58 protein-coding genes (2 of these 58 only partly in view) are annotated in these 56,437 nt (G+C 62.3%); 35 read left to right on the top strand and 23 right to left on the bottom strand.

Going from position 1 to position 56,437, the window contains the following annotated elements; genetic code table 11:
• The 3 genes in view from mrdA to OE747_RS06510 are tightly spaced (at most 18 nt apart) and all read left to right on the top strand, a layout consistent with a single transcriptional unit that may run on beyond the window.
• Positions 1-1,942: the 3' portion of a penicillin-binding protein 2 gene (gene mrdA, locus OE747_RS06500; RefSeq protein ID WP_263827791.1), read on the top strand. It extends 5 nt beyond the left edge of the window; only the last 1,942 of its 1,947 coding nucleotides appear in the window; the start codon falls outside the window, past its left edge; its stop codon occupies positions 1,940-1,942.
• Positions 1,939-3,078: a rod shape-determining protein RodA gene (gene rodA, locus OE747_RS06505; protein WP_263827792.1), complete on the top strand. Its 1,140-nt coding sequence runs from the start codon at positions 1,939-1,941 to the stop codon at positions 3,076-3,078. The genes mrdA and rodA overlap by 4 nt, the downstream gene beginning before the upstream one ends.
• 18 nt (positions 3,079-3,096) lie before the next feature.
• Positions 3,097-4,029: a 2-hydroxyacid dehydrogenase gene (locus OE747_RS06510; RefSeq protein WP_263827793.1), complete on the top strand. Its 933-nt coding sequence runs from the start codon at positions 3,097-3,099 to the stop codon at positions 4,027-4,029.
• 71 nt (positions 4,030-4,100) lie between these two features.
• On the opposite strand, the gene OE747_RS06515 is transcribed toward OE747_RS06510, so the two are convergent.
• A complete protein-coding gene (locus tag OE747_RS06515) occupies positions 4,101-6,116 on the bottom strand; it encodes a M3 family metallopeptidase (protein WP_263827794.1) in 2,016 nt (671 codons plus the stop codon).
• A gap of 122 nt (positions 6,117-6,238) precedes the next feature.
• Here OE747_RS06515 and OE747_RS06520 point away from each other — a divergent pair, with 122 nt between their 5' ends.
• From OE747_RS06520 to OE747_RS06530, 3 genes are all read left to right on the top strand, one after another.
• Positions 6,239-7,450 (top strand): trans-sulfuration enzyme family protein, encoded by a 1,212-nt coding sequence (locus OE747_RS06520; RefSeq protein ID WP_263827795.1) that lies wholly within the window; start codon positions 6,239-6,241, stop codon positions 7,448-7,450.
• Between the two features lie 99 nt (positions 7,451-7,549).
• Positions 7,550-7,999 carry a phasin family protein gene (locus OE747_RS06525; RefSeq protein WP_164129081.1) on the top strand — a complete coding sequence of 150 codons (450 nt, stop codon included), beginning with the start codon at positions 7,550-7,552 and terminating at the stop codon, positions 7,997-7,999.
• 27 nt (positions 8,000-8,026) lie between these two features.
• Positions 8,027-8,434, top strand: coding sequence for a universal stress protein (locus OE747_RS06530; protein WP_263827796.1), 408 nt, complete (start codon positions 8,027-8,029; stop codon positions 8,432-8,434).
• Here the strand turns inward: OE747_RS06530 and OE747_RS06535 are convergent.
• The 5 genes from OE747_RS06535 to OE747_RS06555 all read right to left on the bottom strand — a co-directional run bounded on the left by OE747_RS06535 (position 8,431) and on the right by OE747_RS06555 (position 12,922).
• The gene (locus tag OE747_RS06535; RefSeq protein ID WP_263827797.1) at positions 8,431-9,474 is read right to left on the bottom strand and encodes a HesA/MoeB/ThiF family protein; all 1,044 of its coding nucleotides are present in this window, start codon (positions 9,472-9,474) and stop codon (positions 8,431-8,433) included. The genes OE747_RS06530 and OE747_RS06535 overlap by 4 nt on opposite strands.
• A complete protein-coding gene (gene dut / locus OE747_RS06540) occupies positions 9,474-9,929 on the bottom strand; it encodes a dUTP diphosphatase (RefSeq protein WP_263827798.1) in 456 nt (151 codons plus the stop codon). The genes OE747_RS06535 and dut overlap by 1 nt, the downstream gene beginning before the upstream one ends.
• Positions 9,930-9,938: 9 nt before the next feature.
• Positions 9,939-11,144: a bifunctional phosphopantothenoylcysteine decarboxylase/phosphopantothenate--cysteine ligase CoaBC gene (gene coaBC / locus OE747_RS06545; protein WP_263827799.1), complete on the bottom strand. Its 1,206-nt coding sequence runs from the start codon at positions 11,142-11,144 to the stop codon at positions 9,939-9,941.
• 78 nt (positions 11,145-11,222) lie between these two features.
• Positions 11,223-12,047, bottom strand: coding sequence for a ChaN family lipoprotein (locus OE747_RS06550; protein WP_263827800.1), 825 nt, complete (start codon positions 12,045-12,047; stop codon positions 11,223-11,225).
• Positions 12,044-12,922, bottom strand: a complete 879-nt coding sequence (locus OE747_RS06555; RefSeq protein WP_263827801.1) for an RNA polymerase factor sigma-32 — start codon at positions 12,920-12,922, stop codon at positions 12,044-12,046. The genes OE747_RS06550 and OE747_RS06555 overlap by 4 nt, the downstream gene beginning before the upstream one ends.
• A 100-nt stretch (positions 12,923-13,022) precedes the next feature.
• Between OE747_RS06555 and cobU the strand changes: the two genes are divergently transcribed.
• The 4 genes from cobU to OE747_RS06575 are packed head-to-tail and all read left to right on the top strand — an operon-like array spanning position 13,023 to position 16,626.
• Positions 13,023-13,544, top strand: a complete 522-nt coding sequence (gene cobU / locus OE747_RS06560; RefSeq protein WP_263827802.1) for a bifunctional adenosylcobinamide kinase/adenosylcobinamide-phosphate guanylyltransferase — start codon at positions 13,023-13,025, stop codon at positions 13,542-13,544.
• A complete protein-coding gene (locus OE747_RS06565) occupies positions 13,541-14,119 on the top strand; it encodes a histidine phosphatase family protein (protein ID WP_263827803.1) in 579 nt (192 codons plus the stop codon). The genes cobU and OE747_RS06565 overlap by 4 nt, the downstream gene beginning before the upstream one ends.
• Positions 14,120-14,178: 59 nt before the next feature.
• A complete protein-coding gene (locus tag OE747_RS06570) occupies positions 14,179-15,054 on the top strand; it encodes a glutathione S-transferase (protein WP_263827804.1) in 876 nt (291 codons plus the stop codon).
• Between the two features lie 57 nt (positions 15,055-15,111).
• Positions 15,112-16,626, top strand: coding sequence for a YifB family Mg chelatase-like AAA ATPase (locus tag OE747_RS06575; RefSeq protein ID WP_263827805.1), 1,515 nt, complete (start codon positions 15,112-15,114; stop codon positions 16,624-16,626).
• 15 nt (positions 16,627-16,641) lie between these two features.
• Here OE747_RS06575 and gshB read toward each other — a convergent pair whose 3' ends face one another.
• Genes gshB through rsmI form a run of 3 tightly spaced genes read right to left on the bottom strand, consistent with a single transcriptional unit; the run spans position 16,642 to position 18,868 of the window.
• Positions 16,642-17,574: a glutathione synthase gene (gene gshB / locus OE747_RS06580; protein WP_263827806.1), complete on the bottom strand. Its 933-nt coding sequence runs from the start codon at positions 17,572-17,574 to the stop codon at positions 16,642-16,644.
• A gap of 60 nt (positions 17,575-17,634) precedes the next feature.
• Positions 17,635-18,009: a YraN family protein gene (locus OE747_RS06585; RefSeq protein ID WP_263827807.1), complete on the bottom strand. Its 375-nt coding sequence runs from the start codon at positions 18,007-18,009 to the stop codon at positions 17,635-17,637.
• 1 nt (position 18,010) lies between these two features.
• Positions 18,011-18,868, bottom strand: a complete 858-nt coding sequence (gene rsmI, locus OE747_RS06590; RefSeq protein ID WP_263827808.1) for a 16S rRNA (cytidine(1402)-2'-O)-methyltransferase — start codon at positions 18,866-18,868, stop codon at positions 18,011-18,013.
• Between the two features lie 84 nt (positions 18,869-18,952).
• Between rsmI and OE747_RS06595 the strand changes: the two genes are divergently transcribed.
• The 5 genes from OE747_RS06595 to OE747_RS06615 all read left to right on the top strand — a co-directional run bounded on the left by OE747_RS06595 (position 18,953) and on the right by OE747_RS06615 (position 25,302).
• A complete protein-coding gene (locus tag OE747_RS06595) occupies positions 18,953-20,128 on the top strand; it encodes a penicillin-binding protein activator (protein WP_263827809.1) in 1,176 nt (391 codons plus the stop codon).
• Positions 20,129-20,150: 22 nt separating this feature from the next.
• Complete coding sequence (locus tag OE747_RS06600; protein ID WP_404818300.1) at positions 20,151-22,919, top strand: [protein-PII] uridylyltransferase; 2,769 nt, start codon at positions 20,151-20,153, stop codon at positions 22,917-22,919.
• Positions 22,916-24,457: a murein biosynthesis integral membrane protein MurJ gene (murJ, locus tag OE747_RS06605; protein WP_263827811.1), complete on the top strand. Its 1,542-nt coding sequence runs from the start codon at positions 22,916-22,918 to the stop codon at positions 24,455-24,457. Before OE747_RS06600 ends, murJ begins: the two co-directional genes overlap by 4 nt.
• Positions 24,454-25,038 (top strand): Crp/Fnr family transcriptional regulator, encoded by a 585-nt coding sequence (locus OE747_RS06610; RefSeq protein ID WP_263827812.1) that lies wholly within the window; start codon positions 24,454-24,456, stop codon positions 25,036-25,038. The genes murJ and OE747_RS06610 overlap by 4 nt, the downstream gene beginning before the upstream one ends.
• A 72-nt stretch (positions 25,039-25,110) precedes the next feature.
• On the top strand, positions 25,111-25,302 hold the full coding sequence (locus tag OE747_RS06615; protein ID WP_263827813.1) for a YgaP family membrane protein: 192 nt from the start codon (positions 25,111-25,113) through the stop codon (positions 25,300-25,302).
• A gap of 18 nt (positions 25,303-25,320) precedes the next feature.
• Here the strand turns inward: OE747_RS06615 and OE747_RS06620 are convergent, their stop codons facing one another.
• On the bottom strand, positions 25,321-26,007 hold the full coding sequence (locus OE747_RS06620) for a rhomboid family intramembrane serine protease (protein ID WP_263827814.1): 687 nt from the start codon (positions 26,005-26,007) through the stop codon (positions 25,321-25,323).
• 85 nt (positions 26,008-26,092) lie between these two features.
• Here OE747_RS06620 and trpS point away from each other — a divergent pair, with 85 nt between their 5' ends.
• Together trpS and OE747_RS06630 are read left to right on the top strand one after the other, a co-directional pair.
• On the top strand, positions 26,093-27,121 hold the full coding sequence (gene trpS, locus OE747_RS06625) for a tryptophan--tRNA ligase (protein WP_263827815.1): 1,029 nt from the start codon (positions 26,093-26,095) through the stop codon (positions 27,119-27,121).
• Positions 27,122-27,208: 87 nt separating this feature from the next.
• Positions 27,209-27,694: a VOC family protein gene (locus tag OE747_RS06630; RefSeq protein ID WP_263827816.1), complete on the top strand. Its 486-nt coding sequence runs from the start codon at positions 27,209-27,211 to the stop codon at positions 27,692-27,694.
• Positions 27,695-27,727: 33 nt separating this feature from the next.
• Here OE747_RS06630 and OE747_RS06635 read toward each other — a convergent pair whose 3' ends face one another.
• Positions 27,728-28,777 (bottom strand): Glu/Leu/Phe/Val family dehydrogenase, encoded by a 1,050-nt coding sequence (locus OE747_RS06635; RefSeq protein ID WP_263827817.1) that lies wholly within the window; start codon positions 28,775-28,777, stop codon positions 27,728-27,730.
• Positions 28,778-28,908: 131 nt separating this feature from the next.
• Here OE747_RS06635 and OE747_RS06640 point away from each other — a divergent pair, with 131 nt between their 5' ends.
• From OE747_RS06640 to OE747_RS06710, 15 genes are all read left to right on the top strand, one after another.
• The gene (locus OE747_RS06640; RefSeq protein WP_263827818.1) at positions 28,909-29,370 is read left to right on the top strand and encodes an Lrp/AsnC family transcriptional regulator; all 462 of its coding nucleotides are present in this window, start codon (positions 28,909-28,911) and stop codon (positions 29,368-29,370) included.
• Between the two features lie 60 nt (positions 29,371-29,430).
• On the top strand, positions 29,431-30,294 hold the full coding sequence (locus tag OE747_RS06645; RefSeq protein WP_263827819.1) for a branched-chain amino acid aminotransferase: 864 nt from the start codon (positions 29,431-29,433) through the stop codon (positions 30,292-30,294).
• Positions 30,291-31,373: an AbrB family transcriptional regulator gene (locus OE747_RS06650; protein WP_263827820.1), complete on the top strand. Its 1,083-nt coding sequence runs from the start codon at positions 30,291-30,293 to the stop codon at positions 31,371-31,373. The genes OE747_RS06645 and OE747_RS06650 overlap by 4 nt, the downstream gene beginning before the upstream one ends.
• 21 nt (positions 31,374-31,394) lie before the next feature.
• Positions 31,395-31,850: a universal stress protein gene (locus OE747_RS06655; protein WP_263827821.1), complete on the top strand. Its 456-nt coding sequence runs from the start codon at positions 31,395-31,397 to the stop codon at positions 31,848-31,850.
• 10 nt (positions 31,851-31,860) lie between these two features.
• Positions 31,861-32,454, top strand: coding sequence for a 2-hydroxychromene-2-carboxylate isomerase (locus OE747_RS06660; RefSeq protein WP_263827822.1), 594 nt, complete (start codon positions 31,861-31,863; stop codon positions 32,452-32,454).
• A 70-nt stretch (positions 32,455-32,524) separates the two neighbouring features.
• Positions 32,525-33,088, top strand: a complete 564-nt coding sequence (locus OE747_RS06665; RefSeq protein ID WP_263827823.1) for a NifU family protein — start codon at positions 32,525-32,527, stop codon at positions 33,086-33,088.
• Positions 33,078-33,668 carry a tRNA (adenosine(37)-N6)-threonylcarbamoyltransferase complex dimerization subunit type 1 TsaB gene (gene tsaB / locus OE747_RS06670; protein WP_263827824.1) on the top strand — a complete coding sequence of 197 codons (591 nt, stop codon included), beginning with the start codon at positions 33,078-33,080 and terminating at the stop codon, positions 33,666-33,668. Before OE747_RS06665 ends, tsaB begins: the two co-directional genes overlap by 11 nt.
• Complete coding sequence (locus OE747_RS06675) at positions 33,665-34,078, top strand: GNAT family N-acetyltransferase (RefSeq protein WP_263827825.1); 414 nt, start codon at positions 33,665-33,667, stop codon at positions 34,076-34,078. The genes tsaB and OE747_RS06675 overlap by 4 nt, the downstream gene beginning before the upstream one ends.
• A gap of 156 nt (positions 34,079-34,234) precedes the next feature.
• Positions 34,235-35,233: a BMP family lipoprotein gene (locus OE747_RS06680; protein WP_263827826.1), complete on the top strand. Its 999-nt coding sequence runs from the start codon at positions 34,235-34,237 to the stop codon at positions 35,231-35,233.
• Between the two features lie 120 nt (positions 35,234-35,353).
• Complete coding sequence (locus OE747_RS06685; protein WP_263827827.1) at positions 35,354-36,883, top strand: ABC transporter ATP-binding protein; 1,530 nt, start codon at positions 35,354-35,356, stop codon at positions 36,881-36,883.
• Complete coding sequence (locus tag OE747_RS06690) at positions 36,883-37,977, top strand: ABC transporter permease (RefSeq protein WP_263827828.1); 1,095 nt, start codon at positions 36,883-36,885, stop codon at positions 37,975-37,977. The genes OE747_RS06685 and OE747_RS06690 overlap by 1 nt, the downstream gene beginning before the upstream one ends.
• A complete protein-coding gene (locus tag OE747_RS06695; protein WP_263827829.1) occupies positions 37,977-38,942 on the top strand; it encodes an ABC transporter permease in 966 nt (321 codons plus the stop codon). Before OE747_RS06690 ends, OE747_RS06695 begins: the two co-directional genes overlap by 1 nt.
• Before the next feature lie 91 nt (positions 38,943-39,033).
• Positions 39,034-39,957 carry a sulfite exporter TauE/SafE family protein gene (locus OE747_RS06700; RefSeq protein ID WP_263827830.1) on the top strand — a complete coding sequence of 308 codons (924 nt, stop codon included), beginning with the start codon at positions 39,034-39,036 and terminating at the stop codon, positions 39,955-39,957.
• Positions 39,958-39,959: 2 nt separating this feature from the next.
• Complete coding sequence (locus tag OE747_RS06705; RefSeq protein ID WP_263827831.1) at positions 39,960-40,880, top strand: sulfite exporter TauE/SafE family protein; 921 nt, start codon at positions 39,960-39,962, stop codon at positions 40,878-40,880.
• 1 nt (position 40,881) lies between these two features.
• Positions 40,882-41,658 carry a TIGR02186 family protein gene (locus tag OE747_RS06710; RefSeq protein WP_263827832.1) on the top strand — a complete coding sequence of 259 codons (777 nt, stop codon included), beginning with the start codon at positions 40,882-40,884 and terminating at the stop codon, positions 41,656-41,658.
• Between the two features lie 3 nt (positions 41,659-41,661).
• Here OE747_RS06710 and OE747_RS06715 read toward each other — a convergent pair whose 3' ends face one another.
• From OE747_RS06715 to OE747_RS06745, 7 genes are all read right to left on the bottom strand, one after another.
• Positions 41,662-42,390: an SDR family oxidoreductase gene (locus tag OE747_RS06715; protein WP_263827833.1), complete on the bottom strand. Its 729-nt coding sequence runs from the start codon at positions 42,388-42,390 to the stop codon at positions 41,662-41,664.
• Positions 42,387-43,922: an ATP-dependent DNA helicase gene (locus OE747_RS06720; protein WP_263827834.1), complete on the bottom strand. Its 1,536-nt coding sequence runs from the start codon at positions 43,920-43,922 to the stop codon at positions 42,387-42,389. Before OE747_RS06720 ends, OE747_RS06715 begins: the two co-directional genes overlap by 4 nt.
• Before the next feature lie 60 nt (positions 43,923-43,982).
• Positions 43,983-44,621 carry an acyl-homoserine-lactone synthase gene (locus OE747_RS06725; protein WP_263827835.1) on the bottom strand — a complete coding sequence of 213 codons (639 nt, stop codon included), beginning with the start codon at positions 44,619-44,621 and terminating at the stop codon, positions 43,983-43,985.
• Between the two features lie 83 nt (positions 44,622-44,704).
• Positions 44,705-45,424 (bottom strand): helix-turn-helix transcriptional regulator, encoded by a 720-nt coding sequence (locus OE747_RS06730; protein WP_263827836.1) that lies wholly within the window; start codon positions 45,422-45,424, stop codon positions 44,705-44,707.
• Positions 45,363-45,581, bottom strand: coding sequence for a hypothetical protein (locus OE747_RS06735; protein WP_263827837.1), 219 nt, complete (start codon positions 45,579-45,581; stop codon positions 45,363-45,365). Before OE747_RS06735 ends, OE747_RS06730 begins: the two co-directional genes overlap by 62 nt.
• Before the next feature lie 212 nt (positions 45,582-45,793).
• Positions 45,794-47,080: a crotonyl-CoA carboxylase/reductase gene (gene ccrA / locus OE747_RS06740; RefSeq protein ID WP_164129123.1), complete on the bottom strand. Its 1,287-nt coding sequence runs from the start codon at positions 47,078-47,080 to the stop codon at positions 45,794-45,796.
• A gap of 108 nt (positions 47,081-47,188) precedes the next feature.
• The gene (locus OE747_RS06745; protein ID WP_263827838.1) at positions 47,189-48,589 is read right to left on the bottom strand and encodes a 1-acyl-sn-glycerol-3-phosphate acyltransferase; all 1,401 of its coding nucleotides are present in this window, start codon (positions 48,587-48,589) and stop codon (positions 47,189-47,191) included.
• 150 nt (positions 48,590-48,739) lie between these two features.
• Here OE747_RS06745 and OE747_RS06750 point away from each other — a divergent pair, with 150 nt between their 5' ends.
• From OE747_RS06750 to deoD, 3 genes are all read left to right on the top strand, one after another.
• Positions 48,740-50,740 (top strand): protein meaA, encoded by a 2,001-nt coding sequence (locus tag OE747_RS06750; protein ID WP_263827839.1) that lies wholly within the window; start codon positions 48,740-48,742, stop codon positions 50,738-50,740.
• Positions 50,741-50,853: 113 nt separating this feature from the next.
• Complete coding sequence (locus OE747_RS06755; RefSeq protein WP_263827840.1) at positions 50,854-51,171, top strand: H-NS histone family protein; 318 nt, start codon at positions 50,854-50,856, stop codon at positions 51,169-51,171.
• A gap of 18 nt (positions 51,172-51,189) precedes the next feature.
• Entirely contained in the window at positions 51,190-51,897 is a 708-nt protein-coding gene (gene deoD / locus OE747_RS06760) for a purine-nucleoside phosphorylase (protein ID WP_263827841.1), read from the top strand.
• Between the two features lie 42 nt (positions 51,898-51,939).
• Here the strand turns inward: deoD and OE747_RS06765 are convergent, their stop codons facing one another.
• The 5 genes from OE747_RS06765 to sdhD form a co-directional block, all read right to left on the bottom strand.
• The gene (locus tag OE747_RS06765) at positions 51,940-52,785 is read right to left on the bottom strand and encodes an urea carboxylase-associated family protein (RefSeq protein ID WP_263827842.1); all 846 of its coding nucleotides are present in this window, start codon (positions 52,783-52,785) and stop codon (positions 51,940-51,942) included.
• A gap of 605 nt (positions 52,786-53,390) precedes the next feature.
• Positions 53,391-53,543 carry a hypothetical protein gene (locus OE747_RS06770; RefSeq protein ID WP_263827843.1) on the bottom strand — a complete coding sequence of 51 codons (153 nt, stop codon included), beginning with the start codon at positions 53,541-53,543 and terminating at the stop codon, positions 53,391-53,393.
• A 180-nt stretch (positions 53,544-53,723) separates the two neighbouring features.
• Positions 53,724-54,500, bottom strand: coding sequence for a succinate dehydrogenase iron-sulfur subunit (locus tag OE747_RS06775; protein ID WP_263386848.1), 777 nt, complete (start codon positions 54,498-54,500; stop codon positions 53,724-53,726).
• A gap of 12 nt (positions 54,501-54,512) precedes the next feature.
• Positions 54,513-56,318, bottom strand: coding sequence for a succinate dehydrogenase flavoprotein subunit (gene sdhA / locus OE747_RS06780; RefSeq protein WP_263827844.1), 1,806 nt, complete (start codon positions 56,316-56,318; stop codon positions 54,513-54,515).
• Positions 56,319-56,336: 18 nt separating this feature from the next.
• On the bottom strand, positions 56,337-56,437 hold the final stretch of the coding sequence (sdhD, locus tag OE747_RS06785) for a succinate dehydrogenase, hydrophobic membrane anchor protein (RefSeq protein ID WP_263827845.1). The gene runs 271 nt beyond the window's last position; the window shows 101 of its 372 coding nt (coding positions 272-372); its start codon lies off the right edge, out of view; it ends in the stop codon at positions 56,337-56,339.

Genomic DNA, 56,437 nt, shown 5'->3' on the forward strand with positions numbered 1-56,437 from the left:
ACGTTCGCCCCGCGATCTGGACAAGGTGCATCGCACCATGACCCGCCGAACACTGTTGCTGGGCGGTTTGCAGGCGGCGTTTATCGGCGGTTTGGCCGCCCGCATGCGATACATGCAGGTGGATCAGGCCGATCAGTTCCGCCTGCTGGCCGAAGAGAACAGGATCAATATCCGCCTGATTCCACCGACCCGCGGCGAGTTGTTCGATCGCAACGGGCGGATCATTGCAGAAAACACACCCTCTTACCGGATCGTCATCGTGCGCGAGGATGCGGGCGATGTGGAGAAGGTAATTGCCAATCTGCAACAACTCATCCCGCTGGATCCCGAGGAGCTGGAGCGTGCGCGCACGGAAATGCGCCGCTCGCCCCCTTTCCTTCCGGTGACCCTTGCCGATCAGATCAGTTGGGAAGACATCTCGAAAGTCGCGGTCAATGCGCCGGCCTTGCCGGGAATAACGCCCGAGGTCGGATTGACCCGCGTCTATCCGCAGGGGGGCGATTTCGCCCATGTGGTGGGCTATGTCGGGCCGGTCAGCGATTACGACCTGAGCCAGATCCAGGACCCTGAGCCGGTCTTGCGCATCCCGCGCTTCCAGATCGGAAAGGTTGGACTGGAAGCCAAGCAAGAGGATCTGCTGCGAGGAAAGGCCGGTGCAAAACGGGTCGAGGTCAATGCTACCGGGCGCGTGATGCGGGAACTGGACCGGCGCGAGGGACAGCCCGGTGCGGACCTGCAACTGTCGGTGGATACCCGGTTGCAAGCCTATGTCCAGGCGCGACTTGGCGGTGAAAGCGCTGCGGCGGTGGTCGTTGATTGCGACACGGGCGACTTGCGTGCAATCGCCTCGGCCCCCAGTTTCGACCCGAATCTCTTTGTGCGTGGCATCTCGATCGCGGACTATCGTTCGCTGACCGAGGACCCGTACCGGCCTTTGGCCAACAAGGCGGTTCAGGGGACCTACCCCCCGGGTTCTACCTTCAAGATGATCACGGCGATGGCTGCGCTTGAGGCGGGTCTGCTGGGTCCAGAGGATACGGTTTACTGCCCGGGATACCTTGAGGTCAGCGGTCGCAAGTTCCACTGCTGGAAGCGAGGCGGACACGGCCATGTCGATCTGGAAAACTCGCTCAAGCAGAGCTGTGACGTTTACTACTACGACGTCGCCCTCAAGGTGGGAATCGACAAGATCTCGGCGATGGCACAGGAGTTTGGGCTGGGGATCAAGCACGATATCCCGATGTCTGCGGTCGCGCGCGGCCTGACCCCGAACAGAGATTGGAAAACCCAGGTCCACAAGCAGGACTGGTTGATCGGCGACACGGCAAACGCTTCGATTGGTCAGGGCTATCTACTCGCCTCTCCGCTGCAACTGGCGGTGATGACCGCCCGCATCGCCACCGGGCGCAAGGTCGAGCCACGCCTCGTGAAATCGATCGACGGTGTCGAACAGCCCTCGGGCGCCGGTGAGCCGATGGCTGTGAATCAGAACAATCTGAGGAAGCTTCGGCGCGCGATGTACTCGGTCAGTAACGACCGGCGCGGAACGGCCTATGGCAGTCGCATTCTCACCGACGAGCTTCGCATGGCCGGCAAGACGGGAACCAGCCAGGTGCGAAACATCACCGCCGCAGAACGGGCCGCTGGCGTTATCCGGAACGAAGATCTGCCCTGGGAACGTCGTGACCACGCGCTGTTCGTCTGTTTCGCCCCGTTCGACAAACCGAAATACGCCGTCTCGCTTGTGGTCGAACATGGCGGAGGCGGCTCCGCCGCCGCGGCACCGATCGCCCGTGATATCATCCTTCAGGCATTGTATGACGGGTTTCCCCCGCTGGAAGCCTATCCCGCCAAGGACCGCAGCCGGGTTTCCGCCCAGCAGGAACGGCTGCAACGCGAGCTGCGCCCCGCCGCCAAGCCCGAAGACAAGGACCGCGCATGAGTTACCTCGAGTATTCGGTCAAATCCACGCCTTCGGGCCTGCGCAAGATTCTCTACATGAACTGGCCGCTCACCCTGTTGCTGATTTCGGTCGCGTCAGTTGGCTTCCTGATGCTGTACTCGGTCGCCGGTGGCTCGTTCAGCCCTTGGGCGGAACCCCAGATCAAACGATTTGCCGTGGGTCTCGCGGTCATGACCTTTGTGGCCCTGGTCCCGATCTGGTTCTGGCGCAACATGGCGGTGGTCGCCTACAGTATCTCGCTGCTGCTTCTGGTCTTCGTCGAACTCTTCGGCGCGGTCGGCATGGGCGCCCAGCGCTGGATCGACCTTGGCTTCATGCGCCTGCAACCATCCGAGTTGATGAAGATCACCCTGGTGATGCTGCTGGCGGCCTATTACGACTGGCTACCCGGTAAGAAGACATCGCGCCCGGTGTGGGTTCTGGTCCCGGTGCTGCTTATTCTTGTGCCGACCGGGCTGGTCCTGAAGCAACCCGACCTTGGCACGGCGATCCTGTTGCTGACAGCCGGGGGCGGGTTGATGTTCCTCGCCGGTGTCCATTGGTCCTATTTCGCGGCGGTTATCGCCGCAGGCGTGGGTCTGATCACCGCCGTTTTCAAAAGCCGTGGCACCGACTGGCAGTTGCTGAAAGATTATCAGTTCCGCCGTATCGACACGTTCCTGGATCCGTCCTCCGATCCCCTTGGCGCCGGATACCACATCACACAGTCCAAGATCGCCCTTGGGTCGGGCGGCTGGTCGGGACGAGGTTTCATGCAGGGAACACAATCACGGCTGAACTTCCTGCCCGAAAAACACACGGATTTCATCTTTACCACACTGGCCGAGGAATTCGGTTTCATTGGCGGCTTCTCGCTTCTGTCGCTTTATGCCTTGATCATCGTCTTCTGTATTGTCACCGCTTTGGCCACGCGCGACCGGTTCTCGTCGCTGGTCACGATGGGGATCGCCCTGAACTTCTTCCTGTTTTTCGCGGTCAACATGTCGATGGTGATGGGGCTGGCCCCTGTCGTGGGGGTACCGTTGCCCATGGTCAGTTACGGCGGTTCGGCCATGCTGGTGCTCATGGTGGCCTTTGGTCTTGTGCATAGCGCCCATATCCACCGACCACGCTGACATCGGAAAGGGCCCCAGATGGCTGTAAACCTACTCTTTTCCGCGCGCCCTGCCCTATGGCCGATCTACCAGCCGCTACTTTCAACCTATCTCGGCGAGATGGGCATCGATTTCGACCTGCGCACGGATTTCCCGCCCGAAGAGGTCGACTATGTGGTTTACGCCCCCAATGGTGGGCTCAGCGACTTTACACCCTATACCCGCCTCAAGGCCGTGCTGAGCCTCTGGGCCGGGGTAGAAAGCATCGCGGGCAATACAACGTTGACCGTACCGCTTGCCCGTATGGTCGATCATGGCCTGACCCAGGGCATGACGGAATGGGTGATAGGCCATGTCCTGCGGTACCATCTAGGAATGGACGCCCATATCCACGGTCTGAAAGGCGAATGGCGGCAGGACGTGCCGCCGCTGGCCAGCGAACGGTCGGTGGCAATTCTGGGGCTGGGGGCGCTTGGACAGGCCTCAGCGCTGGCGCTGTCGGCACTCGATTTCCGGGTCACGGGGTGGAGCCGCTCGCCAAAGGATGTACCGGGGATCACCTGCATGCATGGCAGCGATGGGTTGAAGCAGGTTTTGAATGCGGCGGAGATACTGGTGCTCCTGCTGCCCAGCACACCAGCCACGGAAAACACGCTGAGAGCCGAGACGCTGGCGCTACTGCCGCGCGGGGCGCGGATCATTAATCCGGGCCGTGGGCCGCTGATCGACGATGCGGCTTTACTGGCGGCGCTGGACAGCGGACAAGTCGGACACGCAACGCTGGATGTCTTCCGGACCGAGCCGCTGCCATCCGATGACCCCTACTGGACCCATCCCAACGTCACGGTCACCCCGCATATCGCCTCGGAAACCCGCCCCGTGACAGCCGCACGGGTGATCTGCGAGAACATTCGGCGCGGCGTGCAGGGTGAACCCTTCCTGCATCTGGTCGATCGCGAACAGGGCTATTGAAGGGACCTAACCCGCCCCTTCATTTCGCTGAAAATACTCCCGCCGGAGGCGACATCTTTCGTCGAAGAACCTCAGGCCGCGATCAGACCGCGGCCTTTCAGCAGCGCCTCGACCCCCGGCAAGCGACCCCGGAAGGCAAGATAAAGCTCTTCGGCCTCACGCGATCCACCGGTCGACAGGATATGTCGCTCCAGCGCCTCGGCCCGCTCAGGATCGAACGCACCGCCCGCCTCTTCGAAGGCGGCAAAGGCGTCGGCATCCATCACCTCGGACCACATGTAGCTGTAATAGCCGGAGCTATAGCCGTCACCGGCAAAGACATGGGCAAAATGCGGGGTCGCGTGACGCATGCCGATGGCGTGCGGCATGCCCAGCGCCGCCAGTACCTCGGCCTGTTTCTCCATCGGGTCGACCGGTGCCGGGCCGTCGTGGAATGCAAGGTCCACCAGCGCCGAGGACACATATTCCACCGTCTGAAACCCCTGGTCGAAATTGGCAGCGCCCAACACCTTCTCCAGCATCGCCTGCGGCATCGGTTCCCCGGTCTCGGCATGGGTGGCGAATTCGCGCAGAACTTCGGGGACCTCCAGCCAGTGTTCGTAGAGCTGGCTGGGCAGTTCCACGAAATCGCGCGCCACCGAGGTGCCCGAAATGCTCTCATAGGTCACGTCGGACAGCATCTGGTGCAAGGCATGGCCGAACTCATGGAACAATGTCCGCGCATCGTCATAGGATAAAAGCGCGGGGTCCCCTTTGGCAAAGTTGCAGACATTGATCACAACCGGTGCCTGCACCTGCGGGAACCGCGCCTGCGACCGCATCGCCGAACACCAGGCACCCGAACGTTTGGACCCGCGGGCGAAATAGTCACCGATGAACACCGCCACATGCTGGCCATTGCGAATTACCTCCCAAGCGCGGCAATCGGCATGGTAGAGCGGCACATTCAGCGGCCTGAACTCCAAGCCGAACAGGCGGTTGGCGCAGGCAAAGGCCGCCTCAATCATGCGGTCGAGTTGCAGATAGGGTTTCAGCGCGGCCTCGTCGAGATCATGGTCCGCCTTGCGCCGTTTCTCCGCGTAGAAATGCCAATCCCATGGTTCAAGATCACCATTGACGCCATCGGCATGCATCATTGCCGTCAGCACCTGCGCATCCGCCTCGGCGCGGGCGCGGGCGGGGTCCCAGACCTGCAACAGCAGATCGCGCACCCGCGCCGGTTCGCGCGCCATCTCGGTTTCCAACTTGTACTGCGCAAAGCTGTCGTACCCCAACAGCCGCGCGCGCTCTTCGCGCAGGCGCAGGATCTCGGCAGCGATCGCCCGGTTGTCGGTCTCGCCTCCGTTGGCGCCGCGCGCGACCCAGGCGCGATAGGCGCGTTCGCGCAGGTCACGGCGGGGAGAGAATTGCAGAAACGGCACGATCAGCGAGCGCGACAGGGTGACAACCGGCCCATCTGCCCCTTTCTCGGCACCGGCGGCGCGGGCGGCATCCACAACAAAGCCGGGCAGCCCGTCGAGATCGGCCTCACTCAGGGTCATGAACCACTCCCGCTCATCTGCCAGCAGGTTCTGGGTGAACTGGGTCCCAAGGGTGGCCAACCGACCCTTGATCTCTTTCATCCGCGCCTCTTCCGGGCCGCTCAGCGCCGCGCCGGATCGCACGAAGCCGCGATGGGTCAGCATCAGCACCCGGTTCTGCTCGTCGGTCAGGTCCAGGGTCTCGCGCGCGTCCCACACGGCAGCGACGCGGGAAAACAGCGCCTTATTGGCCGAGATTTCGGAATAATGCGCGGCCAGTTTCGGTGAAAACTCGCGCTGCAAGGCCTCGCGGGCCGGATTGCTGTCGGCCCCGGCAACCGTAAAGAACACGCTCAGCACCCTGTCCAGCGCTTTACCCGCCGCTTCCAGCGCCTCGATCACATTGGCAAAGCTTGGTGATGCCGAGTTCTCGGCAATTGCCGCGATCTCCGCTCGGTGGGCGGCCAGCGCCTCCTCCAGCGCGGGGGCAAAATCTTCATCCTTGATCCGGTCGAACGGGGCGATTTCGAACGGTGTCTGCCATTCGGCAAGAAGCGGGTTGGTCATCGGGATCTCCTTTGCGGCTCAAGCTAGGAGCGCGCGCGGGGATGGTCCAGAGGGGCAATGTCGCAAATCGGCTTGCATGTAGGTTTCATGCCCCTCACCCTCGGACCCAAGGAGGACGACCCATGCACAAGACCAATCGCCCGACAGGCCCGATGACCACCGCCATTCATGCGGGCGAGGCGCCGGACCCGGCCACGCTGGCCTCGGCGCCGCCTATTCACATGTCATCGACCTTTGTGTCCGAGGATATTTCGGGCTTTTCCGCTCATGACCTGACCCCGGACAGCCCTTATGCCTATTCCCGCTGGGCCAACCCGACCGTCGCGATGTTGGAGGCCAAGATCGCGGCAATGCAGGGGACAGAGGCCTGTTTATGCACCGCATCCGGCATGGCGGCGGCCACGGCGATCTTTTTCACCTTTTTGTCCGCGGGGGACCATGTGATCGTGTCGGATGTCTCCTATGCCGGCGTGGCGGAACTGGCCCGAGACACCCTGCCCAGGATGGGGATATCCGTTAGCACCGTGGACATGACCGATCTCGAGGCCCTGGCGGCCGCGATCCGCCCGGACACCCGGCTCATCCACACAGAAACGCCGGTCAACCCCATCGGACGCCTGACCGACTTGGCCGCCGTATCGGCCCTGGCGCGGCAGGCGGGCGCATTGCTCAGTTGTGATGCCACCTTTGCCTCGCCCATCGGGATGGATACCGTGGCGCTGGGCGTCGATCTGACCATGCATTCGGTGACCAAGTACATCTGCGGTCATGGCGATGCCGTTGCGGGTGCGGTTTGTGGTCGGGCCAATCTGGTCTCGAAAATGCGGGTCGAGGCCGCCATTCATCATGGCGGGGTCCTTTCGCCTTTCAACGCGTGGCTCATCGCACGCGGCGCGGCGACGCTGCCGCTGAGAATGAAGGCGCATGCCGCAGGCGCTCAGGCCGTAGCCGACTGGCTGGAGGCAGACCCGAGGGTGACCCGCGTCATCTATCCGGGCCTGCCCTCGCATCCGCAGGCGGATTTGGCGGCGCGGCAGATGTCCAACATGTCGGCGATGATCTCGTTCCAGGTCGGCGATGCCGCAACCGGCGAGCGGATCGCGCGGCAAATGATCGAGCGGATGGAGATCATCCATTATGCCGTATCGCTGGGCCATCACCGCAGCCTGATCTTCTGGATGGGAACCCAAGGGTTGATGGACAGCTCGTTCCGGCTCGAAGGCCGCCAACGCGAGGCCTACCGCGCCTTTGCCGGGGATGGCATTTTCCGCCTGTCGGTCGGCCTTGAAGATCCCGAAGACCTGATTGCCGACCTCGACCGAGCATTGGGTTGAAGTCTTTCGTCAGGCGCGATGGAACTTGATCTGGCTTAAAGTGGAGTTCCACGACTTCTGCCAGAGTGGGTGCGCCTTTCCGCAAAGGGAGAATCACCCATGGCCAAGAAGACTTCCGCCTTTCCCACCCCCGAAGCCTTTGCAGACATTCTCAAATCCCTGCAAGCTCCGGCACCGATGAATGCACTGGTCTCACCTCAGATGGAACAGTTCTGGGATGCCCAGGAAAAACTGCTGAGCGAATCCGAACGTTTCACCCGCCACTGGTTCGAACGGCGGCATGAGGCGATCCGAACGGCGCTGGATGCCGCCCGGACTGCAACCTCGGCAGAGCGACCAGACCCGGCCAAGACGATGGAGGCGATGGTCGAATGGCAACGCCATTCCGTCGAGCGGCTGGTCGAGGATGCCCGCGAATGGTTCGACACGGTGTCGCGCTGCGCGGATTACGTGACCAAGACCGAAGCCGAAGCCGTCGAAGAAACGATCGGCGAGGCCAAGGAACTGGCCAGAAAGACGACCCGTTCGGCCAAGTCCGAACCGATCTGATACGGGCAATCAAGGGAGGAGGACCAGATGTACCGCAACATTCTTGTTCCGGTGGCTTTCGACGATGGTCACGACACGCAGGCGGCCTTTCTGGCCGCCCGCAAACTGGCCAGTGAAAACGCCAAGTTCACCGTTTTCCACGTGATGGAGGCGATACCAGCCTATGTCACCGCGCAGATACCCGCCGAAGTTATGGCGCGCAGTCACGACGACGCCCAAAAGGCTCTGACAGAAATGGCAGCCGGTCTGCCGGGCGCCTCGGCGGTCATGGCGGCAGGCCATGCCGGACGCGCCATTGTCGATCATGCCGCGGCGCATGACATCGACTGTATCGTCATCGCATCCCACAAGCCGGGCCTGGAGAACCTGTTGCTGGGGTCGACGGCCGACCGGGTGGTGCGGCACGCCAAATGTGCGGTGCATGTGATACGCTAGCTTTGCGTCGACCCGCCGCAGGCTGGACAATCTGATCGCCGGGTCAGGCGGATCTTGCGGCTTTCTACGTAGAGCGCGTCATAGATCAGCATCTCTCCCTTCAGGGCCATTCCGGCCCCGGTGATCAGCTTGATCGTCTCGACCGCCATCATCGCGCCCACCACGCCGGGCAGCGGGCCGATGACGCCCGCCTCGGAACACGACGGCGCCAGGCCGGGTGCGGGCGCCTCTGGAAAGATGCACTGGTAACATGGCCCGTGGTCGGCCGGGTGGAAAACGCTGAGCTGCCCCTCCCATTGCGCCAACGCGCCCGAAACCAGCGGTTTGCCTTGCACAACCGCGACCCGGTTAGCCAGATAGCGTGTCGCAAAATTGTCTGTGCCGTCGAGGATCAGATCGTATTCAGCAAAAAGCGCCTCTGCGATTTCTTCGGTCAGCCGCCTGTGATAGGGGCGAACCACAACATTGGGGTTCTGCGCCTCCATCGCCGCCTTGGCGGAAAAAACCTTGGGCACGCCGATATCGGCATCGCGATGGATTACCTGTCGTTGCAGGTTGGCATTCTCGACCACGTCGTCATCGATAACGCCGATGGTGCCAACTCCGGCCGCAGCCAGATATTGAAGCGCAGGCGCACCCAGCCCGCCCGCGCCAATGACCAGCACCTTGGCCTGTTTCAGCTTTTTCTGCCCCGGCCCGCCCAGTTCGCGCAACACGATATGGCGGGCATACCGGTCAAGCTCCGTTTCGGAGAACAGTGCAGGTTTTGCCGGCACGGTCTCCGGTTGCGCCCGTGACTTGAGCCAACTCAGCAATCGCCCATACGTCAGGGCCAACGCGGCAAAGCCGCCGATCAGCAGCCACAACGCCGGTGACTGCCCTGTCGCCATGCGAACGGGATGACCATCCGGCAGGGCGAACTGCGCCAGCATTACCAGCACGAACAGCGCCACCATCAGGCCGATCCGGGCCTGCCGCGATACGCCCATTGCCAGGCCTACGCCCCAAAGAACTGCCGCAAGCCCCAGAACCAGAAGCATCAGACGCGCCCCGTCGACCCGAAACCACCTGAGCCCCGGGCGGTTTCATCCAGGGTTTCCGCCTCCTCGAATACCGCTTGCAGCACGGGGGCGACCACCAGTTGTGCAATTCGCTCACCGTGCCGAACCGTGAACGGTTCGGTCCCGGCATTCAGCAGGATCACGCCCAGCGGGCCACGGTAATCGCTGTCGATGGTGCCGGGCGTATTGGGCAGGGTGATCCCGTGTTTCAACGCCAGGCCGGACCGGGGGCGGACCTGAATCTCGTATCCCTGCGGTATCTCGACCCGCAGCCCGGTCGGGATCAAGGCCCGCGCCCCGGGCGCCAGCACGACAGATCCGCGATCCGGCAGATTGGCCCGCACATCGGCGCCAGCCGCGCCTGCGGTTTCATACGAGGGCAAGGCAATATCCGCATCCGTGCCCTCGTCTCGGCTTACCCGTATCGAAACCATCTTATTCCCTCATGATCCCGCACGACCGAACGCCTCGGCAATCCGGAGCGCTAGCCTTTCGGCCACCTGATCCTTGCCCATGCGCGGCCATTCCTCGGCCCCGCTATCCGAAATCAGGATGACCGCGTTTTCGCTGCCGCCCATGATGCCGGTTGCCGGGCTGACGTCATTGGCAACGATCCAGTCACACCCCTTGCGCAGACGTTTGGCCGTCGCATTCTCGACCACGTCATTGGTCTCGGCCGCAAACCCGACCACGAGTCTTGGGCGGCCCTGCTCCAACCGGCTCACGCGTTTCAGGATATCCGGGTTTTCGGCGAACTCCAGCACCGGTAGCCCGTCTTTCGATTTCTTCAGCTTGCGGTCCGAGGCGCTGGCAACCCGCCAGTCCGCCACCGCCGCCGCGAACACCCCCGCATCCACGGGCAGCGCCGCATCGACGGCCGCGTCCATCTCGCGCGCGCTTTCCACCCGCACCACATGCACGCCCTGGGGCGGCGGCACGCTTGCCGGGCCGGTGACAAAGATCACCTCGGCCCCCAATGCCGCCAAAGCACGAGCAACGGCTGTCCCTTGGGCACCAGAAGACCGATTGGCAATGTAGCGTACCGGGTCGATCGGTTCGTGCGTCGGGCCCGAGGTCACCAGAATACGGCGCCCCTTCAAAGGACCGTCGCCCAGGGCTTTCTCAACTGCGGCCACGATCTCCAACGGTTCGGCCATCCGGCCCGGTCCGTACTCACCACAGGCCATGTCGCCCTCGTTCGGACCCACGAACCGGATTCCATCCCTGGCCAGCTGATCCCGGTTGCGCCGGGTCGCCGGGTGCTGCCACATGCGCACATTCATCGCGGGCGCCACAAGCACCGGCGTATCGGTCGCCATCAGCAGGGTAGAGGCAAGGTCATTGGCCAGTCCGGCCGTCATCTTGCCCATCAGATCGGCCGTGGCCGGGGCAACCACTACAAGGTCGGCGGAACGCGACAGCTGGATATGCCCCATCTCGGCCTCGTCCGTCAGGTCGAAAAGGTCGCGATACGCCTTCTCGCCCGCCAGCGCGGAAACCGACAACGGGGTCACGAACTCTTCGGCAGCTGGCGTCAAGACAGGTGTCACCGCCGCCCCGCGTTCGCGCAAGCGCCGGATCAGGTCCAGCGTCTTGTAGGCGGCGATGCCGCCCCCGATGATCAGAAGGATACGTTTGGATGCCAGCATGTCCGCGCCATTTTTCCCCAAGGATCGGCCCGAACTTAGGAGAGGCAGCGCCCAAGCGCCAGCGGATAATCCCCAGCCTCAGCTCTTGTCGAATGCCGCACAGGGGTCTTCGCGCGGCGCTGCCGGGCTGTCGATCACCGCGTCAAAGGTCCCTTCGATGGCGCCCTCTTCGGACTGGCCCAGCGTGAAGACCCGCAGCCCGGGCTGGACCCGGGAAAGGAAGACCGGAATGCCGCGATCGCTGCGGGCATGCCCATTGCCGGTGATCACCGCAATCGGGCCGCCGGTTTCCTCGTACGCTCGCAGGATCGCGCGAGCGAGAACCGCATCCCGCAAACGCTGAACCGCAACCAGTTTCGGAAGCATTTCCGGCGGCATCGCGTTGCAATGCGATACCTGTTGATCTGCCTCGCGGGCTGCCTGTTCCTCGTCCGGAAGCGGAACACCAAGGCCAAATCGCGCGGCATCTGCACCCAGCGCCGCAGCCGCGCCGGTTTCCATCGCCGCACGCGCCGCCGTGCGCGGCACCAGCGCGCCATATACGGGGGCGTCAGCGGCCTGAAACACCGGCAAGTACATCGCCAGCGGCGGCCAACCCAGTTCGGCCCATTGCAGGATACGAGCCAATTCCTCGGGGTCCTGAACGGCCTTGCGAGTCAGCCGGGCCGCACCCTCTTCGGACAGCATTTCCCAGACTACGGCGGATGGCGCGAGCGCCGTTACCGCCTCGGCCTGGACAAGATGATGCTGCGGGTTGTCGTGGGTCTCGCCCAGAATAACCACATCGGCCTGACGCATGTCGTTGAGAACATCCGCCGGGATCAGATCACCAGACATGGCCGCCCTGACAGGCGCGACCAGAAACAGAACAAGGGCAAGGCCCGGAATCGCAATGGCTTTCATGCCAGGAAGTGTTGCACCTCACGCGACTGCGCTTCAAGGCTCTTGCGCATCTTGGCAAAGGCCGCCGCTTCAAGCTGACGCACCCGCTCCTTGCTGAGGCCTAGTTCCTCACCCAGGCTTTCGAGTGTCCGCGGCTCTTCGCGCAACTTGCGCTCGCGCACAATGAACCGTTCGCGGTCGTTCAGCGCCTTCATCGCCGTCAGCAACCATTCACGCAGTTGGGCGTTGTCATGGGCGTGCTCGACAAGCTCGGCCGCCTGTGCTCCGTCATCTTCCAGCGCCTCGATCCATTCGCGCCCTTCCTCGTCCGAGGCCTGCGTCGCGTTCAGCGAAAAGTCTGACCCGGACAACCGTCCGTCCATCATCTCGACATCGCGCAAGGGCACACCGATTTCCGATGCGATCATCTGGTGCAACTGATGCTGGTCGAGCGCGGTTCCGTCCGACGCCGCCTCGCGCTCCAGCCGCGCCTGAACCCGTCGCATGTTGAAAAACAGGGATTTCTGGCTGCTGGTCGATCCGGTCCGCACCATCGACCAGTTCCGCATCACATAGTCCTGAATGCTGGCCTTGATCCACCAGACCGCGTAGGTCGAAAACCGGACCCCCCGATCCGGATCGAACTTGTCAGCCGCCTTCATCAGCCCCAGACCCGCCTCCTGGATCAGATCGTTCATCGGCGCGCCATAGCGGCGGAACCGCGCCGCCATCGAGATCGCCAGCCGCATATAGGCGTTGATCAGGCGGTGCAGCGCCTGTTCGTCACGCTGGTCTCGCCAGGCATAGGCCAGTTTTAACTCCGTCTCAGCATCCAGCAATTCGGCCTTCATCGCCTGCCGGGACATGCTTGTATCTCTTGGGCTATCCAGTGCCATTCATCACTCCCCAATGTCCGGCGCCAAACTTGACTTTTATCTCGGTCGTATTGTCCTTACGCAGAGCTTAGGATTGCGGATCACCTGAAAGGTAAGAATTTTGCATCCCAAATACACCTTGATTATTGGCGGCGCGGCATCGGGCAAATCCGCCTTTGCAGAGGAACTGGTTGTAGCGACTGGGAAATCCCGGAAATATTTCGCGACTTCACAAGTGTTTGATCAGGAAATGCGCAGCAAGGTGGACCGGCATCTGGTGCAACGCGGCGCCGGTTGGGACACCATCGAGGAGCCACTTGAGCCGGGACCGGCTCTGTCGGCGCTTTCTGAGACCGATGTCTGCCTGTTCGATTGCGCCACGATGTGGCTGAGCAACCAGATGCTGGCCGGCGCCGATCTCGAGGCTGCCCAATACCGGCTGCTCGACGCAATCCGCGCCTGCCCGGCACAGCTTGTCATGGTCACGAACGAGGTTGGGCATGGCATCGTTCCGGACAATGCGCTGGCCCGGCAGTTTCGCGAGGCACAGGGGCGGCTCAACATCGCGCTTGCGGCAGAGGCCGATCTTGTGGTGCTGGTAACGGCCGGCCTGCCTCTGGTCCTCAAGGGACAGTTGCCATGACCCGGCTGCATCTGATCCGGCACGGACCCACACATGCCAAATCCATGGTCGGCTGGTCCGATCTTCCCGCCGACCTGAGCGATACCGGCCTGCTGGCCCGCCTCTCGGGGCACTTGCCAAAGGACGCGTTGGTTGTTTCGTCCGACCTGATCCGCGCCGCCGATACCGCCAGCGCCATTCAGGGCCAGCGGTCCCGCCTCCCGCATCGCCCCGGCCTGCGCGAGATCAACTTTGGCACCTGGGAACTACGCCGCTATGCCGAGATCGAGGCCGAGGATCCGGTGCTTGTGCGTGCCTATTGGGAAACGCCGGGGGACACATCGCCGCCCGGCGGCGAGAGCTGGCACCAGGTCTGCGACCGTGTGAACGCCGAGATCGACGCGCTGATCGCCGCGCATCGCGGATCCGATCTGATCGTGGTGGGCCATTTCGGCATGATCCTGACACAGTTGCAACGCGCTTTGGCAATCACCGCAGAACAGGTGTTTTCGCACCGGATCGACAATCTGTCGGTCACGGAGATCACCCGAATGCCGGACGGTTGGCACGTCGGTCGGATCAATCATCTCGTGTGATGCGCGGGACCACGAAACAGCGTTTTACGCGACACGAGTGTCCTGCCTAAGTTGCGTCCATGACATACGAACTGTTTATCGGCGACCGCACATTCTCGAGCTGGTCGCTGCGCGGTTGGCTGATGCTCGAGAAATTCGGCATCCCCTTCCGGACACATATGGTGGGGCTCTATTCCGGGACGATGGCCCAGGATCTGGCCCAGATCGCGCCCGCGCGCCAGGTTCCTGCGTTGCGTACCCCCGAGGGGGTCGTGGTCGGCCAAAGCCTTGCCATGGCTGAAACACTGGCCGAACGTCACCCGGACGCGGGGCTGTGGCCCTCGGACCCGGCGCAGCGCGCAACCGCGCGCTGGCTCTGCGCGGAAATGGTGTCGAGCTTTACCGCGCTGCGTGGGCAATGCCCCATGCAGTTACTGCATTGTTACGTGGGGTTCGAACCCTCCGAGGCGACCCGCGCCGATCTGGACCGGATTGAAACCCTCTGGGCGCATGCCCGCGCGGTTTCCGGCGCGGAGACCGGCCCACTGTTCGGCCGCTACTCTCTGGCCGATGTCTTCTACACGCCGGTGGCCGCGCGGATCGTAGGCTATGGCCTGCCCGTCAGCGCGGCAAGCCGCGCCTATTGCCTCGAACTGCTGAGCGACACCAGCGTCCGGCAATGGCGCGCGATGGGCGCAACCGTGACCTACGATCCCGTTCCCTATGCGATGGACTTGCCGACATCGCCCTGGCCGGTTGGTGCGAGCGGCTCGGCCCGTGCATTGGCAACCGGCCCGTCGGTCAACGCCGCATGCCCCTATTCGGGCAAGCCCGTCACCCACTATCTGGAAATGGACGGCCATGTCTGGGGCTTTTGCAACCCGTTCTGCCGCGACAAGACTGTTGCCGACCCCGGTGCCTGGCCGAAATTCATCGCGATGACCGAAGCCGGTTAACCTTTCTTAAACCTGCCGCGCGGTAGCAACGATGTGTTAACCAAAAGGCAGGAACGAATGGTCACGCGCGCCTATACTGTCGCCTTTCAGGGGGTCGAGGCCCGCCCGGTCGAAGTGCAATGTGCCGTGACCCCCGGCTTGCCGGCGTTTTCCATCGTCGGCCTGCCGGACAAGGCTGTGTCCGAGGCGCGTGACCGGGTGCGGAGCGCGCTGAGCGGCATGGCCATTGCCCTGCCATCCAAGCGGATCACCATAAACCTGTCACCTGCCGACCTGCCCAAGGAAGGCAGCCATTTCGACCTGCCCATCGCGCTGGCGCTGCTGGCCGCTTTGGAAATCGTACCGGCGGATGCGGCGGAAAGCACGCTGGCACTGGGAGAGCTTTCGCTCGACGGGACCCTGATCCCGGTGACGGGCGCCCTGCCCGCCGCGATGACCGCGGCCGAGGAAGACCGGATGCTGCTCTGCCCCAAGGGCTCGAGCGCCGAGGCGGCCTGGGTCGATGCGGCCAAGGTGATCGGGGCCGAAACCCTTGCCGCCGTCATCCGTCACTATACCGGACAGGCCCCGATCGACGCCGCGCAACCGGGTGAGGTGCAATCCCCGGCATTCCTGCGCGACCTGCGCGACGTCAAGGGCCAGGAGCGCGCCAAACGCGCACTTGAGATCGCCGCAGCCGGGCGCCATCACATGATCATGGTGGGCACGCCGGGATCGGGGAAATCCATGCTGGCGGCCCGCATTCCCGGCATCCTGCCGCCCTTGACTGCCATCGAGGCGCTGGAAACCTCGATGATCCATTCATTGTGCGGATTGCTGGACGAAGGAGGGATCAGCCGCACCCGCCCTTTTCGCGAACCGCATCACACCGCCTCGATGGCGGCCATCGTCGGCGGCGGCAAGGGGGCCAAACCCGGCGAGATCAGCTTGGCGCATAACGGGGTGCTGTTTCTGGACGAATTGCCCGAGTTCTCCCGAACCGTTCTGGAAACCCTGCGACAGCCGATTGAAACCGGCGAGGTGATGGTTGCCCGGGCCAACGCGCATGTTAAGTACCCTTGCCGCTTCATGCTTGTGGCGGCGGCCAATCCGTGCCGATGCGGATATCTGACCGATCCCGCGCGCGCCTGCTCGCGCGCACCGGGCTGTGGCGAGGATTATCTTGGCCGCATCTCGGGCCCGCTGATGGACCGGTTCGATCTGCGCATCGAGGTGCCGCCGGTTGCCTTTACCGATCTCGACCTACCGCCCAGCATCGAAGGCTCGGCCGAGGTCGCGGCCAGGGTCGCGGCCGCCCGCGAAATCCAGGCGATGCGGTTCACAGGGCAGACCGGCATGCGCCAGAACGCCGATGCCGAAGGCAAGGTTCTGGACGAAATCGCCACGCCAGATGCCGAGGGTCGAGACCTGCTGCTCAAGGCTGCGGATCGGTTCGGCCTGTCGGCGCGGGCCTATCACCGCATCCTGCGGGTGGCCCGCACCATCACGGATCTTGCCGGAGAAACAGATGTCCGGCGCCCGCATGTGGCCGAAGCGCTCAGTTTCCGGGTGGCGGCAAAGGCGCTTGCCTGAGCCACCACTTCCGCGTCAGAGCTTGGCCTCGATCGCCTCCCAGATGCGGGCGGCGATGTTGACGCCGTCGAACCGTTCCAGTTCCTGGATGCCAGTGGGCGAGGTCACGTTGATCTCGGTCAGATAGTCGCCGATGACGTCGATCCCGACAAATACCTGCCCCTTTTCGCGCAGAAGCGGCCCGATGGTGGCGCTGATTTCCAGATCGCGCTCGGTCAGCCCGATCTTCTCCGGGCGCCCGCCCACATGCATGTTCGACCGCGTCTCGCCCTCGGCTGGCACGCGGTTGATCGCGCCGACCGCTTCACCATCGACCAGGATCACCCGCTTGTCGCCCTTGCGGACGGCGGGCAGGTATTTTTGTACAATCAGGGGCTCGCGCGAGAACCCGGTGAACAGCTCGTGCAGCGACGACAGGTTACGGTCGTTTTCATCCAGCCGGAACACGCCCGCGCCGCCATTGCCGTAGAGCGGTTTTAGGATGATGTCGCCATGCCGGGCCTTGAACGCACGGATCGTCTCCAGATCGCGGGCAATGGCGGTCGGTGGGGTCAACTGCGGGAAGTTCAGCACCAGCAGCTTTTCGGGATAGTTGCGCACCCAGAACGGGTCGTTCACCACAAGGGTCTGGCCCTTGAGCCGGTCCAGCAGATGGGTCGAGGTGATGTAGTGCATGTCAAACGGCGGATCCTGACGCAGCCAGACCACGTCGAAATCGGCCAGATCCACTTCGCGCAGCGGTCCCAGCACCGCCGGGTTTCCCGCCACCCGCTGCACGGTCATGTCATGGCCGCGCGCGGTGATCCGCCCTTCCTGATAGGCCAACTGGTCCGGACCGTAGTAGAACAGTTCGTGCCCCCGTGCCTGCGCCTCTTCGGCCAGACGGAACGAGCTGTCGGCGTTGATGTTCACGGCCCCGATCGGGTCCATCTGAAAGGCGATCTTCATGTTGTGTCCCTCACTAGCGGCTGTCCGATACATGGCGCAGCCGGCAGCGGGGTTCAATGGTCATCCATCATGACCAAAGGCGTTCTCGAGGATTTGAAACCTGCCCATACTGTCGACCAGCGCCACGTCAAAGCGTACGGGCGTCAATTGCCCCAGCGGTTCCGCCGTCAGAAATTCAGCCGCTGCCTCTTGCAACCGGATCATCTGCCGGGCCCCAAGGCTGGCCGCCGCGCTGTCGAAATCGCGGCTTTGCTTGACCTCGACAAAGATCAATTCGCGATCCGCGCGGACGATCAGGTCAATCTCGCCACCTTGACCGCGCCACCGGCGGCGATCCACGCGGCAGCCCCGTCGCTCGTATTCCAGCGCAATCCGTGTTTCTGCCGCGTCGCCGGTCAGGTGATTGCGCAGACCGCGACGGGTGCGAGACGTCATATCATCGTTTTCCCAGCTTCAGCGCCATCTGGTAGACCGGCCGCCGCGGAACCCCATGCATACGCGACACCAGATCGGCCGCATCCTTTACCGAATGACTTTCAAGCGCTTCGATCAACGATTGTTCTATATCGACTTCCTTAACCGGGTCTGAACGCGCCCGGTCCACCAAAAGGACGATTTCGCCTTTGACCGGGGAATCCCCCAACGAGGCGCCTATGCTCTCCAGGCTGCCCCGCCGTATCTCTTCGAACTTTTTCGTCAACTCCCGGCACAAAGCCGCCGGGCGCTCGCCCCCCAATACCGCGCACATGTCGGCAAGACTGTCGCACACGCGTTTGGGCGATTCGTAGAAAACCAGTGTCCCGGGAACATCGCGCAGGGCCTCAAGCCGTGTTTTTCGCGCCGACGTGGAATTGGGCAGGAAACCGGCAAAAAAGAACGCATCGGTCGGCAACCCGGCCAGGGTCAGCGCGGCCAAGGCCGCTGACGGCCCCGGGGCGCATGTCACCATATACCCCGCTTCGGACGCGGCCTTGCTCAGCTCATACCCTGGATCCGCGATCAGTGGCATCCCGGCCTCGGAGGCATAAGCGACCGATCTTCCCTCGGCCAGCGCCTCCAGCAGTTTCTCCCGCGCGGCCACGCCGGAATGATCATGATAGGCAATGACCCGCCTGCCATCGAGGGGCACGCCGTGAATGTCGAGCAAATGTCTTAGAGAGCGTGTATCCTCGGCCGCGATCACATCGGCCGATGCCAGCACGTCCAGCGCCCTCAGCGTGATGTCGCGCGCGGCACCGATCGGTGTTCCGACAAAATACAATCCTGCGGGCAATCTGAGCTTTTGGTAATTCAACGCTGGACCCGTGTTTTGTGACGTTTATTATCGCGGCTCGACCAACGCGGTAGTCCGCCGCCGGATTAGGGAGCTATTGATTAGATGTTTGCCATTTTCAACCCCGCCCGCAAGCTGGCCCGTTCCGCGATGGCAGTTGCGGCTGCCGTGCTGCTGGCCTCATGCGACACCGGCACGATTGGAAGCGGGGGCCCCAGCATCAATACCTCCAAGCCGGTTCCGGTGGCGTTGCTTGTGCCGCGTGGATCAGCTCAGTCCGGCGATGCCGTTCTGGCCCAAAGCCTTGAGAACGCAGCCAGAATGGCCATCGGCGACCTGCAAAACGTGCAGATCGACCTGCGTGTGTACGATACGGCGGGGAACGCCAACACAGCCGCAGCGGTTGCACAACAAGCGGTGAGCGACGGCGCCAAGATCATTCTTGGCCCGGTCTATGCACAAGCCGCAAACGCAGCTGGCCTGGCGGTGCTGAACCAGAACATCAACGTCCTGTCGTTTTCCAACAACACAAAGATCGCCGGCGGCAACGTCTTTGTGCTTGGGCCGACCTTCGACAATACGGCGAACCGGTTGGCCAGCTTCGCGGCCCGGCAGGGCAAGGGAAACATCGTCGTCGTGTACAGCAACGACGAAGCAGGTCAGGTGGGCAAGGCCGCCATCACCAGCGCCATTTCCCAGACCGGAGCGAAACTGGCCGGGTCCGTAGCGTTCGAACAGTCGCAGCAGGGTGTGATCGCCGCCGTTCCACAGGTCAAGGCCATGGTCGACGGGACCGGTGCCGATTCGGTCTTTTTCACCGCGACCACGGCAGGCGCCCTGCCGCTCTTTTCGCAATTGCTGCCGGAAGCAGGCGTTTCCCCCGTGGAAAAACAGTTCATCGGCCTGACCCGCTGGGACATTCCCTCTCAGACATTGGAATTGCCCGGCGTTCAGGGCGGCTGGTTCGCGCTTCCCGACCCTTCGAAATCCGCCGCGTTCACCGCTCGTTACCAGGCGGCCTATGGCGGGGCACCGCACCCGATCGGGGGCCTTGCCTATGACGGGATCGCCGCCATCGGCGCGCTGGTCGGCGCCGGAAAGGCGGATGCCCTTACTGGCGCGGCCCTGACGCAGAGCGCCGGCTTCCAAGGTGTCGGCGGCATCTTCCGCCTGCGCCCGGATGGGACTAATGAGCGGGGACTGGCCGTTGCCACGATTCAGAACAAACAGGTGGTTGTGATTGACCCTGCCCCACAAAGCTTCTCCGGCGCCGGCTTCTGAGCCGGACCGGGTCGTAAACCCGATCCGCCCGGACCTGACGGGAGATCTTGTATGCGATCCGGCCTCGGTTTTTGACGCCGAGTCCGTTCTCGCACAGGTCCAGGCGGCAGCGATGGACGCTGCCGACAACGCCGCCTTGCGGGCAGCGGTGGTAGCGATCCTTCGGGAAGTACAGAAATCCGGGCGCGCAGCAATTGCAGAAGCGTTTTCCGCCCACCCCTTTGCCGCGCGACCGATGACCCGCGCCTATACCTATCTGACCGACGGGCTGGTCAAGACGGCGATGTATGTGGCCTCTGGCCTGCTTCACCCTTTGGCCACCCCAACCCAGGGCGAGCGCATCGCGGTCATGGCTGTCGGCGGTTACGGGCGTGGCGAGATGGCCCCGCATTCCGATGTCGATCTGCTGTTCCTGACCCCCTACAAGATCACCGCCTGGGCCGAAAGTGTGATCGAGTCGATGCTCTACATCCTCTGGGATCTGCGGCTGAAGGTCGGGCATTCATCGCGCACTGTGGCGGATTGTGTCCGGCTGGGGCGCGAGGACTTTACCATTCGTACCGCCATGCTTGAGCACCGTTTTCTGACCGGGCACCGGCCCTTGGCCCAGTCGCTGGACAAGAAGCTGAAATCGGACCTGTTCAAGGATACCGCGCGCGAGTTCATCGAGGCCAAGCTGGAAGAGCGCGACGCCCGGCACCGCAAGCAGGGGCAACGGTATATGGTCGAGCCCAATGTCAAGGAAGGCAAGGGCGGGCTGCGCGACCTGCAATCGCTCTACTGGATCTCGAAATACGTCTACGGGGTCAAGAACACCGCTGAACTGGTGCCATTGGGCCTTTTCACCCCGGCGGAGTATCAGACCTTTGTGCAGGCCGAAGATTTCCTCTGGGCCGTGCGGGCGCATCTGCACATCGTCACCGGCAGGGCGTCCGAACAGCTGACCTTTGACCTTCAGGTCGAGGTGGCCGATCGCATGGGGTACGAGGATCGCGCGGGCCGACGCGGTGTCGAAGTCTTCATGCAGAAATACTTCCGCGAAGCCACCCGTGTGGGCGAACTGACCCGGATTCTTCTGACCAAACTCGAAGCGCAGCACATGAAAAGCGCGCCCATCCTCGAACGGATTTTCCGGCGCAGGCCCAAGACCAAGCCCGAATACAAGGTCGTGCACGGACGGCTGGATGTCGTCGACCCCAAGGCATTCCTGTCCGACAAGCTCAACCTCCTGCGTCTTTTCGAAGAAGGCCTGCGCACCGGGATGCTGATCCATCCTGACGCCATGCGTCTGGTCACCGCCAATCTTGCCCTGATCGACGACGACATGCGCAACAACAAGGAAGCCCAGCGCCTGTTCCTCGATCTGCTGCTGAAGCACGGCAACCCTGAGCGCGCGCTCAGGCGGATGAACGAACTGGGAGTTCTGTCGGCCTTCATTCCCGAATTCGAGCCGATCGTGGCGATGATGCAGTTCAACATGTATCACAGCTATACGGTGGACGAGCACATCATTCAGACCATCGTGAACCTGGCCCAGATCGAAAAGGGCGAGTTGGTCGAGGCGCTGCCGCTGGCCTCGTCCATCCTGAAAGCAGGGGTCAACCGCAAGGTGCTGTATACCGCCCTGCTGCTGCATGACATCGGGAAGGGGCGCCCCGAAGACCATTCGATCCTGGGTGCCAAGATCGCCCGCAAGGTGGCGCCACGGCTCGGCCTCAACAAGGCGGACTGCGATACCGTCGAATGGCTGGTGCGATACCATCTTCTGATGTCGGACATGGCGCAGAAACGGGATATCTCGGACCCGCGGACCGTGCGCGACTTTGCCAAGGCAGTACAGACCGTCAAGCGCCTCGATCTGCTTACCGTGCTGACCGTCTGCGACATCCGGGGGGTGGGACCCAATACCTGGAACAACTGGAAGGCCACGTTGCTGCGCGCCCTGCATGCCGAAACCAAGCGCGCGCTGGAAACCGGGATGGAGGACCTCAACCGCGAGGGCCGCGGCAACGAGGCCAAGAAGGCGCTGCGCGAGGCGCTTGCCGATTGGCCGCGCGAGGATCTCAAGACGGAAACCGGGCGCCATTACGATCCGTATTGGCAGGGTCTGAACCTGTCCACCCATGTCGAATTCGCCGAAATGCTGCGCGCGCTGGAGCAAAGCGGCGATCCCGGTGCGGTAGAGATTCGCCTTGAGCCCGATCTTGACCGCGACGCGACCCGCGCCTGTTTCGCCATGGCCGATCACCCCGGTATCTTTTCCCGGATGGCCGGCGCGCTGGCTTTGGTGGGGGCAAACGTGGTCGATGCCCGCAGCTATACCACCAAAGACGGGTATGTAACCGACGCCTTCTGGATCCAGGACGCCGAAGGGCATCCCTATGAAGACAATCGCCTGCCCCGGCTGCGCCAGATGATCCTCAAGACGCTCAAGGGCGAAGTAGTGGCACGCGAGGCGCTGAAATCCCGCGACAAGATCAAGAAGCGGGAAAAGGCGTTCAACGTTCCGACCCATGTCACTTTCGACAATGACGGGTCCGAAATCTATACCATCATCGAGGTTGACACCCGCGACCGGCCCGGCCTGCTTTATGATCTCGCCCGCGCGATGGCGGCGGCCAACGTCTATATCGCCAATGCGGTGATCGCGACCTATGGCGAGCAGGTTGTCGACACCTTCTATGTCAAGGACATGTTCGGGCTGAAATACTATTCAGAGACCAAGCAGCGCGCACTTGAGAAGAAACTGCGCGAGGCGATTTCCGAAGGCGCGAAACGGGCCGCATCATGAAGCCCATTCGCCTCATGTCCGGGTTCTTCACGGTCGGATTCTGGACGCTGGCCAGCCGCTTGCTGGGTTTTGTCCGCGAAATGATGCTGGCCGCCTATATCGGTCCCGGCCCGGTGATGGACGCCTTTGTCGCCGCCTTCCGACTGCCCAACCTGTTCCGCCGGTTCTTTGCCGAGGGCGCCTTTAACGCTGCCTTTGTGCCGATGTTCTCGAAACGGCTGGAAGCGGATGAAGACGCCGTTCTCTTTGCGCAAAAGGCATTGAACCTGCTGACGGCGGCTGTCCTGACTCTGGTCGGGTTGGCGATGGTGTTCATGCCCGGCCTGATCTGGCTGACGGCCAGTGGGTTCGCGGGGGATGCGCGGTTCGATCTGGCCGTTGGCTATGGCAAGATCGTGTTCCCCTACATTCTCTTCATGTCCCTCGCAGCGCTGTTCTCGGGGGTTTTGAACGCGACGGGCCGTTTTGCCGCCGCCGCCGCCGCACCCGTGCTGCTGAACATCTTTGCCTGTTCGGCGATGCTTGCCGGTTCGATTTTCGGCGGCGCCGTGATCGACTGGCTGATCTGGGTGATCCCGGCTGCGGGTGTGGCGCAACTGGCGCTGGTCTGGATCGCGACCGAGCGGGCGGATATCCGTCTGCGCCCCGGCCTGCCCCGCCTTGACCCCGAGATGCGCCAGCTGGTTCGTGTCGCCTTTCCCGCCGCTCTGGCGATGGGGGTTACACAGATCAACCTTGTGGTGGGTCAATTGGTGGCCTCGCGCACCGAAAGCGCGGTCAGCTGGCTGTTCACAGCAGACCGGCTGTACCAATTGCCGCTGGGCGTGGTCGGCATCGCGGTCGGTGTCGTGTTGTTGCCGGATCTCTCGCGGCGCCTGCGCGCAGGCGACATGGATGGGTCGCGTGATGCCTATTCGCGGGCCGGAGAGTTCTCGCTGATCCTGACCCTGCCTTCGGCTGTGGCCCTGATGGTGATACCGCTTCCTCTGGTCTCGGTTCTTTTCCAGCGCGGCGCCTTCGGGCCCGAGGACACCGCTGCAACCGCGATTGCGGTTGCGATCTACGGTTTGGGTCTGCCTGCCTTCATGCTGCAAAAGGTATACCAGCCGCTGTTCTTCGCGCGCGAGGACACCAAAAGCCCCTTCCGCTATGCAGTGGTGGCCATGGTGGTGAACGCCGGGCTGGCCTTTGGCCTGTATCCTATCGTCGGCTGGATCGCCCCAGCGATTGCCGCCAGTGCGGCAGGCTGGGCCATGGTGGCGCTCCTCGCTACCGGTGCGCGCCGGATGGGCGATGTCGCCCGTTTCGACGCACGTTTCCATCGCCGGGCCGGCCGTATACTGGCCGCCTCGCTGATCATGGGGGCCGCGCTTTATGCTGTGCTTGTCCCGTTTGGCTGGGTTCTGGCCTTGCCGGGCTGGCGCTATCTCGGTCTGCTGTCGCTGATCCTGCTTGCCGCGATTGTCTACTTCGGGGTCGGGCATTTGATCGGCGCGTTCCGCCTGTCGGAATTCCGGCGCGCGCTGAGGCGGTCATGACCCGGCTGGACTGTCCTCCCGGCACCGTCCTGTTTCGGGCGGGACAGGAATGCCCGGGCTTCCTGCGCCTGGACGAAGGGTCGATCCGCGTCACCCTGACCGCCGCCAATGGGCGCGAGGTGGTTCTCTACCGGGTCGGCCCCGGCGATGTGTGCCTGCAAACCTTCGCCTGCCTGACCGAAGGACGCAGCTACAGCGCCGAAGGCGTGACCGAATCCCGCGTGCGGGGAACCCTGATCGGACACGCCGAGTTTCGCCGCGCAATGGCCGAAGACGAAGCGTTCCGGTCCGAGATCCTGCACGCGGTCGCCCGCCGCTTCGCCGATTTCGAGCACCTTGTCGAAGACGTCGCGCTGACAGGCTTCGACACCCGCCTTGCCCGCGTTCTGTTGCGGCTTGCGCAGGGAAATACCGTGGCCGCCACACACGACGCACTGGCAGCCGAAACCGCTTCGGGCCGGGCCTTTGTCAGCCGCAGGCTTGCCGAGTTTGCCAGACAGGGGCTGGTCGAGCTCGCCCGTGGGCGCGTATCGCTTCGGGACCGGGCCGGATTGGAACGGATTGCCGCAGAAGAACGGTGACTCTGTCACCGACACGCGGCGCGCGATCATGCAAAACGGGGCATCCATATCATCCAGGAAGGACCCCGGAAAATGACCCGTAACGAAGGCACTCTTGATCGTGCAGCCCGAATCATCCTTGGGCTGATCCTGCTCTCCCTCACTGTCGTCGGCCCGCAAACCATGTGGGGTCTGATCGGCATTGTACCGCTTCTGACCGGGCTGGTCGGCAGTTGCCCGCTCTACAGCATTCTCGGCATCAGCACCTGCCCGCTGAAGAAGTAACCTCCGATGGCCGGACCGTCAGTCGTGACGGATCCGGCCGCGGATACGGGACCAGCCACCGGGCGCCAGAAAGAAGGACAGCGCAAACCCGGTTGCAAACCCAACAAGGTCGGCCACCCAGTCGAGGCCACCGCCAAACAGAAGCCCGAACAACAGCTGCGCGCCCATCAGGAACGCGATCAGGCTGAATGCGCGGGCCTGATTCTGCCCCACCCGTGAAAGGTTGCGCCACAAAAGCCAGGTAAAGGCTCCGATCAGCCCATAGACCGGCGGGAAGCCTCCGATCAGCGCCACCGGCGAGTCGGTAAGGACACCGTAGCCCAGCGCACCCACGGCACCCGAAACGATGAACACCACCAGCATGGCAATGCTGCCAAAGCTTTCGGCCACCATCTTGCCCATCGCCAGCACAAACACGCAGACAAAGAGCGACTGGGTAAAGGATACATTGACGAACGGATAGGTCACAAAACGGATCACATGTTCGACAGGCCAGCGCCCCGCCTCCCACATCCAGGCCAGGATATCGGGCGAAAACGCATAAGACTGCATCGCGGCCAGCCGCCAACCCACCGCCTGCGGCCCGCCGACGATGCCACGCGCACCCAGCGAAAAGGCCAGCTCAATCCCCATGATGAACAGCACCAGCGCCACCACGACGGGTGGCAGGGGGTTCACGGGCGATGTATCGTTATCACTGCTCATGGGCGGGCCTTTCCCGGCTGTTGACGTCCCTTTGCCTCATGGGTAAGCGACGGGGGCCGAATTTTCCAGACGGGAGTTTCCCATCATGACCGAAACCAAATTCACGCCGCGCGTGTTTTCCGGCATTCAGCCTTCGGGAAACCTGCATCTTGGTAACTACCTTGGTGCGCTCAAGCGATTTGTGGATATGCAGGGACCAGAGATGGAGACCGTGTATTGCATGGTCGATCTCCACGCGATTACCGTCTGGCAGGACCCCAAGGAACTTGCGCATTCCACGCGGGAACTGTGCGCGGGCTTCATCGCAGCCGGGATCGACCCGGAACAGTCGATCCTGATCAACCAATCCCAGGTGCCTGAACATGCGCAGCTGGCCTGGATTTTCAACTGCGTCGCCCGCATGGGCTGGATGCAGCGCATGACGCAATGGAAGGACAAGGCCGGCAAGAACCAGCAGAACGCCTCGCTGGGCCTGTTTGCCTATCCCTCGCTGATGGCCGCCGACATCCTGATCTATCACGCCACCCATGTGCCGGTGGGCGAGGACCAGAAACAGCATCTGGAACTGACCCGCGACATCGCAATCAAGTTCAACCACGACTACGGCATCGACTTCTTTCCCGTCACCGAACCGGTGATCGAGGGCGCCGCAACGCGGGTGATGAGCCTGCGCGACGGATCCAAGAAAATGTCGAAATCCGACCCGTCCGACATGAGCCGGATCAACATGACCGACGATGCCGACACCATCGCGCAAAAGATCCGCAAGGCCAAGACAGACCCCGATGCCCTGCCTTCGGAAATCGACGGGCTGGAGGGTCGCCCTGAGGCGCGCAACCTGATCAATATCTATGCCGCCCTCGCGGATCAGAGCGTGGATCAGGTGCTGGCCGAGGTCGGCGGCAAACAGTTCGGCGAGTTCAAACCAATGCTGGCGGAACTGGCAGTGGCCCGGCTGGCCCCCATCTCGGCCGAGATGGCGCGGCTGATGGACGATCAGGCCGAGATCGACCGCATCCTGGCCCGTGGCGCCGAACGCGCCCGCGCCATCACCGCGCCGATCCTGCGACAGACCTACGACATCGTGGGCATGGTCTCGTCCGCACGCGGATGATGTGCACCCGCGCAGGCGATCTGCGCGGGATTTCGGCCTTTCGCATGGCGCGTCTTCGCCCGATATTCAGGGGAAAGGAGACGCGCCATGAGCTATACCGCCCCGGCTGGCACCTGTGTCGGCCATGTTCATCTGAAAGTATCCGACCTCGACCGGTCCATCGCGTTCTATCGCGATGTCCTGGGGTTCGAGTTGCAGCAGAAGTTCGGTGACAGCGCCGCCTTTCTGGGGGCTGGCGGGTATCACCACCATATCGGGCTGAACACCTGGCACAGCCGGGGTGGTCCACAGCCGCCCGCGCGGGCGACCGGTCTTTACCATTCGGCTTTCCTCTACCCCGATCGCAAAGCCCTTGGCACAGCCGTGCGCCACGTGCTTGAGGCTGGCGTGCGGCTGGATGGCGCGGCCGACCACGGGGTAAGCGAGGCGGTGTATCTGAGAGACCCGGACGGAAACGGGGTGGAGCTGTACCGCGACCGTCCTGTGGACGAATGGCCGCGCCTGCCTGATGGCAGCCTCGCCATGGGAAGCGACCCGCTGGACCTGCACGCTCTTATCGCCGAAGCAGGATAGATCGGCCCCCGAGAAGGGGCCAACCTGTTCGTGTTACGCCGCTTTTGGCTGCAAGATCTCGTCGACGATCGCGTCTGCGACTTCTGCCGGGCTGACGGCCAGAGTACGGGCGCGCGTCAGGATCCGGTCCATCGTCCGGTCAAGCGCGGTCAGCTTTTCGGCCACCCATGCCTCGCGCCCCGAAATCTGCTGGATCTCGGTCGCCACATTGATGATGCCGCCGCCGTTTGCGACGTAGTCCGGCGCATAAAGGATGCCACGGGCGTGCAGCCGCGTGCCATCATCCGGTGTGGCAAGCTGGTTATTCGCGCCACCGGCCACAACGGAAACCTTCAGCTGCGGGATCGTCTCGGCATTCAGGATCGCACCAATGGCGCAGGGGGCAAAGATATCGGCATCGACGCCGTAGATCGCATCGGGGGCAACGGCGGTTGCGCCATAGAGCTCTGCCACACGGGCCACTTGGGCGCTGTCGATATCGGTCACGATCAGTTTCGCCCCGGCCTGATGCAGGTAGCCGCACAGATAATGCCCGACATGGCCCAGCCCCTGAACCGCGACGGTACGACCGGTCAGGTCCACGGAACCCAGGCGATGCTTCGCCGCCGTGCGGATCGCATAAAAAATTCCGCGCGCGGTGATTGGAGAAGGGTCACCGCTGGCAAATGCCCCATCTGCCAGCCCGGCGACAAACCTCGTGCGGGTACCGATCCGTGCCATATCGGCGGGGGTCATGCCCATGTCCTCGGCCGTCCAATAGCGCCCGTTCAGCGAGTCCACAGCCATACCGAACGCTTCGAGCAGGTCCGGTGTCTTCTGTGTCGCCGGGTCGGCGATGATCACCGCCTTGCCGCCACCCAACGCCAGATCGGCCGCAGCGTTCTTGTAGGTCATGCCGCGCGACAGGCGCAGCGCGTCGGTCAGCGCGTCAACCTCTTGCGCATATCGGCGCATCCGCACCCCGCCCGCAGCCGGGCCGCGCAGGGTGGAGTGAATGGCAATATACCCGACCAACCCGCTGGCCCGGTCCTCGATCCGCACCACCTCTTGATGGTCGGGTGCCTCTACGGCGGTAATCTGCATGGAATCCTCCGAATATCCTGGCCGGAAACTGCCACAGACCGGTCGCCGTTTTTCACCAAGATTGCGCGGTGAATGAGATCAGGTTAGAGGAAAACTATAAAAATCACCTTCAGAATGGAGATTTTCCCCAAATGGACCAGATCGACCACAGGATCGTCCGCGCCCTGCAAAAGGATGGCCGGATGACCGTCACCGAGTTGGCGGACAAGGTCGGCCTGTCGCCCACGCCCTGCGCCCGGCGGTTGGACCGCCTGCAACGGGATGGGGTGATCACCGGCTACAGTGCGACAGTGGACCCCGCGAAACTGGGGCTATCGGTCTCCATCTTCGTCTCGGTCGAACTGGAGAAACAGGACCGGGCGGCGGTGGACGCCTTTGAAAAGGCGATCCTGCGCTGCGACGAGGTGATGGAATGCTACCTCATGACCGGGTCGCGTGACATTCTTCTGCGGGTCGTGGCCGCCGATCTGGCGGCTTTTGACAGGTTCCTGGAAAACCGGCTGATGAAAATTCCCGGCATTCGAAATCTGCGCTCCAACTTCGCGCTTCGCACGATGGTGCGGCGCGATGCCTTGCCTGAGACGGGGCGCTAAACAGGTCTGGACCTCTGACCCAACCGCGCCTAACGTGGCGGCATTCCGAAGGAGGCGACCATGGCAACTGGCAAGAACATCCGCACCTATTTCGAAGGATCGTGGCATGACGGCGACGTGCCGATCATGCGCGCGGCGGATCATGGGGCATGGCTGGGGTCTGGCGTTTTTGACGGGGCACGGTATTTCGACGGCATGGCCCCCGATCTTGAGGCGCATTGCGCCCGCGTCAACCGTTCGGCCCAGGCGCTGATGGTCACCCCCACCGTCTCGACCGAAGACATGGTCGAGATCGTGCGCGAGGGCCTGAAGACCTATGGCAAGGACAAGGCCGTCTACATCCGGCCGATGTACTGGGGTATCGACGGTGACATCACCGCGATTGTTCCCAACGCGGACACCACTGGCTTTGCGATCTGTCTGGAAGAGATCCCGATGGCCCCAGCCACCGCCTCGGCCACGCTGACAACGACGCGGTTCCGCCGCCCCGTGCTGGAGGACGCGGTTGTCAATGCCAAGGCCGGATGCCTCTACCCCAACAACGCCCGCATGCTGCAAGAGGCCCGATCCAAGGGGTTTTCGAATGCGCTGGTAGCGGATGCCATGGGCAATGTCGCCGAAACCGCCACCGCCAACATCTTCATGGTCAAGGATGGCGAGGTGTTTACCCCCATCGCCAACGGCACCTTCCTCGCCGGCATCACACGGGCCCGGCACATGAAGAACCTGCGCGCGGATGGCTACAACGTGCATGAAACGGTGCTGACCTTCGCCGATTTCCATGCTGCCGACGAAGTCTTCATGTCCGGCAACATGAGCAAGGTGACCCCGGTCACCGCGCTGGACGATACCCAGTATCAGGTTGGCCCTGTCGCCCGTCGCGCGCGCGAACTCTATTGGGATTGGGCGAAGACAACCGCGTGACCGCGCTGACACTTGGCTTGCGCCAGAACCTGCTGACGCTGGCCTTGGGCGGCTTTGGGGCGTCGATTGCCGCACTGGTCCACATGCCGATGGCCTTGCTGGCCGGACCGGCGATCGCGGTATCGCTCGCCGGTCTGTTTGGGTTAAGCTCGCACATATCACCGATGCTGCGCGATGGCGGTTTTCTGATTGTCGGTCTCAGTATCGGCTCGATGGTCGGGCCTGACAGCGTCGACGCCATGATGCGCTGGCCGGTTGCCTTTGGCCTGCTCGCCGCGCTGACCCTGGTGACCCCCTGGGCCGGGCGCTGGCTAATCCCGCGCCTGCTGCCAATCGATCGGGACGAGGCCTTCCTGGCCTCGGCCCCCGGTCATCTGAGCCTTGTCGTGGCACTGGCCGACAGCCTGCATTTGTCGCTGACCCGGCCGGTGGTGCTGGCCTCGATACGCCTGATGGCGCTGACCCTGCTGGTGCCCCTGGCGGCAACCCTGGCGGGGATCGAGGTTGGGTTGGGATTGCCACAGGCGCAGATCGTCACACCGGGAACCTGGATTCTCGGCCAGCTTGGCGCGGCGCTTGTGCTGGCACCACTGTTGAAACGGCTCAGACTTCCAGCCCATGTGCTGATCGCCGGTATTGTCGTTGCCGCCACGACCCATTTCGGCGGCTGGACATCGGGCGGACTGCCCGACTGGGCTTCGCAAGCGGCTCTGATCTTGATGGGAAGCCTGATCGGAACTCGATTTGGCGGCATGGGCTGGCGGGACCTGCGCCGCAGCCTGGCCGCAGGGCTTGCCATCGTCGGGCTGACCACGGGCCTGGCGGCATTGGCGGCGCTCCCCGCCGCCTACCTTTCCGGTTTGCCGCTGTTGGATGTTCTGCTGGGGTTCTCTCCCGGTGGCCTTGAGACGATGATCATCCTGAGCGCCGCCCTTGGCGCCGACCCCAGCTTTGTCGCGGCCGCTCATCTCTTTCGGTTGTCGGTCCTTGCGGTTGTCCTGACGCTCTACGCCACGGACGTGGCCAGACGGGCCGCCGGGAAAAGCGATGGACAGCGTCAGACCCCTGAGGCAGATTGACCAGGATTGTGGAGGACCGACATGCGCAAGTTCCTAGTTGTACTGGATGACAGCCGCGAATGCCTGAACGCGATGCGGTTCGCGGCGATGCGCGCCGCCCATACGGGGGGTGGCGTGGCCATCCTGTCGGTTATTCCGCCCGATGAGTTCAATCACTGGATCGGCGTCGGCGAAGTGATGCGCGAAGAGGCGCGTGAACGCATTCACGCGCATTTCGAAGTGTTTGCCAAATGGATGCGCGACAAGCAGGGGGTCGAACCCGAACTGGTGATCCGCGAAGGCGACCCTGTCCCCGAGATCATCGCCCAAATTCAGGAAGACCCGGAAATCGGTGTCCTCGTTCTGGGCGCAGGCACGGACAAGAAGGGTCCCGGCCCGCTGGTGTCGCAGTTGAGCCGGTCGTCGGGCAGCCTGCCGATCCCGATTACCATCGTTCCCGGCGATCTGAGCAAGGAAAAGCTCGAAGCAATCACATAAAGGCCGGACAATGGCCCAGCGTATCGCTTTCTGGTTCGAATTCGCCTCGACATATTCCTATCTGTCGGCCATGCGGATCGAAGAGGCCGCGCAGCGGCATGGCCTAACCGTCGAGTGGGAACCATTCCTGCTAGGGCCGATCTTTGCCGCGCAGGGATGGACAAGCTCGCCGTTCAACCTCTACCCGTCCAAGGGTCGCTACATGTGGCGTGACATGGAACGGCTTTGTGCATCGCGCGGCCTGCCCTTTCTCCGCCCCGATCCCTTTCCGCAAAACGGACTAGCGGCCGCGCGCCTGGCTTTGGTGGCCCGGGAACTGGATCGCATCGCGCCTTTTGTCCGCGCTGTTTTCTCGGCAGAGTTCGGACGGGGACAAGACATTTCTGACCCCACGGTACTGGCCGAGTGCTGGGAAACGGCCGGATTGCCTGACCAAGCGATGGCGCAGGCCCGGACGGAAGAGACCAAGAAGGCGCTGTTTACTCAGGGTGAGCGGGCCGTGCAGGCAGGTTTGTTCGGCGCTCCCAGCTTTGTCGTGGGCGACGAATTGTTCTGGGGTGACGACCGGCTCGATCAGGCACTTACGCTCGCCGCATCACTTTAGAACCGTTCCAAAGATTGACATTGGCGGGGTCTGGCCTCATATCTGACCAGAGCGATAAGGAATTCCGACCATGTTCATCCAGACCGAATCCACCCCCAATCCGGCAACGCTGAAATTCCTGCCCGGACAGACCGTTCTGGAGGCAGGCACCGCTGATTTCCCTTCGGCAGAGGCCGCCGAAAAATCGCCTCTGGCGGCGCGCATCTTTGCGGTCGATGGCGTGACAGGCGTGTTTTTCGGCAATGATTTCGTGACCGTCACCAAGTCCGAGGCGGTTGCCTGGGACCACATCAAACCGGCGATCCTGGGCGCGGTGATGGAGCATTACCAATCCGGCCAGCCAGTAATGGGCGCGGATGCCCAGACGGCTTCGGGGCACGCCGAGCACAGCGGTGAAGATTCGGAGATCGTCAATCAGATCAAGGCCTTGCTTGACAGCCGGGTGCGTCCGGCGGTTGCCCAGGATGGCGGCGATATCACGTTCCACGGCTTCGACCGGGGCGTGGTCTATCTGCACATGCAGGGCGCTTGCGCCGGCTGCCCCTCGTCCACGCTGACGCTGAAGATGGGGATCGAGAACCTGCTGCGCCACTACATCCCCGAAGTGACCGAGGTGCGCCCCGTTGCCGTCTGACCCGGTCGTTCTGGCATTCGATACATCGGCCGCGCATTGCGCGGCCGCTTTGCTGGTGGGTGACCGGATCGTCGCGACACGGACAGAGGATATGGGCCGGGGACAGGCGGAACGCTTGTTTCCATTGCTCGAAGAGGTTCTGGCAGAGGCGGGCAAGACCTGGCGCGATCTGACCGCCATCGGCGTGGGGGTTGGCCCCGGCAATTTCACCGGCATCCGGATTTCCGTTTCCGCCGCGCGCGGCCTGGCTCTGGCGCTGGATATCCCCGCGGTGGGCATTGACGGGTTCGATGCGCGCGCGCGGGTAACGCCGACCGGACATCTGGCGGCAATCCCGGCACCGCGAGATCAGTACTACATCCGTCCCGAAGGGGGTGAACCCGCCCTGGTTTCGCACGCGGACGCCGCGTCATTCGGACCACTGCACACCGATGCCTCGACACGCGACCTGATCGAGGCGATCGCCACACTTGCGGCCGCCCGCGCCGCCACAACGAGCACCCCGCCCTCACCGGTTTACGTCAGGCCAGCCGACGCCGCGCCATCGCGCGACACGGCACCCGTCTTGCTGGATCAATGACGCCTGCGGATCTGGCCCTGGCCCATGCCCGGGCCTTTGACCAATCACGCCCCTGGGCCGAGGATGAGTTCGCCGACCTAATGAACAGAAGTTCTGTACACGTGATCGGGACAACGGACTGTTTCGCGGTGTTCCAGATTGTCTCGGACGAGACAGAGATGCTGACCATCGCCACGAATCCTCAAAGACGCCGCCAAGGTCTGGCCAGCGCTTGTGTTCATGACTGGCTGTCCAGCGCCATCCGCATGGGCGCGACACGGGCCTTGCTGGAAGTTGCCGCCGACAATCCGGCGGCCATCGCGCTCTATGACCGGTGCGGTTTCACACCCTGCGGACGGCGCAAGGGCTACTATCGTCGGTCCGGCGGAGAAACCGTGGATGCGATCATGATGGAACGCGCCTTGCCCTGACGGCAAACAAGAATTGCGGACCATGCGGTCAAAAAGCGGTTGACCCGCGCTCTTGCACACGGCCTTAATTATCGTCATCACAGCAGTTCTGCTCGCTATGAGCGGGGTGTCCGGATATATCCACCACCCCGGAAAAATAACCAACGGGAGTATAAAATGACCCTCATGAAAACCCTGATGGGCGCCGCCGCAGCCGTCGCGCTGACAGCGGGCGCCGCGCTGGCCGAACCTGCCCTGATCTTTGATCTGGGCGGCAAGTTCGACAAATCCTTCAACGAAGCCGCCTTTAACGGTGCCAAGCGTTGGGCAGACGAGACCGGCGGCAGCTTCCGCGAGATCGAACTGCAATCCGAGGCCCAGCGCGAGCAGGCCCTGCGCCGTTTTGCCGAGGCGGGCGCCAACCCGGTGATCACCATGGGCTTTGCCATGGCCGATCCTCTGAGCGCCGTGGCGGCGGACTACCCCGATACCAAGTTCGTCGCTGTTGACGTGACCTGGCTGGATGCGCCGAACATCCGTCAGATCGGATTTGCCGAGCATGAAGGCTCGTACCTGGTCGGCATGCTGGCGGCAATGGCCTCGAAATCGGGGACCGTGGGCTTTGTCGGCGGCATGGACATTCCGCTGATCCGTCATTTCGGCTGCGGCTATGCCCAGGGCGCCAAGGCGGTGAATGCCGACATCAAGATCGTGGCCAACATGACCGGCACCACGCCTGCGGCCTGGAACGACCCGGTCAAGGGCTCGGAACTGACCAAGGCGCAGATCAGCCAGGGGGCTGACGTAGTCTATGCCGCCGCTGGCGGCACCGGTGTCGGCGTGCTGCAAACCGCCGCTGATGAAGGTATCCTGTCGATCGGCGTCGACAGCAACCAGAACCACCTGCATCCGGGCAAGGTGCTGACCTCGATGCTGAAGCGCGTGGACGTGGCCGTCTATGACGCGATGAAAGCAGGCGAAAACCTGGAAACCGGCGTGTTCAACATGGGCCTCGCCGAAGAAGGCGTCGGCTATGCGCTGGACGACAACAACGCGCCGCTGATTTCCGACGAGATGAAGGCCGCGGTCGACAAGGCGCGTCAGGACATCATCGACGGCAACCTGAAGGTTGTCAGCTACTACGAGAATGACAGCTGCCCGGCTATCAACTTCTGATCCTGAACGCGGGCCGGTCACCCGGCCCGCACTCACCTGCCGCTTGTTTCCCCCGGCGGATCGTCTTCGCGACGATATCCGTTCTTGGACAGGCGCCTTTTCGGCCATCGAGGACAAGACATGACAGTCCCCGCCATCGAGCTCAAAGGGATATCCAAAGCCTTTGGGCCTGTGCAAGCAAACAAGGATATCTCGATCAGCGTCGCCCCCGGCACGATCCACGGGATCATCGGAGAAAACGGCGCGGGAAAATCCACGCTGATGAGCATCCTTTACGGCTTCTACAAGGCCGACAAGGGCGAGATCTGGATCAACGGCAAAAAGACCGAGATTCCCGATAGCCAGGCGGCCATCGCTGCGGGCATCGGCATGGTGTTCCAGCACTTCAAGCTGGTGCAGAATTTCACGGTGCTGGAAAACATCATCCTGGGTGCCGAGGATGGCGGCCTGCTGAAACCTTCGCTAGCCAAGGCACGCAAGACATTGGCAGAACTGGCGGCCGAATACGAGCTGAACGTGAACCCCGACGCGGTTATCGAAGAGATCGGCGTGGGCCAGCAGCAGCGGGTCGAGATCCTCAAGGCTTTGTACCGCCAAGCGGAAATCCTGATCCTGGACGAGCCGACCGGCGTTCTGACCCCGGCCGAGGCCGATCAGCTGTTCCGCATCCTTCACCGGCTCAAGGATGAGGGCAAGACGATCATCCTGATCACCCACAAGCTGCGCGAGATCATGGAGGCGACCGATACCGTCAGCGTGATGCGGCGCGGCGAGATGACCGCGACCGTCAAGACGAGCGAGACCAGCCCCGAGCATCTGGCCGAGCTGATGGTGGGCCGCAAGGTGCTGCTGCGTGTCGACAAAGTGCCCGCAAAACCCGGCAAACCGATCCTGGAGATCGAGAACCTGCGCGTGACCGATGACAAGGGGGTCGAACGGGTCAAAGGCATCAACCTGACCGTGCGCGCGGGCGAGATTCTGGGCATCGCCGGTGTTGCGGGCAACGGCCAGTCGGAACTGCTCGAGGTGCTGGGCGGCATGCGTCCGGGCAGCGGCGCGATCCGGTTGAACGGCGCCCCCCTGCCGCTGAGCGGTCCGGGATCCGATGCGCGCGCCCGCCGCGCCGCTCATGTGGCCCATGTCCCCGAGGACCGTCAGAGCGAGGGGTTGATCATGGAATTCCACGCCTGGGAAAACGTGGCCTTTGGCTATCACCACGACCCGGCCTATCAATCCGGCATTTTCATGAACAACGCCGCCCTGCGCGCCGATACCGACCGCAAGATCGAGAAATTCGATGTCCGCCCTGCCGACGGGTGGCTCGCGGCCAAGAACTTCTCGGGCGGCAACCAGCAAAAGATCGTCGTGGCGCGCGAGATCGAGCGCAATCCCGACCTGTTGCTGGTCGGGCAACCGACGCGCGGCGTCGATATCGGCGCCATCGAGTTCATTCACAAGCAGATCGTCGCCCTGCGCGACCAGGGCAAGGCAGTGCTGCTGGTCTCGGTCGAGCTGGAGGAAATCTTTGGCCTCGCCGACCGGATCGCGGTGATGTTCGACGGCCATATCATGGGCGAACGTCTGCCGCATGAGACCAACGAAAAGGAACTGGGCCTCTTGATGGCCGGTGTCAACGGGGAGGCCGCCTGATGGACAAGATGCCCAAATGGGCCGATGTGGTGCTGATCCCGCTGATCAGCCTGATCCTTGCCGCGATCCTGTCGGCGCTGGTCATTCTCGGCATTGGCGAAGATCCGGTGGCCGCCGTCAACATGATGGTATCGGGCGCGCTGGGTTCGACCTATGGCTGGGGCTATACGCTCTATTACGCCACCAACTTCATGTTCACAGGCCTCGCCGTGGCCGTCGCCTTTCATGCCCGCCTGTTCAATATCGGCGGCGAGGGGCAGGCGATGCTCGGTGGCCTTGGCGTGGCGCTGGTCTGTCTCTACGTCCCTTGGCCACACTGGACCATCGCGCTGCTGGCGGCCTGCGCGGCCTCGATGCTGTTTGGTGCGATCTGGGCGGCAATCCCCGCCTATCTTCAGGCCCGGCGGGGCAGCCACATCGTGATCACCACGATCATGTTCAACTTTATCGCGGCGGCCTTTCTCAACTATATGCTCGTCAACGTGATGCGCCCGGTGGGCTCCATGGACCCCGCAACCGCGCGCTTTAACGAGACCGTTCACCTGCCGACCCTGCACGAGCTTTTGGCCCCGATCGGTATCAACTTTTCCAAGGCGGCCCCTGCCAACGTCTCTCTTCTGGTTGCAGTTCTGGCCTGTGTCGTGGTCTGGGCGCTGATCTGGCGGACGCGGCTTGGGTATGAGATCCGAGCCTATGGCCATTCCGAGACCGGCGCGCTTTATGCGGGCATCTCGCCCTACAAGATCACCATGATCGCCATGCTGATCTCGGGCGCCCTTGCCGGCCTGATGGCCATCAACAACGTGATGGGAGAGGCCGAGCGACTGGTCCTGAACTCGACCGAGGGCGCCGGTTTCATCGGTATCGCCGTCGCCCTGATGGGCCGCAGCCATCCGTTCGGGGTGTTCCTGGCGGCGATCCTGTTCGGGTTCCTCTATCAGGGCGGCGCCGAACTGGCGCTCTGGACCAATATCCCGCGCGAGTTGATCGTCGTCATTCAGGCGCTCGTCATCCTGTTCACCGGGGCGCTCGACAACATGGTGCGGATGCCGCTTGAAAAGATCTTCCTGGCCCTTCGGAAAGGCAACGCGTGATGGACTTTCTGACGATCATCCAGGTTCTCGATTCCACCGTCCGCCTGGCCACGCCGCTGCTGCTGGCGTGCCTGGCGGGCCTCTTTTCAGAACGTGCCGGCATCTTTGACATCGGGCTCGAAGGCAAGATGCTGATGTCCGCCTTCTTTTCCGCAGCTGTTGCCGCAGTCACCGGCTCGGTCTGGCTGGGCCTTCTGGCAGGTATCGCGGCGTCGCTGCTGCTGGCCGGGCTGCATGGGCTCGCCTCGATCACCTTTCGTGGCAACCAGCTGATTTCGGGCGTCGCCATCAACTTTCTCGCTGCGGGCATGACTGTCCTGATCGCTCAGGACTGGTTCCAGCAGGGCGGGCGCACACCATCGCTGATCGGGGGCGGCCGGTTTGGTCCGATTGACTGGCCGCTCAGCGAAACCCTGGCCAATGTTCCCGTGATCGGACCGGTCTATGCCGAGCTGTTGTCCGGTCACTCGATCCTTGTCTATGTCGCTTTCCTGGCCGTGCCTGCGACCTGGTGGGTTCTGTTCCGCACCCGGTTCGGCCTGCGCCTGCGGGCCGTCGGCGAAAATCCGGCTGCCGTGGACACGGCAGGGGTTTCGGTCGTCGGGTTACGCTATGCCGCCGTAATGATCTGTGGTGTGCTCTGCGGTATTGCCGGCGCCTATCTGGCCACCGCGCTCCAGGCCGGGTTCGTCAAGGACATGACTGCCGGGCGCGGCTTTATTGCACTTGCGGCGCTGATCTTTGCCAAATGGCGGCCCTGGCATGCCATGTGGGCCTGTCTGCTGTTCGGCCTGTTGCAGGCAATCGCGCTCAGGTTCCAGAATATCGACCTGGGCGGCGTGGTGATCCCGGTGCAGGTGATGGATGCGCTTCCCTATGTTCTGACCGTGGTCATCCTGGCCGGTTTTGTGGGCAAGGCGATTCCGCCCCGTGCAGGCGGCGAACCCTACGTGAAAGAACGTTGATAGGGCCAGATCGACAGGTAATTTCAGTCCTGTTTGCTGCATGGCGGCATTCTTCGTTGATTTATGGGGGGGGAGCGGTTTAACAAAAAACATGCAGATATACCTCCCCATCGCCGAAGTGTCAGCGAACCCGGTCGTCCTGCTTGGGATCGGCGGGTTTGTGGGGGTATTGTCAGGCATGTTCGGCGTCGGGGGCGGTTTTCTGATCACGCCGATGCTGTTCATGATCGGTATTCCCCCCGCAATCGCCGTGGCCACATCGGCCAATCAGGTGGTAGCCTCCTCGATCTCGGGCGTGCTGGCGCACCTTCGCAAGCGGACGGTTGATCTGAAGATGGGCGGCGTACTTCTGCTCGGCGGCCTGTTCGGTGCCGCCGCCGGGATGCTTCTGTTCAATCTGATGAAAAGCCTGGGCCAGGTCGATCTGGCGGTCCAGCTTTGTTATGTGCTGTTTCTGGGTGTCATCGGCGGGCTGATGTTCGTCGAGAGCGTCAACGCAATACACCGCTCGCGCGCGGCGGTTCCACCAACGCCATACAAACGCAAACAGCGCGGCTGGGTTCAGTCCCTGCCGCTAAAGGTGCGCTTTCGCACGTCGAACCTGTACATATCTGCGATCCCGCCGGTTCTGGTCGGCTTTGGCGTCGGCGTCTTGTCCGCGGTCATGGGCGTCGGTGGCGGCTTCATCATGGTCCCGGCGATGATCTACATCCTCGGCATGCCGACCAAGGTGGTGATCGGCACCTCGCTGTTCCAGATCATCTTCGTTGCCGGGTTTACGGCGATGATGCATGCCACCACCAACTATTCTGTCGACATCGTGCTGGCCCTGTTCCTGCTGATCGGAGGGGTACTGGGCGCGCAGCTGGGCACCCGCATCGGCGCCTATCTCAAGGCGGAACAGCTTCGCGTCCTGCTGTCGCTCCTCGTACTGTCGGTATCGACCAAGATCGGGTTCGAACTGCTGCTCGAACCGGGTGACCATTTCAATCTTTCTGTTCCAGGCGGGTTCTGAGCGTGCAGATATATCTTCCCATCGCCGAAGTTTCAGTAAATGCCTTTCTGCTTCTGGGCCTGGGTGGGATGGTCGGGATACTGTCGGGCATGTTCGGTGTCGGTGGCGGCTTCCTGATGACGCCACTCTTGTTCTTTATCGGCATCCCTCCCGCAGTCGCGGTTGCCACCGAAGCCAACCAGATCGTCGCCTCCTCCTTCTCGGGTGTCCTGGCCCATTTCCGAAGGCGGACGGTGGACCTTAAGATGGGTACGATCCTGCTGACCGGGGGGTTGATCGGGGCCGCTCTAGGGGTTGTCCTGTTCAACTACCTCAAGAGCCTGGGTCAGGTCGATCTGTTGGTCAAGCTTTGCTACGTCGTCTTTCTGGGCGTCATTGGCGGGCTGATGTTCATCGAAAGCCTGAACGCCATCCGCAAATCGCGCAAACCCGGCGGTGCCCCCCCAAAAAGACGACAGCGCGGCTGGATCCACGCCATGCCGCTGAAGATGCGGTTTCGCACTTCGGGTCTCTATATCTCCGTCATCCCACCGATGGTCGTTGGGCTGCTGGTTGGTGTCCTTTCGGCCATCATGGGCGTCGGCGGCGGGTTCATCATGGTCCCGGCAATGATCTATCTGCTTGGCATGCCGACCAAGGTTGTGGTCGGCACCTCGCTGTTCCAGATCATCTTTGTCACCGCGTTCACGACCATGCTGCACGCCACCACCAACTATACCGTGGATGTCGTTCTTGCGGTCCTCCTTCTGGTGGGCGGGGTCATCGGGGCGCAGATCGGCACCGTGATCGGCGGCAAGATGAAGGCCGAACAGTTGCGCATTCTGCTGGCGGGCCTGGTCCTGGCCGTCTGCGGAAAGCTGGCCCTGGACCTTCTGCTGATGCCTAGCGAACTCTATTCGCTTGGCGCCGCCGGAGGACATTGAGATGCGCGTACTCACCTATTTGGCATTGCTTGCCGCGCTGATCGTCCCTGTGGCCACCCAGGCGACCGAAGAGCAGGTCGTTCTTGGCCTCAGCCGGGACCGCGTTGCCATCACCGCCAATTTCGATGGCTCCGACATCCTGATCTTTGGCGCGATCAAGCGTGAGACACCGATACCCGATGGCGATCCCCTACAGGTCATCGTCGCGGTGTCCGGTCCATCGGCCCCCGTACTCGTGCGCCGCAAGGAAAAGAAACTCGGGATTTGGGTGAACGCCGACAGTGTTCTGGTCGATTCGGCCCCCAGCTTTTATGCCGTGGCGACCAGCAGCCCGTTTCACGAGGCCATATCCGACACCGAGGATTTGCGCCATAAGATCTCGATCACGCGGGCAATCCGCTCGGTCGGGGCTGACATGAACATCCAGAATGCCCAGGAATTCGCCGAAGCCGTAGTGCGCATCCGGGCGAACGACGCGCTTTACTCCATTCGGGAAAACACCGTCGCCGTTGACGAGCAGACCTTGTTCCGGACCGAAATCGACATGCCCGCGAACCTGACCGAAGGCAACTACTCGGCCCGGATATTCCTGACGCGGGGCGGCAAGGTCGTGTCCACCTATGAAACCACGATCGACGTGCAAAAGGTCGGGCTGGAGCGGTTCCTGTTCAACCTCTCGCGGGAACAGCCCATCGTATATGGGTTGATGTCACTGGCCATCGCGATTGCGGCGGGCTGGGGCGCGTCTGCGGCGTTCCGGGCGCTGCGCGGCACCTGACGGTCAACCGCGACCCACATAGGCCATGGTCGTAGCCATCACCGTCATGAACAGGACATTGGCCTCAGCCGGCAGGCTGGCCATATGCAGCACAGAACGCGCGGCATCGGCAACATCCATTGTCGGATCGGGTTCTCGCCCCTGCTCCAGCGCGGCCTTGTTCAGGCCCGCGACCATCTCGGTGCGGGCATTTCCGATGTCGATCTGGCCCGCCGCGATCCCAAACCCGCGACCGTCCACCGACAGGCTGCGGGTCAGCCCCGTAATGGCGTGTTTGGTCGCCGTGTAATGCACCGAGTTCGGGCGCGGCGCGTGCGCCGCGATGGAACCGTTGTTGATGATCCGGCCGCCCTGAGGTTCTTGCCGCCTCATCCTGGCAAATGCAGCGCGCGCGCAGAGAAACATCCCGTTCAGGTTGACGTTCACCGAACGAAACCAATCCTCCAGTGCAATCTCGTCGATGGTTCCGCCCGGCGCGAAGATGCCCGCATTGTTGAACAGGACATCCAGTCGCCCGGCCTGCGTGCAGAACCGGTCAAACGCCGCCTCGACAGCCTCCGGATCTGTGACATCCGCAACCAGGGGAATGGCCCGCTCACGACCCTTGGCCATTTCGTCCAGCACGTCGCCGCGCCGCGCCAGCATGCCGACCGTCCAGCCTTCGGACAGGAACAATTCGGCCGTCGCCCTGCCAATGCCAGAACTGGCGCCGGTAATCAGAATGCTTCTCACAGCGTGATCTCCTCTTCCAACCTCAGGACGGGCGCCTCTGCCTGTTTCAGATCATCCACCCGCAGCGGCTGCGTCGGCTTCGACAGCCGGTTGCGCACCACCCAGATCAACCGTTCCTGCGCCCGGGTGATCGCCACATAGGCGAGCCGTTTCCACAAGGGCTGCCCGGCCTCGACCCGCCCGGCTCGGGCGGCAGCAAAGAGATCGGGCGCAAAGACCTGAACCGTATCCCATTGCGATCCTTGCGCCTTGTGAATGGTCACGGCAGCGCCGTGCAGGAACGTGGCGCCCATACGGGCGGCAAAGGGGATAAAGGGCTCTTCCTCGTCCGGCTTTTCGATCTTGACGATCGAGGCCGCAGACACCTGGGGATCCTCGGCGCCCATCACGTGCAGGCGCGAGAAGCCCGGTTTGCGCCCCGGCCCGAGATAGATCACCTGCGCGCCCTTGATCAGCCCGCGCGCCTCAAGATCAAGCCGCTTCTTGCGGTGTTTGAGTGGCAGTTCAATCCCGTCGCAGATCAGCGGTTCGCCCTCCAGCAACTCTTGCTCGGGCGCGTCATAGACCGTTCGAAACGCATTGATCAGACGGATGCGCGTTGCGTTGCGCCAGACTAGGACCGGGCTGCGCGCCATCAGATCAACTTCGACCCTTTGCCCCCAGACAATGCGATCATCCTGACGGGACTTGTCCTCAACCATCTGCTCGAAGGTTTGGAAATCGACCTGCGGATCCGCCAGCGCATGGGCGAGATCGAGAATGGGGCTATCCGCATCCTGCCGGTGAATACGGCTCAGGTTCAGCTTGCGTGGCTCTGGCAACTGGTCAAACACCATCGAGCCCGACTGGTTCACCGGCGCCAGCTGAGCCGGATCTCCAAACAGAACCAATGTCGGGAAAATCTCTTTCAAATCCTCGAACTGCCGGTCATCCAGCATCGACGCCTCGTCAATGAAACCGATATCCAGCGGCTCATCGCGCCGTTTCCAGCCGGTGATGAAATCGGACCCCCGCAACCCCGCCGCAGCTAGCGCGCCAGGGATCGAACTGTTGCGGGCATAAAACGCCGCCGCCCGGTCCAGCGCCTCTTCACTCAACCCCTCTACCTCGGGTCGGTCGCCATTGCCGGCAAGCCATTCGGCGATGCGCTCGTAGTCGGGGTCATAGACCGGGGTATAGAGAATACGGTGGATCGTGGTCGCCGGCACCCCGCGCAGACGCAGCACGCTGGCGGCCTTGTTGGTGGGCGCCAGCACCGCAAGCGTGCGCCGGTCCTTGCTTTTGCGGCCTTCGTAATCACCGGACACGACCTGTACACCCGCTTGCGTCAGCGCCTTGCACAGCTCGGCCAACAGCATCGTTTTGCCCGACCCGGCCTTGCCGATGACAGCCATCACGCCCGTTGCGCCGCCTTCCGGGGGGCGCAACAGGGCATCGTCATCGAGATCGACGCCCGCCGCCCGCAAGAGCTCGGCGATCGCGTCATAGGCACTGGCCTGGTCGTCGGAATAGGTGACCGCGTTCATAGTCATGGCGCGACCCTACAGGCGAGGGACGCGCCATACCAGTACTGTCCGAAAGCAACGTCAGGATTACGCCGTCCGCAGTTTCCGGCGCCGCTTATCCGTCCCGAATGCCGCATTGAACCACATGCGCGACAGCTCGCGGGATACACCGGCGCGCTCCGCCACACGTTCGCAATCCGCCGGCGAATAGGGCCACAACCCGACATAGACCCGATTGCGGCCCTGTCCTTCGCTACCCAGCACCTCGGGCGAGGATCCGATCAGGCGGTAGATGCGGATCATCCGGTCATCGAACACGCCCGCGATATGAGTCAGTCCGAACCCCTCCATAACCTCGCCACCGCTCAACATGATCGCGCCCGCGACGACCGAACTGGCCCGGCGCGACAGGCAGAATCGTGTTACCTCCCAGATCAGCGGGCTGCAAATCGGGCTGCCGCCGGTCAGGTGACCGAACACATCGTTGATCATCACCGGCCCGGTCGTGGGCAGAAATCGCATGGACCCGCCGTGGCTGCCGTCCGGTTCTTCCCAGATCACGTAGAGCGGGTTCAGATCGTCGTATTGATCGCGCTCTTCTCCGGCCTCGTTGATATCGACATCCCAGCCCAACCGGGTCTTGAACTGATCGGCGCGGTCCAGAAACATCGACCTCGCCAGCTTGGGAAACCGGTGCAACTCGTCCGCATACAAATACCGCAGCATATCTTTGTCCCCTTGCCGTCCGATATGGAACAAAAGGGGTACATGCGATTGGTTAATATCTGGTCAGCAAACCGTTCACCAAGTTAGACCACGATCAACCCTCGACTCATCGCCGTTGCTATCGCGTGGGTTGTGTTCAGGGCGCCCAGTTTGAATCGCGCGCTCTCTATGTAAACGCGCAAGGTATGTTCAGAAATCGACAGGGAATGTGCGACCTGGGCCCGGCTGTATCCAAGCGCCAACAGGGTCATCGCGTCGACCTCTCTAGGGGACAGGGTGCGCGAGAATTCCGGCTGACGGTTGGCTTCGAATTCCAGCGCTTTGCGGTTGAAGTAGTGCGCGATCAGAATCAGGTCGCGGGAATAGGTCGCCGTAAAGTCGGCCCAGGTCTCATCGTCGCAAGAGTTGTTCACGGTAAAAAGGGCAAACTGCCCGTTCGGCCCCCGGATCGGGATCGAGAAGCCCTGGTTGCCAACCCCATGCTCCATCGCGTCCTTCAGAAACGCTTTTGCCGCCTTGCCGGACCAGTCCAGCCGTTTCCAGTCAACCGGGTGAAACCTCTGGAAACACCCAAGAATGACCGGATCAATCCGATGGTAGTTTTCGGCAAGATAGCGATCCACCCAGGACTGTGGATAAGTTGTACACCCGTATTGATCACCGGCACTGTCCACCCAGTGATAGACGATGTGATCAATACCGAGTGTATCGCGCAACCTTGTGTTGGCCTGCTCCAGCCCCTCAAGCGCGCTGGCTGCGTCCAGCTCCTCCAAGATGGGTTCCAAATCGACCTTTCCGCCCATTCGACAGCGCCAATGCCTCTTCGTGCTTGGACGCGATTTCGGCGGCGGCAATCAGCTTGGTATCATCAAGCTGCTCGGCCAGCGCATTCAGACCATTCGCCATCGCGAAAGATTTGAGGTCCGATAGTACGTCCAGGATCCATTCATTCTGTTGCATCAGACTCTCCTCGAAATGATTAACGAAGTGTTAACTCAACTATAGCATGTGCCGCTTCCGTTAAGAAATTCACTGGTTTCCACTCCCCAAAAATGGCGAGGAAGGCATTTGCAAGCCCCTGAAACCAAAAAACCTGACCAGAGAAAGCGAAAGGCCCGCGAGCCACAGACGTGATTCGCGGGCTATCTTGTCGGCGTTTTCCGTGCAGGCCGTCAGCCGCGAGAGTCGAGGACCTCTTCCAATGTCCGCAGGCCGGTGCGCGGCGACTGGACCAGAACCGACATGTTGCCGGGTTTGTGCTCGTTGCGCATCATCTTCATATGCGCTTCGGGCAGGTCGTTCCAGGTGAACACTTCGGACATGCACGGATCAAGCCGACGCTCCAGCATCAGCCGGTTAGCCGCGGCCGCCTGCTTCAGATGGGCAAAATGCGACCCTTGCAGACGTTTCTGGTGCATCCACATGTACCGCACATCAAAGGTGCAATTGAACCCACTGGTCCCGGCACAGATCACGACCATGCCACCCTTTTTCACCACCAGAGACGACACCGGGAAAGTGGCCTCGCCCGGATGTTCGAAGACCATGTCGACGCTCACACCCTTGCCGGTGATATCCCAGATCGCCTTGCCGAACTTGCGTGCCTCTTTCAGCCACTCGGCATATTCCGGCGTGTTGACGGTGGGCAGCTGACCCCAGCATTTGAAGTCCTTGCGGTTGATCACGCCCTTGGCGCCCAGCCCCATGACAAAGTCACGCTTGTCCTCGTCCGAGATCACACCGATCGCGTTGGCGCCTGCGGTGTTGATCAGCTGGATCGCATAAGAACCCAGACCACCAGACGCGCCCCAGACCAGAACGTTCTGACCCGGTTGCAGGTCATGCGGCGGGTGACCGAACAGCATCCGGTAGGCGGTGGCAAGCGTCAGCGTGTAGCAGGCGCTTTCTTCCCAGGTCAGGTGTTTGGGGCGCGGCATCAGCTGTTGCGCCTGCACGCGGGTGAACTGGGCAAAGGACCCGTCGGGGGTCTCATAGCCCCAGATCCGCTGGCTGGGCGAATACATCGGATCGCCGCCGTTGCATTCCTCGTCGTCGCCATCATCCTGGTTGCAGTGGATCACGACCTCGTCGCCGACTTTCCAGCGCTTGACCTTGTCGCCCACGGCCCAGACGATGCCCGAGGCATCGGAACCGGCAATATGATAGGGTTGCTTGTGGCCGTCAAAGGGGCTGATGGGCTTGCCCAGGGCCGCCCAGACGCCGTTATAGTTGACGCCTGCGGCCATCACCAGCACCAGAACGTCATGACTGTCGAGTACCGGGATATCCACGACTTCCTGCTGCATCGCGGTATTGGGTTCGCCGTGCCGTTCCTTGCGGATCGCCCAAGCATACATCTTCTTGGGCACAAACCCCAGCGGAGGGATTTCACCCATTTCATAGAGGTCTTTCTCGGGCGCCTCATAGGACGCGATGCCGCTGTCGGTATCCAAAGCCATCTCGGCCTCCTTTATCAAATCATCGCCGCAACGCAGAATCGCAGCCCTGAGGATGAATTACTAACGGGCACGCAACATTGCAACACCAATCGACATGATTTTGTAATTTTATGACCCAGCAATTGCAGAAAGTTCCTTCGCATACGCAGCATTGCCATCCATGAGATGCGCAATCGAAGCTGCGTAATACGTCAGGAGCTCCTGCCGCTCGGTCCCCGGCCCGAAACGACCGTCCCGCTCCACCACGATGCGCCGGTCGACCAGCAGGCGCAGCCCAACTTCGATGGCGTAATGGCGGTCGTCACGCGGCAAATGGATATGAGCATTCGGCAGCCGCGCCAAGATCTGGTCAAACGCCGAGGCCAGCGCGCTGCGGGTCATCGGCCCGTTCTGCTGAATCAGCCAGGCGACCATCGGCACGGGCAACACCGGCACAACCGCGCCAATGCGCAGCATCAGTTCCCGCGCAAGGGGTACGGTGACGTCTCCTTCCCTGCCCTGCCGAAACGCTGTCAGGGACAGTGGCGCGCCAAAACTCACCGCCGCATAGCCGAACCGATGGAACCGCCCTGTCAGCTTGCGCCAGAATTGTGTCAGGGACCATTTCGCAATGACCCCGATCCGCGCCCTGAACCGTCGCTCACCGCTGTTTGCCGCAGCGGTCAGGATCGTGTCCTCTAGCACCCGGTCATAGTTTAGTGAAACCGGCACAAACACCACGTCAGGCCCAGCAGCCTCGGCGCCGTCCACGATGTACTTCAACAGGCCGAGCTTGGGGCGGCCAAGCCCTCCGCTCAGGCTTAACCCGCCCTCCGGAAACATCGCTTGTGTCACACCGGCCTTGGTCGCGTGACGGACATAGGTGGCCAGCACCTTGCGGTAGAGATCGCTGCGCGATCTGCGCCGAATGAAATAGGCTCCCATCGCCCGGATCAGGCGGCTCAATGGCCAGACCCGGGCCCATTCCCCCACCGCGTAACTCAGCGCCGACTGGTCAGCCGCGAGGTAGGTCACCAGCACGTAATCCATATTGCTGCGATGGTTCATCACAAAAACAACCGTCGCGTTTGGGTCGATCGCTTTCAGCGCCTCGGCGTCCAGATGGCCCAACCGCACCCGGTAAAACGAGTTCGACAGAAACCGGGCAAGGCGGATCGCGAAACTGAAATAAGCAAAGGCGGAGAAGCCGGGAACGATCTCGCGCGCGTACCTGCGGGCCTGTTCAAAGGCGACCGCCTCGGGAATGCCCTCTTCCTGGGCATGGGCCTGAACCGCGCGAGCAACCTCGGGGTCATAGATCAACCGCTGAATCATGTCGTGCCGCCGCGCCAGTTTGAACGGCTGGATTGGCCGCGCCAATCGCGTGTTCAGCCTGGTGACCGCACGCTCCAACCGGCGACGGAAAAACCATCGCACCGACGGGAACAGAAAATGCGACGCAAAAGTGACCGCTGCGAACAGCACAATCAGCACAAACAGCCAAAGCGGAAGCTCAACGGTCTCGGTCATATGCGCACCCTGCCACCAAACCTACCGTCTCACAATCGCCTGACGCTTCCTTCTTTTGCCGCAACGCAGCGAATTGACATGTCCCAAAAATTACGATTTAGAACCTCTCAGAGTAATTTTATTGCCGCAGCAGAATCGAGGATGTCACTCATGTCGCAGATGCAGAAAGACAGTCAGACCGCAAGCGCCGAGCGCAAGGCCGATCGTCCCTGGCTGATCCGGACCTATGCGGGACATTCGACCGCCCTGAAATCCAACGCGCTCTACCGTTCGAACCTGGCAAAGGGGCAAACCGGCCTTTCCGTGGCTTTCGACCTGCCGACCCAGACCGGGTATGACAGCGACCACGTACTGGCGCGCGGCGAAGTGGGCAAGGTCGGTGTTCCGGTCTGTCATCTGGGCGACATGCGGGTTCTCTTCGACCAGATCCCGCTGGAGCAGATGAATACCTCGATGACGATCAATGCCACCGCCCCGTGGCTCCTGGCACTCTACATCGCCGTGGCCGAGGAGCAGGGCGCCGACATCTCGAAACTGCAAGGCACCGTCCAGAACGACCTGATCAAGGAATACCTCAGCCGCGGCACCTATATCTGCCCGCCGAAACCTTCGCTCAAGATGATCGCGGATGTGGCCGAATACTGCTACACCAACGTGCCCAAATGGAACCCGATGAACGTGTGTTCCTATCACCTGCAAGAGGCGGGCGCGACACCGGAACAGGAACTGGCCTATGCGCTGGCCACCGCCATCGCCGTGCTGGACGAGCTGAAACCCCGCGTCCCGGCCGAGGATTTTCCGGCGCTCTGCGGCCGTATCTCTTTCTTTGTGAACGCGGGCATCCGCTTTGTCACCGAGATGTGCAAGATGCGCGCCTTTGTCGATCTCTGGGATGAAATCCTCGAGACCCGCTACGGCATCGCCGATCCGAAGTTCCGCCGCTTCCGCTATGGCGTTCAGGTCAACAGCCTGGGCCTGACCGAACAGCAACCGGAAAACAACGTCTATCGCATCTTGATCGAGATGCTGGCCGTGACCCTGTCGAAAAAAGCCCGCGCCCGTGCCGTGCAGTTGCCCGCCTGGAACGAGGCGCTCGGCCTGCCGCGCCCCTGGGACCAGCAATGGTCGATGCGGATGCAACAGATCCTGGCCTATGAAACCGACCTGCTTGAATATGGCGATCTGTTCGACGGCAATCCGGTTGTGGATGCCAAGGTTGAGGAATTGAAGGCTGGCGCGCGTGCGGAGCTTGCCAACCTCGACTCGATGGGCGGCGCGGTTGCCTCCATCGAATACATGAAATCCCGTCTGGTCGATTCCAATGCCGAACGGCTGAACCGGATCGAGCGCAACGAAACCGTGGTGGTCGGCGTCAATCGCTGGACCGAGGGCGAGCCCTCGCCCCTGCAAACCGAGGATGGCGGCATCATGGTCGTCGATCCCGCGGTCGAGCAGGAACAGATCGCCCGGCTCGATACCTGGCGCCGCGACCGGAACGACGCGGCCGTGCAAGCGGCGCTGGCAGCGCTGCGCGAGGCCGCGCGCACCGGATCCAACGTAATGGCCCCGTCCATCTCAGCGGCCAAGGCGGGTGTCACGACCGGCGAATGGGCCGAAGAGATGCGCAAGGCCTATGGCACCTATCGCGGCCCGACCGGTGTCTCCGGTTCGGTCTCGAACAAGACCGAAGGTCTCGACACCATCCGCGCCGAGGTCGACGCGATCAGCGACCGCCTCGGTCGACGCCTGAAATTCCTCGTCGGCAAACCGGGTCTCGACGGCCATTCGAACGGCGCGGAACAGATCGCCTTCCGCGCCCGCGATTGTGGCATGGATATCAGCTATGACGGTATCCGCCTGACGCCCGAGGAAATCGTCAGCGCGGCGCAGGACCAGAACGCTCATGTCATTGGCCTGTCCATCCTGTCGGGCAGCCACCTGCCGTTGGTGCAGGACGTGATGGATGGCATGCGAAAAGCCGGACTTGGCCATATCCCCGTGCTTGTCGGCGGCATTATTCCTGACGATGACGCCCGGAAGCTGAAAGCGATGGGTGTTGCAAAAGTCTATACGCCAAAAGACTTCGAATTGAACTCGATTATGATGGATATTGTGACACTGGTCGGCACAAAAGACATCGCGGCAGAGTAGTTTCTCCGTTTCTCATAAATATGATGCTGAAATGCGTCTTGAACTGTGCTTAACGTGGCGCCAATAATGCCGCGTTAAATGGCGTTGGAAACATAAAAAAGACGGAGACCAGAATGGGAATCGACCTTGCCGGCATGTCACGTAAGGAACTGGTGGCGCTTCGGGCGAAACTGGATTCAGCGATAAAGGAAGCCGAACAGAAAGAACGCCAGGAAGCCCTTAAGGCCGCCGAGAAGGCCGCGGCCGAATTCGGCTTTTCTCTGGCAGAGCTGGCCAGCGAGCCGCGCAAGTCGACAAAGGGAACCAAGGCAACGGCGAAATACCGCAACCCGGCCGACCCGGAACAGACCTGGTCGGGCCGTGGACGGAAACCCCAGTGGATTCACGACGCCCTCCATTCCGGCGCCGATATTTCCGATCTGGAAATCTGAACTGGATACCGCGCGGAAATGACAATTCACATTGGCGCTCAAAAAGAAGACATCGCTGAAACGGTGTTGCTCCCCGGCGATCCTTATCGGGCGAAATGGGCTGCCGAAACTTTTCTGACCGATGTCAAACTGGTCAACCAGGTCCGCGGAATGCTCGGGTTTACCGGATTGTGGAATGGGAACCGTGTCACCATTCACGGATCCGGCATGGGAATGCCGTCGCTGTCGATTTATGTCAACGAGTTGATCCGCGACTATGGCGCCCGCACACTGATCCGCATCGGCTCCTGCGGCGGTATGCAGAACAGCGTGGCGGTGCGCGATGTGATCCTGGCAATGACAGCCTCGACACTCAGCACCCCGTCACGCGGGATATTCCGCGACCTGAACTATGCACCTTGCGCGGATTGGTCCCTGCTCAGCGCCGCGGCCAAGGCAGCCGAAAAACGCGGGGTGAAAACTCATGTCGGCGGGATCTATTCGTCCGACATCTTCTATGACGAGCGGCCCGACCTGAACGACCAGATGGTTCGGCACGGCATTCTCGGCGTCGAAATGGAAGCGGCCGAACTCTATATCCTGGCAGCCCGTCACAAATGCCGGGCCCTGGCGGTTCTGACCGTGTCCGATCACCTGCTCACCGGCGAGGCGCTGCCCAGCGCGGATCGTGAACGCAGCTTTGGCGACATGGTCGAGATCGCGCTGAACGCGGCTTCCCCCGCCTGACACGCAAAAGACCGGGCGCGGCCCAAGGGCCGCGCCCGCCCCTCAGCGCCCGTGGCTGCGGTCATAGGCGTTGACCGGCGGCTCCGACCAGCCGTTCAACGCACCTTGCGCCGGAGCAAAGACCTCGACCAGCAAGGGATGACAGGCGGCCGTGTCCGACGAATGCTCGGACGAACAATCGCCCCCGGGACAAGCGCTCAGATTGCCCAGCAGGTCGATCTCGGCGAAGAACTCCAGGTAATCGCCGGGCCGCACCGGAGAGGCTTTCATGAAATACTGACCCGTATCGCGGGTAAAACCGGTGCACATGAAAACGTTCAACACGTCATGCACCAGTATTTCCGCCTCGTTCAGCGGCAGGCCGGTATGGTCGGCCAACGACCGCGTCAGGTTCGAATGGCAGCAATGGTGATAATGTCCCCCCGCCAGCAGATTGCCGGTATAGGGGTCACACCGGGTGCCGATGACATCGTGAACCGATCCGCCATACTGATCGATCCCGTACCAGCCCAGCGTATCCTCGATGATCGTCGCCATCGGGCGCAGATAGGGCAGGTTCGACCACAGCCGCTCCCCGGTTGTGACATGTGTCCCGTGCAGCGCACGGGTCTTGCCCGAAAAGAACCGCTCTTTCAGGTCATGCAGATTATGCAGGTTCAAATCGCCCACTTGCGGCCCTTCGACCGAGCTGATGCGAAAGAACTGCCCGGCCTTCACCTCAAAGCACCGACCCTCGCGCGGCGGGACAAGAACCTCGCCAACCTTCTCGGCCGTCGCCCGGGCCGCGCGGTACAGCACCAGATCAGGCGCAGGCAGCGTGTCGGTGGGATAGCAGATCACCGGCGCAATCGCGCGGCGGGCTTCGGCGTCAGGGGGTGCTTGGGTCATGGGGGATCACCTGTCAGTTCTTCCCCCATAAAGCCGCCCGAAGCACCCGGGCGCAAGGCTTTCGCCGACCCGAAACTTTCAGATCGCGACAACGTCAAGCGGCGGAAAGCCGTTGAAACCGACGTCGGCATAGGTCGAGCCACAAGCGCCGCAGACCAAACTCCGTTTGCGCGTGCGTTCAAGGACACCCCTGCAAGCACAGCCAAGCCGTGAGCCTAGGTGGAGACGGGACCGTCACGACATAACCAAAGAGTACGTCCCTAATACAATGGGACGTATCTGGCGTCCCACAATCGCATATCGGGCTGTCTTTGGGGCGCTACAAGAAGAAAAATCCCGCCTGTGAGATCATCGTTCAGCAATTCTGATTCAGTTTCTGAACGCAACAGGTTGGAGGCTTGTCCACCGAGCTCTCCATCCGCCCCCCACAATATGCGCACCCCCATTCACCAGCGTCGCGATCCAATCGCCACCTGCAATTTCGGGTCAGGGTTGTTCTACGCGCGCGCCAAAGGAAGTAACCGAACACCCCAAAGGCCAGCAAAAGAAGAAGGACGGGCATGACCCCGTCCTACCTGTTTGGCGCCATATCGGCAATGGATGCCTCAGGCGGCATTGGCGTATTGGAACAATTCCAACTGCTCTTCACGCGCCACCGGCTGTTTCTCCGGTGAATAATAGGCCCAGGCCTGCTCCAGCAGGGCGAGCGCCTCTTGCGCCGGGCTGCGCGTGTCGGTGGGTTTGCTTGCGATATGCATGGGCGTCATCCTTGTTTCAGATGTGGCCCCTCCCTGCGGGCCAACCTAGGCATGGAACAGATCGAATGCATCGCACAGTTGCGCAGGCTGGGCATGCAGAAAAAGCAAGGCTGCTCGCGCCTCGAAAACGAAACAGGCCCGCCAAAGGCGGGCCCGCTCGCAACTTTCTTGTGTCTGGGATCAGACTGTACGCTCGACCATCATCTTCTTGATCTCGGCAATCGCCTTGGCCGGGTTCAGCCCTTTGGGGCAGGTCTTGGCACAGTTCATGATCGTATGGCAGCGATACAGCTTGAATGGATCTTCCAGGTCGTCCAGACGCTCGCCCGTCGCCTCGTCGCGACTGTCGATGATCCAGCGATAGGCATGCAAGAGCGCGGCAGGGCCGAGGTAGCGGTCGCTGTTCCACCAGTAGCTGGGGCACGAGGTCGAACAGGACGCGCACATCACGCATTCATAGAGGCCGTCCAGCTTCTTGCGATCCTCGATCGACTGTTTCCATTCCTTGGCCGGGCGGTTGGTCTTGGTTTCCAGCCAGGGCATGATCGAGGCGTGCTGCGCATAGAAATGCGTCAGGTCGGGGATCAGGTCCTTGACCACCGGCATATGCGGCAGCGGATAGATCTTCACGTCGCCCTTGATCTCGTCCATGCCATAGATACAGGCCAGCGTGTTGATCCCGTCGATATTCATCGCACAAGAGCCACAGATCCCCTCGCGGCACGACCGGCGAAAGGTCAGCGTCGGGTCGATCTTGTTCTTGATGTAGATCAGCGCATCCAGAACCATTGGTCCGCAATCGTCCATGTCGACGAAATAGGTATCGACCCGCGGGTTCTGCCCGTCGTCCGGGTTCCAGCGATAGATCTGGAACTTGCGAACGTTCTTTCCCTCGGGCTTGGGCCAGGTCTTGCCCGTGGTGATGCGAGAGTTCTTGGGGAGTCTGAATTCAGCCATGGGTCCGTCTCCTTAGAACGTCCGCGCCTTGGGCGCGATTCTCTTCAGGCTGATGCCACCTTGCTCTTCGGTGGTCAGCGGATCGACAACAACCGGACGATAGCTCAGATCCACCTTGTTGCCCTCGACACGGGACACGGTATGAACCCGCCAGTTTTCGTCGTCGCGGGTGGTGAAATCCTCGTGCGCATGGGCGCCCCGGCTTTCCTTGCGCGCCTCGGCGCCGACGATGGTGGCCAGCGCGTTCGGCATCAGGTTGGTCAGTTCCAGCGTCTCCATCAGGTCGCTGTTCCAGACCAGGCTGCGGTCGGTCACGCTCAGGTCGTCCATCTTCGCGGCGATGGCGGTCATCTTCTCGACGCCTTCGGCCATGGTCTTGGCGGTGCGGAACACGGCGGCGTCGGCCTGCATCGTCTTCTGCATCTCCAGCCGCAGCTCGGCGGTGGCGATGTTGCCCTTGGCATGGCGCAGCCCGTCGAACCGGTCGAACGCCTTTTCGATCGACGCCATGTTCAGCACCGGGTTGGACGCATCGCGGTCCACGACCTTGCCCGCCCGGATCGCGGCGGCACGGCCGAACACCACAAGGTCGATCAGCGAGTTCGACCCAAGCCGATTCGCCCCGTGAACGCTGGCACAGCCCGCCTCGCCCACGGCCATCAGGCCCGGAACAACCGCGTTCGGGTCAGCGGCGGTCGGGTTCAGAACCTCGCCCCAATAGTTGGTCGGAATGCCGCCCATGTTGTAATGAACGGTCGGCAGAACCGGGATCGGCTCCTTGGTCACGTCCACACCGGCAAAGATCTTGGCGCTTTCCGAGATACCCGGCAGGCGCTCGGCCAGTGCCTCGGCCGGCAGGTGGCTCAGGTTCAGGTGGATATGGTCGCCATCCTTGCCCACGCCTCGGCCTTCGCGGATCTCCATGGTCATCGAGCGGCTGACATAGTCGCGCGGCGCCAGGTCCTTGTACTGGGGCGCATAGCGCTCCATGAACCGTTCGCCTTCAGAGTTGGTCAGATACCCGCCCTCACCGCGCGCGCCCTCGGTGATCAGGCAGCCCGAACCGTAAATCCCGGTCGGGTGGAACTGCACGAATTCCATGTCTTGCAGCGCGAGGCCCGCGCGGGCCACCATGCCGCCGCCATCGCCGGTGCAGGTATGCGCCGAGGTGGCGGAGAAATAGGCCCGGCCATATCCGCCGGTCGCCAGCACCACCATCTTGGCATTGAACACATGCATGGTGCCGTCATCCAGCTTCCAGCAGACAACGCCCTGGCACTGCCCATCCTCGGACATGATCAGGTCGATGGCGAAATACTCGATATAGAACTCCGCGTTGTTCTTCAGCGACTGTCCATAGAGCGTGTGCAGGATCGCGTGACCGGTCCGGTCCGCCGCCGCACAGGTGCGCTGCACCGCCGGGCCTTCGCCAAACTCGGTCGTATGCCCGCCAAACGGGCGCTGATAGATCTTGCCCTCTTCGGTGCGCGAGAAAGGCACACCGTAATGTTCCAGCTCGTACACCGCCTTGGGCGCCTCGCGGGCGAGGTATTCCATCGCGTCGGTATCGCCCAGCCAGTCCGACCCCTTGACGGTATCGTACATGTGCCACTGCCAGTGGTCCGGCCCCATGTTCGACAGCGACGCGGCAATCCCGCCCTGTGCAGCGACAGTGTGCGAGCGGGTCGGGAACACCTTGGTCACACAAGCGGTGCGCAGCCCCTGTTCGGCCATACCCAGCGTTGCGCGCAGACCGGCCCCACCGGCGCCGACCACGACAACGTCATATTCGTGCGTTTCGTATGCGTAAGCAGCCATTCTATCCAAGCTCCGGTCTTAAAGTGCGATGCGCGCGATGGCGAAAAGGCCGGTCGCGGCAGCGGCATAGGAAAGGCAGATCACCAGGATGATCAGAACCTTCTGCATCAGCCCGTGCA

Origin of the sequence: Ruegeria aquimaris, from assembly GCF_025751555.1 — a bacterium.
Taxonomy (GTDB): Bacteria; Pseudomonadota; Alphaproteobacteria; order Rhodobacterales; family Rhodobacteraceae; genus Ruegeria_B; species Ruegeria_B aquimaris.

Bases quoted from the DNA above. Each gene is read 5' to 3' on its own strand.
- rodA (WP_263827792.1), top strand. From the start codon at position 1,939: ATGAGTTACCTCGAGTATTCGGTCAAATCCACGCCTTCGGGCCTGCGC.
- OE747_RS06510 (WP_263827793.1), top strand. From the start codon at position 3,097: ATGGCTGTAAACCTACTCTTTTCCGCGCGCCCTGCCCTATGGCCGATC.
- OE747_RS06515 (WP_263827794.1), bottom strand. From the start codon at position 6,116: ATGACCAACCCGCTTCTTGCCGAATGGCAGACACCGTTCGAAATCGCC.
- OE747_RS06520 (WP_263827795.1), top strand. From the start codon at position 6,239: ATGCACAAGACCAATCGCCCGACAGGCCCGATGACCACCGCCATTCAT.
- OE747_RS06525 (WP_164129081.1), top strand. From the start codon at position 7,550: ATGGCCAAGAAGACTTCCGCCTTTCCCACCCCCGAAGCCTTTGCAGAC.
- OE747_RS06530 (WP_263827796.1), top strand. From the start codon at position 8,027: ATGTACCGCAACATTCTTGTTCCGGTGGCTTTCGACGATGGTCACGAC.
- OE747_RS06535 (WP_263827797.1), bottom strand. From the start codon at position 9,474: ATGCTTCTGGTTCTGGGGCTTGCGGCAGTTCTTTGGGGCGTAGGCCTG.
- dut (WP_263827798.1), bottom strand. From the start codon at position 9,929: ATGGTTTCGATACGGGTAAGCCGAGACGAGGGCACGGATGCGGATATT.
- coaBC (WP_263827799.1), bottom strand. From the start codon at position 11,144: ATGCTGGCATCCAAACGTATCCTTCTGATCATCGGGGGCGGCATCGCC.
- OE747_RS06550 (WP_263827800.1), bottom strand. From the start codon at position 12,047: ATGAAAGCCATTGCGATTCCGGGCCTTGCCCTTGTTCTGTTTCTGGTC.
- OE747_RS06555 (WP_263827801.1), bottom strand. From the start codon at position 12,922: ATGGCACTGGATAGCCCAAGAGATACAAGCATGTCCCGGCAGGCGATG.
- OE747_RS06565 (WP_263827803.1), top strand. From the start codon at position 13,541: ATGACCCGGCTGCATCTGATCCGGCACGGACCCACACATGCCAAATCC.
- OE747_RS06570 (WP_263827804.1), top strand. From the start codon at position 14,179: ATGACATACGAACTGTTTATCGGCGACCGCACATTCTCGAGCTGGTCG.
- OE747_RS06575 (WP_263827805.1), top strand. From the start codon at position 15,112: ATGGTCACGCGCGCCTATACTGTCGCCTTTCAGGGGGTCGAGGCCCGC.
- gshB (WP_263827806.1), bottom strand. From the start codon at position 17,574: ATGAAGATCGCCTTTCAGATGGACCCGATCGGGGCCGTGAACATCAAC.
- OE747_RS06585 (WP_263827807.1), bottom strand. From the start codon at position 18,009: ATGACGTCTCGCACCCGTCGCGGTCTGCGCAATCACCTGACCGGCGAC.
- OE747_RS06595 (WP_263827809.1), top strand. From the start codon at position 18,953: ATGTTTGCCATTTTCAACCCCGCCCGCAAGCTGGCCCGTTCCGCGATG.
- murJ (WP_263827811.1), top strand. From the start codon at position 22,916: ATGAAGCCCATTCGCCTCATGTCCGGGTTCTTCACGGTCGGATTCTGG.
- OE747_RS06610 (WP_263827812.1), top strand. From the start codon at position 24,454: ATGACCCGGCTGGACTGTCCTCCCGGCACCGTCCTGTTTCGGGCGGGA.
- OE747_RS06615 (WP_263827813.1), top strand. From the start codon at position 25,111: ATGACCCGTAACGAAGGCACTCTTGATCGTGCAGCCCGAATCATCCTT.
- OE747_RS06620 (WP_263827814.1), bottom strand. From the start codon at position 26,007: ATGAGCAGTGATAACGATACATCGCCCGTGAACCCCCTGCCACCCGTC.
- trpS (WP_263827815.1), top strand. From the start codon at position 26,093: ATGACCGAAACCAAATTCACGCCGCGCGTGTTTTCCGGCATTCAGCCT.
- OE747_RS06630 (WP_263827816.1), top strand. From the start codon at position 27,209: ATGAGCTATACCGCCCCGGCTGGCACCTGTGTCGGCCATGTTCATCTG.
- OE747_RS06635 (WP_263827817.1), bottom strand. From the start codon at position 28,777: ATGCAGATTACCGCCGTAGAGGCACCCGACCATCAAGAGGTGGTGCGG.
- OE747_RS06640 (WP_263827818.1), top strand. From the start codon at position 28,909: ATGGACCAGATCGACCACAGGATCGTCCGCGCCCTGCAAAAGGATGGC.
- OE747_RS06645 (WP_263827819.1), top strand. From the start codon at position 29,431: ATGGCAACTGGCAAGAACATCCGCACCTATTTCGAAGGATCGTGGCAT.
- OE747_RS06655 (WP_263827821.1), top strand. From the start codon at position 31,395: ATGCGCAAGTTCCTAGTTGTACTGGATGACAGCCGCGAATGCCTGAAC.
- OE747_RS06660 (WP_263827822.1), top strand. From the start codon at position 31,861: ATGGCCCAGCGTATCGCTTTCTGGTTCGAATTCGCCTCGACATATTCC.
- OE747_RS06665 (WP_263827823.1), top strand. From the start codon at position 32,525: ATGTTCATCCAGACCGAATCCACCCCCAATCCGGCAACGCTGAAATTC.
- OE747_RS06675 (WP_263827825.1), top strand. From the start codon at position 33,665: ATGACGCCTGCGGATCTGGCCCTGGCCCATGCCCGGGCCTTTGACCAA.
- OE747_RS06680 (WP_263827826.1), top strand. From the start codon at position 34,235: ATGACCCTCATGAAAACCCTGATGGGCGCCGCCGCAGCCGTCGCGCTG.
- OE747_RS06685 (WP_263827827.1), top strand. From the start codon at position 35,354: ATGACAGTCCCCGCCATCGAGCTCAAAGGGATATCCAAAGCCTTTGGG.
- OE747_RS06690 (WP_263827828.1), top strand. From the start codon at position 36,883: ATGGACAAGATGCCCAAATGGGCCGATGTGGTGCTGATCCCGCTGATC.
- OE747_RS06695 (WP_263827829.1), top strand. From the start codon at position 37,977: ATGGACTTTCTGACGATCATCCAGGTTCTCGATTCCACCGTCCGCCTG.
- OE747_RS06700 (WP_263827830.1), top strand. From the start codon at position 39,034: ATGCAGATATACCTCCCCATCGCCGAAGTGTCAGCGAACCCGGTCGTC.
- OE747_RS06710 (WP_263827832.1), top strand. From the start codon at position 40,882: ATGCGCGTACTCACCTATTTGGCATTGCTTGCCGCGCTGATCGTCCCT.
- OE747_RS06720 (WP_263827834.1), bottom strand. From the start codon at position 43,922: ATGACTATGAACGCGGTCACCTATTCCGACGACCAGGCCAGTGCCTAT.
- OE747_RS06725 (WP_263827835.1), bottom strand. From the start codon at position 44,621: ATGCTGCGGTATTTGTATGCGGACGAGTTGCACCGGTTTCCCAAGCTG.
- OE747_RS06730 (WP_263827836.1), bottom strand. From the start codon at position 45,424: ATGGGCGGAAAGGTCGATTTGGAACCCATCTTGGAGGAGCTGGACGCA.
- OE747_RS06735 (WP_263827837.1), bottom strand. From the start codon at position 45,581: ATGCAACAGAATGAATGGATCCTGGACGTACTATCGGACCTCAAATCT.
- ccrA (WP_164129123.1), bottom strand. From the start codon at position 47,080: ATGGCTTTGGATACCGACAGCGGCATCGCGTCCTATGAGGCGCCCGAG.
- OE747_RS06745 (WP_263827838.1), bottom strand. From the start codon at position 48,589: ATGACCGAGACCGTTGAGCTTCCGCTTTGGCTGTTTGTGCTGATTGTG.
- OE747_RS06750 (WP_263827839.1), top strand. From the start codon at position 48,740: ATGTCGCAGATGCAGAAAGACAGTCAGACCGCAAGCGCCGAGCGCAAG.
- OE747_RS06755 (WP_263827840.1), top strand. From the start codon at position 50,854: ATGGGAATCGACCTTGCCGGCATGTCACGTAAGGAACTGGTGGCGCTT.
- deoD (WP_263827841.1), top strand. From the start codon at position 51,190: ATGACAATTCACATTGGCGCTCAAAAAGAAGACATCGCTGAAACGGTG.
- OE747_RS06765 (WP_263827842.1), bottom strand. From the start codon at position 52,785: ATGACCCAAGCACCCCCTGACGCCGAAGCCCGCCGCGCGATTGCGCCG.
- OE747_RS06770 (WP_263827843.1), bottom strand. From the start codon at position 53,543: ATGCATATCGCAAGCAAACCCACCGACACGCGCAGCCCGGCGCAAGAG.
- OE747_RS06775 (WP_263386848.1), bottom strand. From the start codon at position 54,500: ATGGCTGAATTCAGACTCCCCAAGAACTCTCGCATCACCACGGGCAAG.
- sdhA (WP_263827844.1), bottom strand. From the start codon at position 56,318: ATGGCTGCTTACGCATACGAAACGCACGAATATGACGTTGTCGTGGTC.